We start from the raw sequence: 57,671 nt of genomic DNA, 5'->3' as shown, positions 1-57,671 counted from the left end.
AACAGCATGCCTGGATTGGCGGTGTCCTCGTCCTGCATCGCCTTGGTGTCCGCGCTCATGAAACTGTAGCCGGAGCGGCGCTGGTCCAGCGAAATCTCGGTGGCGAGCGCCGCGCCCGCCATTGCCGTCAGCAGCGCGATGCAGAGCGCAATCCTCATTCGACCGTGATCGAAGCCGATGCGGTCTCCGAAAATCCCTTGTCGCCGATCCACTCGAACTCGAACTTGCCGCTCTCGGTCACCGTCGCGAAGAAGGTGATGAAGGGATTGGCGGCGATCGCCGGATAAAGATCGGCGCGGAACACTTCGATGCCGTTGAAGCGGCAGGTGAAGCTGGTGATGATGTCGCGCGGCACCACGTCGCCGGATGCAGTGTGGCGATAGCCGGTCTCCATGATGTGCGACATCAGCGTCTTGATCTCGATGACGTCGCCGCGCTTGGCCTTCTTCGGCACGTTGATCAAGGCCGACGGCATCAGATCGCCTCCTCGGTGCAGGCGGCGAGCGTCACCACGACGTCTGCGGTCGCCGACCAGAACGTGTCGTCGGAGAGCCGCGCGATCGCGGTGACCTTCTGGCTGTCGGCGAGGCGGATGCGGGTCGAGACCTGGGCGCGCCCGGCGCGCGGCCCGAGATAGAAATTGCCGATGTTCGGCTGCGGGTTCTTCTCGTTGAAGACATGGATGCTCTTCACATACTCGTCCGCCGTCATCGGGCTCGTGACGCTGACCGTCATCGGCACGGTGTTGCCGTTTTCGACCAGCGGCGGAATGTCGAGCTTGACCTTGCCGGTGCGCACATTGGCTTCGCCGACGACGTTGCGGATCGCAGCCGACAGCATCGCCGGCGTCGCGTCGACCGGGCGCACGATCACCAGCGCCGCGGCTCCGCCAGTGAGGCCGAAAAACGTTCGCCGGGTGTGTTCCGAATTCGCCATGCTTGGTCCTAGTTCTTCAGCGTCATCAGATAGGCCACGACATCCTCGATCTGCTCCGCCGACAGGATCGGCTTGCCGCGCCATGAGGCGCCGACGCGCGTGAGTCCATCGACGCGATAATAGGACGGCATGATCGTCGCCGCATTGAGATGCGCCGCATCGACCAGCCGGAGTCGCAATTGCCCTTCCGACCAGCGGCCGCCGCTTCCGGACAGGTTCGGCGCGAGGTCGCCCTGGAACGCCTGCTCGGGGAATGGGCCGCTGTGGCAGAGGATGCAAGTGCTGGAACGCTCGACCACGAGCGCACGGCCGTGGGTCGCGTCGCCCTTGGTTCCCGTCAGCGAAGCTGAAATCGCATCGCCGACCACAGTGTAGGGCTGCAATTCCTCAGCTCCTGCGGGCGCGCAAGCTGCGAACGCAATCGCTGCAAGCGATACGATGAGGGAGCGCCTAGCCAAAGGCATCTCCCGTGATGGTCTTGAACCACTCGACCGCCTGATCGGCCTCGCGTTGGCGTATCTCGCGTGGCGCGTCGACCGGACTCGTGGTCACCTCGGCCTCGGCATACTGATCTTCCTTCGGCTGATAGATGCCCTTCAACGAGAACGCGTAGCCCGGAGCGACTGTGTTGTAGCAGGCGCCGTCGAGCCGCGGCGTCTCCGGTGCCTTGCCCGCGAGCGCGTTGACGATCGCCGCCGCGCAGGCCCGGCCCTGCGCCGCCGCGGCGGAGGCCGATTTCGGGATGCCGCCGGCGATCGCGGCATCGCCGATGACGTGGACATTGGGCACAAGCTTGGAGGCAAAGCTGACCGGATCAATCGGGCACCAGCCGGTGTGGTCGGCGGCGCCCGCGATCTCGGCGATGCGACCGGCGCGTTGTGGCGGGATCACATTGGCGACTGCGGCGGTGTAATTGCCGAAGTCGGTGACGATCTCGTTGGTCGCCGGATCGACCGACGTCACCCGTCCGCCTTGCGACAGCGCGATGCGCTCGATCATGCCGGGATAGAGCTCTGCCCAGGCCTTCTCGAACAGCTTCTGCTGCGAGTAATTGTCCTTGGCGTCGAGCAGCAGGATCTTCGACTTCGGCTTGTTCGCCTTCAGGTAATGCGCGATCAGGCTGGCGCGCTCGTAAGGCGCGGGCGGACAGCGCAGCGGCGCGGCCGGCACCGCGATCACGACGAGGCCACCGTCGTCCATGGCCTCGAGCTGCCTGCGCAGCAGCATGGTCTGCTCGCCGGCCTTCCAGGCGTGCGGCATCTTCTCGGCGGCGGGCTCGTCATAGCCGGGCAGGGCGCCGAAATGCATGTCGATCCCGGGGGCCAGCACCAGCCGGTCATAGGACAGCGTCGTGCCGTCGGCGAGCGTGATGCTGCGCGCCTGGGCGTCGACCTTGCTGGCCGCCTGCGCGACGATCGTGATGCCGTCGGCCGCAACCTTGTCGTAGCTGAATTGCTGCACCGAAAGCTCGCGCAGGCCGGCGATCACCTCATTGCTGAACGGGCCGGCGGTGAAGGTCTTGTTCGGCTCGATCAGCGTGACCTGAAGTTTTGCGTCGAGCCGCCGCAGCGCCCGCGCACAGGCCGCGCCGCCGAAGCCGCCGCCGATCACCGCGATGCGCGCTGTGCCTTGCGCCGGCGCCGGACACGCCAGTGCGGCCGCTGCGACGGCAACAGCGCCACGGACCACATCCCTGCGCGTCTGATGACGCGTGACGGCCATGCAGGACAATCCGAAAAAAGGAAGCGGCGGCCGCTCGGACCGCCGCTTCGGGTTTGCTCAGGCGAAGGAGATGTTCTGGTTGCGCAGCGGGAAAGAGCGGATGCGCTTTCCTGTTGCGGCGAAATAGGCGTTGAGCACCGCCGGCGCCGCAACGCCGATGGTCGGCTCGCCGACGCCGCCCCAGAACCCGCCGCTCGGCACCATCACGGCTTCCACCTTCGGCATTTCGTTGATGCGCATCGAGTTGTAGGTGTCGAAATTGGTCTGCTCGATGCGGCCGTCCTTCACGGTGCAGCCGCCGTAGAACAGCGCGCTGAGGCCGTAGACGAAGGAGCCCGCGATCTGCCGCTCCACCTGCGCCGGATTGACGACATAGCCGGGATCGGTGGAGGCGACGATGCGATGCACCTTGATCTTGCTGCCGTCGGTCACCGAGATCTCGGCGGCGCCGGCAACATAGCTGCCATAGCCCATCACCTGCGCGATGCCGCGATAGATGCCCTTCGGCGCCGACGTATCCCAGCCGATCTTCTCGGCGACCGCATTGAGCACGGCGAGATGCTTGGGATTCTTGCCCATCAGCTTGCGGCGGAATTCGAGCGGGTCCTGGCCGGCGGCCTGGGCGAGCTCGTCCATGAAGCATTCCATGTAGATCGCGTTGTGATTGACGTTGACGCCGCGCCAGAATCCTGGCGGGACGTGCGGGTTGCGCATCGAATGCTCGACCAGCAGGTTCGGCACCGAATAGCCGATCGCTGCCTCGCCGGATTGTGCGACGCCCTGGAACGCGGCGGGGTCCATGCCGTTCTGCAGCGCTTCGGGACGCACCGAGAACAGGATGGATTGGCCGGACAACCGGTAGTGCAGCGCGACCAGGTTGTTGTCGGCATCGAACGCGCCGGTCAGCTTGCACTGCGTGACCGGGTGATATTTGCCGTGCTGCATGTCCTCTTCGCGCGACCATAGCAGCTTGACCGGCGTGCCCGGCATCTGCTTGGCGATCGCCACCGCCTGCCGGACATAATCGGTCATGCCGCGCCGGCCGAAGCCGCCGCCGAGCATCAGCTTGTGCACGTCGACCTTCTCGGCCGGCAGGCCGGAAGCCTCCAGCGCTGCCGCGAACGCCGCTTCGCCATTCTGCGTGCCGCACCACACCTCGCATTTATCAGGTGTGTAGAGCACGGTGGCGTTCATCGGCTCCATCGTGGCGTGGTTCTGGTAGGGATAGCTGTAGACCGCTTCCACCTTCTTGGCCGCGCTTGCGATCGCCGCCTTTGCGTTGCCGTTCTGGTTGCCGACATAGGCCGGCTGCTCATCGTCGAGACCCTCGGCAAGCCACTTCGCGATCGTCTCGCTGGAGACTCTTGCGTTGTCGCCTTCGTCCCAGACGATCGGCAGCGCATCCAGCGCGGTCTTGGCGTGCCACCAGGTGTCGGCGACGACGGCAACCGCGCTGTCGCCGACCGGCACCACCTTCTTGACGCCCTTCATGCCTGATATCTTGGCTTCGTCAAAGCTCTTCACCTTGCCGCCGAACACCGGGCAGTCCTTGATCGCCGCGTTCAGCATGCCCGGCAGCTTGACGTCGATGCCGTAGATCATCTTGCCGGTGGTTTTGTCGACGGTGTCGAGCCGCTTCAGGCCCTTGCCGGCGATGGTCCAGTCCTTCGGGTCCTTCAGCTTGACGTCGGCCGGCGGCTCGAGCTTGGCGGCGGCTTCCGCGACCTTGCCGTAGGTCGTGGTCTTGCCCGATGCCGCGTGGGTGATCACCCCGTTGGAGACCTTGCACTCCGCGGCCGGTACCTTCCACTCGTTGGCGGCGGCCTGGATCAACATCACGCGCGCGGTGGCGCCGCCCTTGCGGACATAGTCCTGCGAGGTGCGGATGCCGCGGCTGCCGCCGGTGGAGAAATCGCCCCAGGCGCGCTTGCGGGCGACGCTCTGGCCGGGTGTCGGATATTCGGTCGTGACCTTCGACCAGTCGCATTCCAGCTCCTCGGCGACGAGCTGGGCGAGGCCGGTCAGCGTGCCCTGGCCCATCTCGGAGCGGGCGATGCGAATCACCACGGTGTCGTCGGGCCGGATCACGACCCAGGCATTCACTTCAGGCGCGCCGTCGGCTGCGCGCACCACGGAGGGGCCGCCGAACGGCAGATCGAGTCCGAGCGCGAGGCCGGCGCCGGCGGTTGCCGTGCCGATCACGAAGGCGCGGCGGTTGAGTTTCGGCATGACGTGCTGGTTCATCGATGCCTCCTCACGCGTTCGCGGCAGCATGGATCGCTTCGCGCACCTGCTGGAAGGTGCCGCAGCGGCAGATATTGGTGATGGCGTCGTTGATGTCGTCGTCTGATGGCTTCGGGTTTTCCTTCAGCAGCGCCGCGACGGCCATGATCATGCCGCTCTGGCAATAGCCGCATTGCGGCACGTCGCTTGCGATCCAGGCGAGCTGCACCTTGTGCATCACGCCGCCCGCCGCGAGGCCCTCGATCGTGGTGATGTCCTTGCCGGCCACTTCACCGACCGTGACGCCGCAGGAGCGCATCGCGACGCCGTCGACATGCACCGTGCAGGCGCCGCATTGTGCAATGCCGCAGCCGTATTTGGTCCCCGTCAATCCGACATTCTCTCGAATCGCCCACAGCAGTGGCGTGTCGTCCTCGACGTCTACATTGATTGTCTTGCCGTTGATTTTGAGGTTTGCCATCGCTTTCCCCTGAATGGTCCGATCCTCCGATCGGACTTCGGGGCGATGTTGGCCTCGAAACTGGAACGGTTCAAATCAAGAATATGCGCTTGCAGCGCGGAAGAAAGTTGATGCCGCGGTGTATGGTCGCGCCCCTGCGCGCGTTACATGCCTGTTATGTCTTTTGCGGTGAGGCGACGGCCAAACGCAGGAAGCTCATCACGCTGCCGAGCGCGGCAAATCCAGCACCCAACGCCAGCGCCACGGTGGCACCCTCGCGATCGGCGAGTGCAAAACAGAGCGCGGCGAGTGCGGCGCCGGTGGTCTGCCCGATCAGCCGCGCGGTCGCAACGATGCCGCTGGCGCTGCCGCTGCGATGCGACGGCGCGCTCGACATGATCGCCTTCATGTTGGGGGTCTGGAAGAAGCCGAAACCGATGCCGCAGATCATCGTGCGCCAGACGATGTTGGCAACGCTGGGCTCCGGCGGCAGGGTCGCCAACAGCACCATGCCAAGCCCGAGCAACAGCATGCCGATGCCGCCGAGGATGCCGGCCGGATAGCGGTCCGACAGCCGGCCGCCGATCGGCGCCATGAAGGCGACCACCAGCGGCCAGGGCGTCATGAAGAAGCCGGTCTCGACCTGCGAGCGGTGCAGTATGTCCTCGAAGTAGAACGGCAGCGACACGAAGGCGAGGCCCTGCACAGCGAATGAGCAGACCGCGGTCGCCGCCGACAGCGCAAAGATCGGCCGCCGGAACAGGTCGATCGGCAGCATCGGCGCCGGATGATCGGCATGCCGCCGGGTCAGGATCCAGCCGAACACCAACGCGCCGACGAGCTCGGTGATAACAAGCGCAGGCGTTGCCTTGTGGGCGGCGCTGCCGATGCCGATGATGAAGAGTCCGAGGCAGGCGCAGGCCAGCGCGGCGCCGAGAAAGTCGAAGCTGTGCTTGGCGCGCGGCGTCGTCGGCAGCGTCTTCAGGCCGATCAGCAATGCGACGATGCCGAACGGAAGGTTGACGGCGAACAGCCAGGGCCAGGTCCCGAGCGCGAGGATTCCGGAGGCGATGGTCGGCCCCAATGTAAAAGCTGTCGCGACCACCAGCGCATTGTGGCCGAAGCCGCGGCCGTGCATTCGGCTCGGATACACGAAGCGCACCAGCGCGGTGTTGACGCTCATCAGGCCGCTGGCGCCGAGCCCCTGCAAGGTGCGCGCGACCAGGAGGCTCGGCAGCGACCATGCCAGCGCACAGCCGAGTGACGCCAATGTGAACAGCAGGAGACCGCCGAGATAGATCCGCTGATGGCCGACGATTTCGCCGAGCGCGCCGAGCGGCAGCAACGTAGCGACCAGGGCGATCTGATAGACGTTGACGACCCAGACCACTTCCGCAGGGCTGACATGCAGATCGTTCGCGATCGCGGGCAGCGCGATGTTGGCGATCGCGGTGTCGAGCGAGGCCATTGCCAGCGCCGTGAAGATCGCGGCCACCGCCCAGCGGCGGCGTTCCCAAGGCAATCCATCGGTGATCGGCGCGGCTGCCGCGCCGGTGATCGGAGTCTTCTCGAGCATGCCTGACAATGTCTCCGGGATCGCCATGTACTACGCCGGCACCGCGTTCCCCAGCCGCGCCATTGCATGATGCGTATGCGAAGCGGCCTTGCCGGGGCGCGGCTGGTTGCGGGGAGGGCCGGCGTAGTGGCGCAACAAGTTCAGCGTCGTCCCGGCGAAGGCCGGGACCCATAACCACCGATACTGCTTGTCGCCCAACACCGGTACAACAAGTCCCGCTCGCGACGTCCGCCGCGGCGTATGGGTCGCGGCCTTCGCCGGGACGACGCCCGAGGGGAGCCGTGGGGTCGTTCCCGCAAGGGCAAGGGCGGGCGATCCAGTACGCCGCGGCCTCTCGGTTCAAGCGCAAACGTCTCTGGAATACTGGATCGCCCGGTCGAGCCGGACGATGAAACCATAAGGCGTTTGACAGTTGAATCAGAATCTACTGCAACGCCATTCCCGACGTCTTGACGACGGTGGTGAGCTTCTGCCGATCGGCCTTCATCAGCGCGGCGAGCTCGTCGAGCGACATCGGCTTGCCCGGAATGTTCGCAATCGAGAGTTGCCGCTGCACGTCGGGATTCTGCAACGCCTTGTTGATCGCCGCATTGATCTTCGCCAGCAGCGGTGCCGGCGTCGCGGCCGGCACGTAGATGCCGTACCAGGGAACGTAGGCCGCTTCCGTGAAGCCGGCTTCCGCAATCGTCGGGACGTCCGGTAGGTCGGGGACGCGCTTGTCGGTGAACACCGCGAGCGGCTTGACGCTGCCGGCCTTGATGTGCGGCAGCGCGAGTTCGAGCGAGACGATCTCGAAATGCATCAGGTTGGTCATCAGGTCGATCAGCGCCTGCGGCTGGCCCTTGTAGCCGACATTGGTCAGCTTGATGCCGGCGACCTGAAACAGTTTTTGCGCGCTGAGGTCGATCGAGGATCCGGTGCCGGGATTGCCGAAGTTGAATTCTCCGGGCTGCTTGCGGGCGAGCTCGACGAACTCGCCGATGCTCTTCACCGGCATCGACGGATGCACCAACGCCACGCTCTGATTCCAGACGGCAAGGCCGACGCACGTGAAATCCTTGGCCGCGTTCCAGCCGGCATCCTTGTAGAGATCGGGGTTGACCAGCAGCGCGGGACCGGTGACGAGCCAAGTGTAGCCGTCGGGCTCGCTGCGCGCGACCGCAGCGGTGCCGATATTGCTGTTGCCGCCGGGGCGTGCCTCCACCACGACGGTCTGCTTCCAGTCGCGGCCGACCTGCTCCGTCACCGCGCGCGCGACGATATCGACGATGCCGCCGGCTGGGTAGGGCACGATGATGTGGATCGGCCGGCTCGGATAACTGTCCTGCGCCCGCACGCCGATGCTGCCGCTCAGCGCCGTGATGACGCCCACGAGCAAGGCGATCGCGGTCGTGATGCCACGCATGTCTCCCTCCCCAGATCTGCCGCATCGTTCGTTGCGATGCGTGTTCTAGTAATTCGTCACCAGCGAGCGGATGCTGCGGGCGAGCCCGAGGATGCGCGGCCCGCATTCGCGCTCGATCTGCTCGGCGCTGAAGCGGAACGAGGGGATGCCGCAATTGACCGACAGGCATTCGCCGGCGGGCGTGCGATACAATGGCGCGGCGACGCCAAAGATCTCGCGCCGCCATTCGCCGAGCGAGACCGCAAAGCCCCGCTCGTTGCAGAGCTCGACGTCCGGCAGCGTGCGCCGTTCGACATAGTCGAGCTCCTCGGGGCGTTCGGCCTTGACGCGCGCGACATAGGCGTCGCGTTCGTCCGTCGTGAACAGCGACAGCAGCGCGCGCCCGACCGCGGTTGGCGCCAGCGAGGAGACGAAGCCGACATCAGGCACGTGCGGCACCGCGTCCGTCGTGCGCAGCGTCTCGACATAGATGAAGTCGAGCCCGAACGGCATCGCGATCGACACCGTGCCGCCGGTGTAGGCGGCGAAGTCGCGCATCAGGGGGCGCGCGAGCTGGCGGACCTTGAGCGACGACAGCACCGGATAGGCGGCGGCGAGCACGCCGAGCCCGAGCACGAAGCGGCCCTTGGCGTCGCGCCTGAGATAGCCGAGCTGCTCCAGCGTGTAGGTCAGGCGCGAGACGGTCGGCCGCGACAGGCCGGTGTGCTCGGCAAGCTCCGCATTTGAGAGCGGACCTGCGTGGTTGCGGAAGGCGGCCAACAGGTCGAGCCCATGCGCCAGGGTGGTCGCAAAGGACGGATCGGTCTGGGGTTCGAGCGAGGACAATGCCGCCATACGAAATAATGGTCCTAGAGAGACGGAAATGTCAATATACCGAAATGAATTTGCAAATCGTTTCGATATGGGCTTATGTCTCGCCCAAAGCTGGGAGGCGGCATGGATTTCGGTCTGTCCGAGCGATCGGAGCGTTGGCGGCGCGATCTGCTGGCCTTCTTCGAACAAGAGGTGCTGCCGCGCCATCGCGCCTGGCTCGACCACGTCCGTACGCAGAGCGACACGCCGTTCTTCATGGCCGAGCTGCAGCAGAAGGCGCGCGCGGCGGGCCTGTGGAATCTCGGCCTGCCTGAACTTGCTGACGATGAGCCGGGCACACGGCTTTCCAATCTCGACTATGCGCCGCTGGCGGAGATCATGGGGCGGCTGTTCTGGGCGCCGGAGGTGTTCAACTGCCAGGCGCCCGATGTGCCGAACATGATCGCGTTGCAGAATTGCGCGACGCCGGAACAGAAGAAGCGCTGGCTGACGCCGCTGCTCAACGCCGAGACGCGCTCCGCCTTCGGTATGACCGAGCCCGATGTGGCCTCGTCCGATGCCACCAACATCGCGACAGGGATGGTGCGCGACGGCGACCACTACGTCATCAACGGCCGCAAATGGTTCATCACCGGCGCCGCGCATCCGCGCTGCAGCTTCCTGATCGTGATGGGGGTGACGGATGCCGGCGCCGAGCGCACCAGCCGGCATTCCTGCATCATCGTGCCGATGGATGCGCCCGGCGTGCGGCTGGTGCGGCGGCTGCGCTGGATGGGCTGCGAGGATCATGTCGCGCCGATCGGCGAGCTCGTGTTCGAGAATGTGCGGGTGCCCGCGGAGAATCTGCTCGGCGCCGAGGGCGAGGGGTTCAAGGTCGCGCAGGTTCGGCTCGGGCCGGCGCGCATCCACCACTGCATGCGCTCGATCGGGCTCTGCGAGCTGCTGATCAAGTTGATGATGGCGCGGGCCGCTGAGCGCAGCGCGTTCGGCCGCACCGTGATCCAGTACGACACCGTGCAGCGCTGGATCGCCGAGGCCCGCGTCGAGCTGGAGCAGGCACGGCTGCTCGCCTATCGCTGCGCCTGGCGGCTCGATCAAGCCGGCCATCACGGCGCCTGGCGTGACGTCTCGCTGATCAAGGTCGCGGTGCCGGCGATGCTGCAGAAGATCGCCGACCGCGCCATGCAGGTGTTCGGCGCGATGGGCGGCTCCGACGACACGCCGATCCATCAGGCGCTGGCGTGGGGACGGCTGCTCCGGATCGGCGACGGGCCCGACGAGGTGCATCTGCGGCAGATCTTCCGGATGGAGCCGATGCCGGACTGGTCGATCGCCAACTCGCCCTATCTTGCTGCACATCCCGCCTGAGCGGCGCTAAAGTATCCACCGAAATTCCCTGAACGAGGCGCCTTCCGATGACGATGACCGAGCAAGCCCGAGACGCAAAGCCCGCCGCGATCGACAAGGAGCGGCTGCGCCTGAAATATCGGGAGGAGCGCAACAAGCGGCTGCGTCCCGACGGCAACGACCAGTATCTCCAGATCAAGGGCCAGCTCGCGCATTATCTCGAGGATCCCTACACGCCGGTCGTCGAGCGCGCGCCGAAGACCGATCATGTCACCTTCGCCTTCATCGGCGGCGGCTTTGCCGGGCTCGCCACGGCGGCGCGGCTGACCGAGGCCGGCGTCAAGGATGTCCGCATCGTCGAGAAGGGCGGCGATTTCGGCGGCACCTGGTACTGGAACAGATATCCCGGCGCGCAATGCGACACGGCGTCGATGGTCTACATGCCGCTGCTCGAAGAGACCGGCCACATGCCGTCGGAGAAATACGCGCATGCGCCGGAGATCCTGGCGCACTGCCAGCGGATCGGCCGGCAGTTCGGTCTCTACGACAATGCGCTGTTTCACACCGAGGTGACGAGCCTCGACTGGGAAGCGGCGCAGTCGCGCTGGATCATCCGCACGACGCGGGGCGATGCCTTCACCGCGCAGTATGTCGGCATCGGCACCGGCCCGCTGCACGTGCCGAAGCTGCCCGGCATTCCCGGCATCGAGCGCTTCAAGGGCCACTCGTTCCACACCAGCCGCTGGGATTACGACTACACCGGCGGCGATCCCAACGGCGCGCCGATGGAGAAGCTAGCCGACAAGCGCGTCGGCATCATCGGCACCGGCGCGACGTCGGTGCAGTGCATTCCGCACCTCGCGCGCGCCTGCAAGGAGCTCTACGTGTTCCAGCGCACGCCGTCGTCGGTCGACGTGCGCGGCAACGGGCCGATCGATCCCGACTGGTTTGCCGACATCGCAACGCCGGGCTGGCAACAGCGCTGGCTGGAGAATTTCACCGCCAACCAGGCCGGCGGATCGGCCGAGGAAGATCTGGTGCAGGACGGCTGGACCGACCTGTCGAAGCGGATCCGCGCCAAGATCATGCTGCTGCCGCGCGAGCAGCGCAGCGTGGAAAACATGCGGGCGGCGTTCGAGGATTCCGACTTCGAGAAGATGGAGGAGATCCGCAACCGGGTCGACACCATCGTGCGTGATGCCGGCACGGCGAAAAACCTCAAGGCCTGGTATGGCCAGCTCTGCAAGCGGCCGTGTTTCCACGACGCCTATCTGCAGGCGTTCAACACGCCCGGCACCCATCTGGTCGATACCGACGGCAAGGGCGTCGAGGAGATCACCGAGAACGGGATCGTGGTCGCGGGCAAGGAATACAAGCTCGATTGCATCATCTACGCGTCCGGCTTCGAGGTCGGCACCGAGTATAAGCGGCGGGCGGGCTTCGACGCGACGGGCCAGGACGGTATCAAACTGTCGGAGTATTGGGCCGAGGGCATGCGCACCAAGCACGGCATCCATGTGCATGGCTTTCCGAACCTGTTCTTCGTGCAGCCGACGCAGGGCGCCAATTTGATCTCCAACGTGCCGCATAATCTGACTGAAGCGGCGCGCACCATCGCCCTGATGGTCGGACACGCGCAGGCCAATGGCTTCAAGGAAATCGAAGTCAGCAGGGAAGCCGAGAACCGCTGGGTCGAGCTGCTGCTGACCGCGGTCGGCCGGATGATCGGCGGCCCCGATTGCACGCCGGGCTATTACAACAATGAGGGACGTGAGCCCGGGCCCGCGGCCAAGCTCAATGTCGGCTACCCGGCGGGCGCGCTCGCCTACTTCAAATATATCGACGAGTGGCGCCGCAGCGGCCAGTTCGAAGGCGTGCAATTCCGCTGAGCGGTGCGTGATCGGGACTGATTTCTGCCCAACGAAGGAGTGCCTGAGTATGACCCAGACAACCGCAGGTGAGACGTCGCACGAAGCTCCGAAGGCGGCATCGGCGCCGGTCATCGCGCAGCACGAGGCGGCGCTGAAGGCGCTGCCGTTCTCCGATACGCGTGACTTCGACGACGCGGCGCGCGGCTTTCTCGGCACCATCGAGAACGCCCGCATCACCTCGGCCCAGGGCCGGGTGGTCTGGAGCCTCGAGCCCTACGGCTTCCTCTCCGAGGAGAAGGCGCCTGCGACCGTCGATCCGAGCCTGTGGCGGCAGTCGCGGCTCAACATGCATCACGGCCTGTTCGAAGTGGTGCCGGGCGTCTACCAGGTGCGCGGCCTCGACATCGCCAACATGACGCTGATCGAGGGCGACAAGGGCGTGATCGTGGTCGACACCCTGACCTCGATTGAGGGCGCGCGTGCTGCGATGGAGCTGTACTTCCAGCATCGCGGCAAGCGGCCGGTCGCCGCCGTGATCTTCAGTCATACCCACACCGACCATTGGGGCGGCGCGCGCGGCGTGCTCGATGACGCCATGCTGGCGGCGGGCGTGCCGATCATCGCGCCGAACTTCTTCATGGAGCACGCAGTCTCCGAGAACATCATTGCCGGGCCGGCGATGCTGCGCCGCGCGCAATACCAGTTCGGGCCGTTCCTCGCCAAAGGCGTGCGCGGCCATGTCGATTGCGGCCTCGGCAAGACGATGGCGGCGGGCGGTGTGGCGCTGCTGCGGCCGACCGATCTGATCATCGCGACCGGCGACAAGCGTGTGATCGACGGCGTCGAGTTCGAATTCCAGATGGCGCCGAACAGCGAAGCGCCGGCGGAGATGCATTTCTTCCTCCCGCGCTACAAGCTCCTGAACCTCGCGGAGAACTGCACGCACAATTTCCACAATCTGCTGCCGTTCCGCGGCGCCGATGTGCGCGACGCGCTGGCCTGGTCGAAATATCTCGGCGAAGCGTTGCAGATGTGGGGCGGCAAGGCCGAGGCGATGTGCGGCCAGCATCACTGGCCGGTGTGGGGGCGCGAGCGGATCGACACCATGATCCGCGAGCAGCGCGACCTTTACAAATACGCGCATGACCAGACCATCCGGCTGATGAACCACGGCCTCAACGCGGCCGAGATCGCCGAGACGATCCGCCTGCCGCAGAGCCTCGAAGGCGCCTGGCACGGCCGCGGCTATTACGGCCATATCCGGCACAATGTGAAGGCGATCTACCAGAAGTATCTCGGCTGGTACGATGCTAATCCGGTCAACCTAGATCCGTTGCCGCCAGTCGAGGCCGGCAGGAAATATGTCGAGTATATGGGCGGCGCCGATGCGATCCTGAAACGCGCCGCGGCGGATTTCGCCAAGGGTGAATTCCGCTTCGTGGCGCAGGCCGTCAGCCATCTGGTGTTCGCCGAGCCCGACAACCAGGCGGCCCGCGCATTGCTGGCCGACACGTTCGAGCAGCTCGGCTATGCCGCCGAGAGCTCGACCTGGCGCAACGCCTATCTGTTCGGCGCCCAGGAGCTGCGGCAGGGCATGCCGAAGACGCCGCCGCGCTCGCCGATGCCGCGCGAGACGCTGGCTGCGCTGCGCACCGGGCAGCTCTGGGACGTGCTCGGCATCCGCCTCAACGGCCCCAAGGCCGAAGGCAAGCACATCGTGCTGAACTGGAGCTTTACCGACACGGGCGAGACCTTCGTGCTCAATCTCGAGAACTCGGCGCTGACTTACATCGAGGGCGCGCGGGCCGCCGATGCGCACGCCAGCTTCACGCTGGCGCGGAGCGTGCTGGACGAGGTCATCGCCAAGCTGACCACGTTCCCGGAAGCCGTCGCCGCCGGCAAGGTCAAGGTATCAGGCGAGCCGCTGCGGCTCGGTGAGTTGATGATGCTGATGGACGAATTCCCGCGGATGTTCGAGATCGTCGAGCCGAAGCGAACGGTGGTGAGGTAGAGCCGTATGTGCCGAACGTTGACCGTCACCCTGAGGAGCGCGCTCTTGCGCGCGTCTCGAAGGGTCGACGGCCACCGGTCGGGCCGTGCATCCTTCGAGACGCGCTTCGCGCTCCTCAGGATGACGGGTTGGCAGACGAGGTCTCAAATCCCGAGATACGCCGCCTGCACCTGCTTGTTGTTGGCGAGCTCGGCGCTGGTGCCCTGCATGATCACGTTGCCACTTTCCAGCACGTAAGCGCGCTGCACCAGTGACAGCGCTCGGCTGACATTCTGCTCGACCAGCAGGATCGCGGTGCCCATCTTGTGGATCTCGCCGATCTTCTCGAAGGTCACGTCGGTCATCACGGGCGCGAGGCCCAGCGAAGGCTCGTCCAGCATCAAGAGCCGCGGCTTCAGCATCAGGCCGCGGCCGACCGCGACCATCTGCTGTTCGCCGCCGCTCATGGTGCCGGCAAGCTGCTTCCTGCGGTCGGCGAGCCGCGGGAAGATGCTGTAGACCAGCTGCATCGTGCGCGCACGATCCGCCTTGGCTTTCGGCGTATAGGCGCCGATCTCGAGATTCTCCTGCACCGTCATGTCCGGAAATACCTGGCGGCCTTCGGGGACATGCGCGATGCCGAGCTCGGGGATCCGGTAGGGCGGAAGCGTCGCGAGGTCGACGCCGTCGAAGTTGACCTTGCCTCCGAACAGTTTGACGAGGCCGGAGACCGCGCGCAGCGTCGTGCTCTTGCCGGCGCCGTTGGCGCCTAGCAGGCCGACGGCTTCGCCCTCGCCAATCGAGATGCTGACATCGGTGATGGCAGGGACCGAGCCGTAGCTGGCGCTGACGCGGGAGAGCTCAAGCATAGCCGTCTCCCTGCGCCGATGGATGCACATAGGAGCCCAGATAGGCGCGGATCACTTCCGGATTCTCCACGATCTCCTTGGGCGCGCCCTCGGCGATCTTCTGGCCGTGATCGAGCACCACGATGTGGCGCGCCACCGCCATGATCGCGCGCATCACGTGCTCGACGATCACGATGGTCAGGCCGCTGGCGGAAAGCTTCTTCACCAGCGCCACCGCCTGGTCGATCTCGGCCGGATTGAGCCCGGCCATCACCTCGTCGAGCAGCAGGATCCTCGGCTGCGTCGCCAGTGCGCGGGCCATCTCGAGGCGCCGCTGGTCGATGGTGGTGAGGTCGCGGGCACGCGTCTGCTCCTTGGCGCCGAGGCCGACGAACTCGATCGCTTCGCGTGCCTTGGTGCGGGCCGCGGCAATGTGACGGTCGCGCAGGAAGGCACCGGTCATCACATTGGCGAGCACCGTCATGGCGCCGAACGGCTTGGCCACCTGGAAGGTGCGGGCCATGCCGAGCGCGCAGACATCGTGCGGCTTGAGACCCACGACCTCATGACCGAAGGCGAGCACCGAGCCGGAGTCCGGCCGGTGAAATCCGGTGATCAAATGAAAGCTCGTGGTCTTGCCGGCGCCGTTCGGCCCGATCAGCGCGACCGTCTCGTTCTCCTGCACGGTGAAGCTGACATCCTGCACGGCGCGCAGACCGCCGAAGCGCTTGCTGAGACCCTTGATGACCAGTGCTTCTGCCATCGGGGCGACCTCAGGCGCGCGCCGGCTTGCGCCGGAGGGTGCGATGATAGACGTCGGTCGCGAACCCGATCAGCCCGGTCGGCCGCCACAGGATCACTGCCATCAGGATCAGGCTGTAGACCGTGAGCTGGATGCCGCCCACCGAGCTGCCGAGCCAGCTCTGCAGCAGCGCTGAGGTGGTCTCCAGCAGCACGGTGCCGATCACCGGACCCCACAGCGTGCCGATGCCGCCGACGATCGACACCAGCGCCGCCTCGATCGAGACGTTGAAGCTGAACGCAGTGGCGGGATCGATGAAGTAGATGTATTGCGTGTAGAAGGTGCCCGCGAGCGCGGTCAGGAACGCGCTGATCATGTAGATGTCGCGCTTGATCTTCGGCGCGTTGACGCCGACCGCCTCGGCGGCATCTTCATCCTCGCCGATGGCGACGAGGTAGTAGCCCATCCAGGACTTTTCGATCCTGTGGGTAATCCATAGCCCGACCGCGAGCAGTCCGAGCACGACGTAGTAATACGACGACTTCTCCTCGAACTGCATCATCAGCGGCGCGCTGCCGAGATTCGGGATCGTGGTGCCTTCGGCGCCCCAGGCGAAATCGCGGAATTTCAGGAAGATCAGCATCAGCACCTGGGCGGTCGCGATCGTCGCGATGGTGAAATAGGGACCGCGCAGGCGGAAGCAGAGCCAGCCGATCGGCAGGCTCGCCAGCATTGCCACCACGCCGCCGGCGACCATCCCGATCCAGGGCGAGATGCCGTAGTTCACCTGCATGATGGTCGAGGTGTAGGCGCCGAGCCCGAAATAGGCGGCGTGCCCGAGCGACAGTTGCTTGGCATAGCCGCCCATCAGATTCCAGGCGACGCCGATGAATGAGAACAACAGGATGCGGATGAAGATGTCGATCGCGAACGACGAGGTGACGAGCTGCGGCAGAGCGAGCATGACGGCCGCCCCGATCACGAGCCACAGCCATTTCATTTTGACTGAGATCTGCATCAGCGGCCCCTCCTGGCGCCGAGGCCGCTCGGCCTGAAGGCGAGCGTCAGCAGCAGCAGCCCGAACACCACGATCAGGCCGGAATCGGCGCCGACGAACTGGATGCCGAGCGATTCCGCGATGCCCATCATGAGGCTCGCGACCAGCGCGCCGACCACGTTGCCGAGCGTGCCCATCACGACGGCGACGAACGCCATCAGCACGAACACCTGGCCGACGAACGGATAGGCCGAATAGAACGGCATCAAGAGCGAGCCGGCGGCGCCGGCGAGCGCCAGCGCGGTGCCGAACGCCACCGCGAACACGCGGTTCGGATTGATCCCCATCAGCATCGCGACGTCGCGGTTCTGCGACGCCGCGCGCATGGCGCGGCCGAGATCGGTGGTGTGCAGGAATACCCAGAGCAGGCCGCTCAGCGCCATCGCAACCGCGAAGGCGATCAGCTTGGCCACCGGGATGTACAGTCCTCCAATGTGCCAGGCTTCATCCGAATAAGAGGTATGGACGGTGCGGTAGTTGGCGCTGAACAGCATCAGCGAGAGATTGAGCAGCAAGAGCGACAGCGCGAAGGTCAGGAAGATCTGCGGCATGTCGTTCGGCCCGAGCACCCTGCGGATCAGGAAATGCTGGATCAGGACGCCGGCGAGGAACAGCACCGGCATCGAGACAACAAGCGAGACCAGCGGATCGATGCCGAACTGGGTGGCGAGGAAGAACGAGATATACATCCCGATCATCACGAACTCGCCCTGGGCGAAATTGACGATCTTGACCACGCCGAAGATCAGCGTGACGCCGATGCTGACGAGCGCGTAGATGCCGCCGATGAGCAGGCCGTTGATCACGGCCTGGGCCAGTGTCTCCCACATGCGATGCGACCGCGGTTCAGATCTTCATCAGCGGGGCGCGGGCGTCTTCCTTGGGGAAGATACTGGCGAGGTCGGCATTCTGCCACTGCACGCCGACCGGACGGCCATAGACGTTCTTGCCGTCCGGGCCGAACTTCACCTTGCCGCCCGGCGCCATCGCAGCAAAGCCGGAGGAGACGTCGAGCGTCGAGAGCGCTTCGCGCACCTTCTTCGGATCGGCAGAGGCGGCGCGCTCCAGCGCATCGGCCAGCATGAAGGTCTGCGCGACCAGGCCGCCGGCATATTCGAATGCGAATTCGCCGGTGCGCTTCTTGAATTCGGCGTTGACCTTCTGCGCATCCTCGTTGACGTCGTGGTTCCAGTGCGCGACGCCCTGCAGGCCTTCGGCCGCCTTGCCGACATTCTTGTAGAAGTCCGGCATCACGAAACCGCCCGAGCCGCCATTGATCGCAATGTCGAGCCCGACCTGCTTCACGGTGCGCACGATCAGGATGAGGTCGTTGAGGTACGACAGTGAGAACAACGTGTTGGCGCCGGAGGCTTTGACCTTGTTGATCAGCGGGCTCGCATCGGTGAAGCCGGCCGAGTAGGGCTCGAACATCACGATCTCGACGCCTTCGCCCGGCGCCAGCTCCTTCAGCCCGTTCGAGGTCGAGGTGCCGAACGCGGTGTTCTCGAAGATGACGGCGACTTTGGCCTGCTCGCTGACGAGCTTTGCCATCTGCAACTGCGCCTTGGCGAATTGCGAGGCGCGCGCGAACGGCGTGAATGTGTAGCTCCGTCCCTTGTTGAGCTGGTCGGAGCTCGAGCCGGTGATGATCGGAACGTGAGCGCGCTCGCAGACCTCGCTCGCGATCAAGGTCAGCGCGCTGGCGTAGCAGCCGTGGATCGCCGACAGCTTGTTGCCGGTGATCAGGCGGTCGGTCTCGGTGCGCGTCACCGTGGTGTCGCTCTGCACGTCGGAGACGATGAGGTTGAGCTTGGCGCCGCCGAGCGACTTGATGCCGCCGGCCTCGTTGACCATGTCGACCGCGAGCTTCGCCGCCGCAACGCAGCCGGTGCCGATCTGCGCCATGCTGCCAGTGGTCGGATAGAGCGCGCCGATATTGATCGGGTCGGCGGCCCAGCCGCGCAGCGGGACCGCGCCGAATGCGCCGGCGGCGAGCGCGCCGCCGGTCCTGGCCAGGAATTTGCGGCGGTTCAGCTTTGTCCGTGAGGCCTTGGTCGGTACGGCATTATTAATGGCCGACGGCTTGCGGTCCCCTGTCATGGCGTTCCCCCTGTGCGACCGCGGCACGGTTGCTCCGTCCGCTCGCTTATTTTTTTGCTCAAGCGGGGCGCATAAGAGCACGTAATCCGCCAATCGCAAAGGCGATATCAGCCGGGTTTACGGGGAGGCGGGTGAAGGCATTGCGTCGCAGCAATCACGCGGCGCGCGCATGCGGATCGCGTCACTGTGCAGGAGTTGCCGCCGGGGATGACGGCATTATTGACAATTGAATGACCCGACGGACCGGCACGGACACTGCCGGCCGGCCCGCCGGATCGTTCGATCGGCCGCTGCAACGGCTATTCGGCGCTCGCCACAAGCTTGAAGCGCGGCTTGGCTTCCATCAGGCTGCGATAGGCGGCGAGATAGTCGAGCGCCATGCGGCGCGCGGTGAAGCGGGTCTCGAACTGCTTGCGGATCGCGTCGCGGTTGAGCGTCGACAGGCGGCCGACGGAGGAGATCGCGCTGATCTCGTCCTCGACGATGAAGCCGGTCAGGCCATCCTCGATGATCTCGGGTACCGAGCCGCGGTTATAGGCGATGACGGGCGTGCCGCAGGCCATCGCTTCGATCATCACGAGGCCGAACGGCTCCGGCCAGTCGATTGGAACCAAGAGCCCGATCGCGCCGCTGAGAAAATCCGACTTCTCGCGGTCGCTGATCTCGCCGATGAACTCGACCAGCGGATTGTTCGTGATCAGCGGCTTGATCAACTCGTCGTAATATTCCTGGTCGGCGCGATCGACCTTGGCCGCGATCTTCAGCGGAATGCCGCAGCGGGTTGCGATCTTGATCGCACGATCGACGCCTTTCTCCGGCGCGATGCGGCCGAGCACGGCGAGATAGGATTGCCTGGCCGGTTGCGGTGTCAGCAAATTCTCCGGCAGGCCGTGATGGATGGTGCGCACCCAGTGCGCCTGCGGCACGGGTCGCCGCTGGGCGTTCGAAATCGAGATCACCGGGATCTTGGAGAAGGTGTTGAAGACGGGCTGGTGCTCCGGCAGGTCGAGCCGTCCGTGCAGCGTGGTCACGAACGGCGTCGGCTGCCGCGCGAACAGCGACCATGGGTAATAGTCGAGATGGCAGTGCAGGAAGTCGAACTCCTCGTCGTCGGCCTTCTGCCGGACGCGCTCCAGCATCACCATGTGCAGCGCATTGGGATCGCGGACGGAGCCGTCGAGGCGCAGTGCCTTCGGCCAGGTCGCATCGAGCTTCGCGGAGGTTTGTGAATCGCCACTGGCGAACAACGTCACGTCATGTCCAAGTGTTACAAGTTCTTCGGTCAGCCAGTGCACGACCCGTTCGGTGCCGCCGTAGAGCTTGGGGGGAACAGCCTCCGTCAGCGGGGCAACCTGCGCGATGCGCATTTCTCCGTCTCCTGTTTGTGATGTGGAATGAACTACCCTCAGCCCTCTGATGGCACCGACATGCCAAAGACGGGAACGTTCTCGCACCTGCGTGGTTCCTTTAAGTGCGGGAGATCTACCGCTTCTTTCTTCCATCACACTGTGGTCTTGCTGATGCCATCACGCTCCAACACGTTTTTGCGGACGCCAGCGTTGCAAAATTGTTGCGCACTGATGGCTGCATCAAGGAATCCCGCCGCCGCCCTTCACGTCATCGTGCACGAGAGCTTCGACTAAAATTTTCTCGTTCACCTTCAACAGGTTTTGCAGGACGTCATGGACCATCTGTCAGGATACGCGCATCGCCCGTTCCCCTTTGTGCTGCGCTATCTGCGCCGGCGGCTTCCGTCGCATGTTGTGATTTTGTCGGCCGTCGTCGCAGCGGTTGCCTGCTCGGTAGGCACGCAATACGGCGTGAAGAATCTGGTCGATGCGCTGTCGGCGGGACCCTCGGCCGCGAATGGCGTATGGCTGGCATTCGCTCTGCTCATGTCGCTGATCGCAGCCGACAACTTCATGTGGCGGATCGCGAGCTGGACCGCGAGCTACACCTTCGTCAGCGTCAGCGGCGACCTCCGCCGCGACATGTTCCGCCATCTCACCGGCCACGCGCCGAGCTATTTCACGGACCGGTTGCCGGGCATGCTGACCAGCCGGATCACCGCGACGTCGAACGCGGTGTTCACGGTGGAGAACATGTTCGTATGGAACGTGTTGCCGCCTTGCATCGCGACCTTCGCAGCGATCACCCTGGTTGGAACCGTCAGCGTGACAATGTCAGCGGTGCTGATCTTGATCGCGGGAACCATGGTGGTGGCGATGTTCCGCATGGCAGCCGCCGGTAGGCCGCTGCATGACGATTTCGCCAACCGGGCGGCCGCAGTCGACGGCGAAATGGTCGACGTCATCAATAACCTGCCGCTGGTGCGTGCGTTCTGCGGCCTCGGCTACGAGCACGATCGCTTCGACGCGACGGTGAATCGGGAACTCGTCGCGCGCGGCCGTTCGCTGCGCTATCTGGAAAAGCTCCGCCTCGTTCACGCCGCCGTGACCGTGATCCTGACCATCGCGATGCTGGCCTGGGCGCTGTCGCTCTGGCAGCAGGGCCAGGCCACCACCGGCGATGTCGTGCTGGTGTGTACGCTCGGCATTTCGATCCTTAGCGCCACCCGCGATCTCGCCGTTGCGCTGGTCGACGTCACCCAGCATGTCGCGCGCCTCACCGAGGCGCTGGCGACGTTGCTGCAGCCGCATGAGCTGAAGGATCATCCGGAAGCCGAGGTGCTGGTGAAGAGCGGTGCGGCGATCGCTTTCAACAACGTCTCGTTCCGCTATCCCGGCGGCTTGCAGGTGTTCGAGCGCTTCAGCCTGCGCATCCAGCCCGGCCAGCGGGTCGGCCTGGTCGGTCAGTCCGGCGGAGGCAAGTCAACACTGTTTACCCTTCTGCAGCGCTTCTACGACGTCGAGCAGGGCAACATCACGGTCGATGGCCAGGACATCTCGCGCGTCACCCAGCTGAGCCTGCGCGCGGCGATCTCGGTGGTGCCGCAGGACATCTCGCTGTTCCACCGCTCGATCCTGGAGAACATCCGCTACGGCCGGCCGGACGCCACCGACGACGAGGTGTTGCGGGCGGCGATCGCGGCGCGCTGCGACTTCATCGAAAGCCTGCCCGAGGGCATGAACACCATCGTCGGCGATCGCGGCGTCAAGGTCTCGGGCGGCCAGCGTCAGCGCATCGCGATCGCGCGCGCGTTCCTGAAGGACGCGCCGATCCTGCTGCTCGACGAGGCCACCGCGGCGCTCGATGCCGAGTCCGAGGAGGCGATCCGCGAGGCGTTGTCGCGCCTGATGCGCGGGCGTACCGTGGTCGCGATCGCGCACCGCCTCGCGACGCTGCGCAGCTTCGACCGCGTGGTCGTGCTGCAAGGCGGCCGGATCGTCGAGGACGGTCCGCCCGATATCCTGGTGAAGGGAAGGGGCCCCTACCGCGACCTCGTGGCGCGCGAGATGGGCCGCCTCTCCACCAGCGCGGCCTGACCCCGCGCCATCAAGCGTGTTCTTGTGTTCCGGTGCGTTCGTTCGAACCGAGAGTCGAGACTTGAGCTAGGCAAAGTCGCCAGAGGTTCAGATGGCAGCTGACGTCGTTACGCAGATCATCACTGCTCGCATCACAGAACGTGTCGCCGAATCGCCGTTCTACATTCCGATGACCGGGCCCGCGGCGCGGCCGCGGCGCTCGCTCAAGCATGACGACACCTTCATCGTGCTCGACAGCCATGGCGACATCGGCGCTTCGGCGGGCGGGCCCGATGGCCTGTTCAACGCCGACACGCGCTATCTGGCGCGGCTGGAAATGGTGCTGGAGGACGTGCAGCCGCTGCTGCTCGGCTCCAACATGCGCGACGACAACTCCGCCCTGACGGTCGATCTCACCAATTCCGACGTCTATCGCGACGGCCGCCTGACCCTGCCGAAGGACACGCTGCACATCGTGCGCTCGATCTTCCTGTGGCGCGGCACCGCCTATCAGCGCATCGGCCTGCAGAACCACGGCGATCATGCCGCGAGCTTCGATCTGACGCTGCTGTTCGACAATGATTTCGCCGACCTGTTCGAGGTGCGCGGCGAACGGCGGCCGCGGCGCGGCATCGGCTCGAGCAAGCTGCTCGGTCCGACCGACGTCGTGCTGGAATATTGCGGTCTCGACGAGCAGACGCGGATCACCGCGCTGCATTTCGATCCGCGGCCGACCCGGCTGTCGGTCAACGCCGCGACCTATCATTTCGATCTCGAGCCTGCACAGGTCACCTCGCTGTTCGTGGCGGTGTCCTGCAACAAGCCGATCATGCAGAAGCCGGTGCCGTTTTTCCGCGGGCTGTTGGCGCATCGCCGCGAGATGCGGAATTCGTCGGCCGGTGCGGCCTCGATCGAGACCTCGAACAACATCTTCAACGAGGTGCTGTGCCAGGCGATGGCCGACCTCAACATGCTGATGACGGAGACGCCGCAGGGCCGTTACCCCTATGCCGGCATTCCCTGGTACTCGACGACGTTCGGCCGCGACGGGTTGATCACGGCGTTGCAGATGCTATGGGTCGATCCGCGGATCGCCAAGGGCGTGCTGAAGCGGCTGGCGCTGTTCCAGGCCAAGGCGGTCGATCCGCTGGCCGATGCCGCGCCGGGCAAGATCCTGCACGAGATGCGCGGCGGCGAGATGGCCGCGCTTCGCGAGGTGCCGTTCGCGCATTACTACGGCAGCGTCGATTCGACCCCGCTGTTCGTGCTGCTCGCCGGGCTCTATCTGGAGCGCACCGGCGACGTGGAGACGCTGCGCGAGCTGTGGCCCGCGGTCGAGGCCGGCTTGCAGTGGATCGACGGTCCCGGCGATCCCGATCGCGATGGTTTCGTCGAGTACCAGCGCGCGACCGAAGAGGGCCTCCGCAATCAAGGCTGGAAGGACTCCTTCGACGCCATCTTCCATGCCGACGGCACGCTCGCCGAGGGCAATGTCGCGCTGGCGGAAGTGCAGGGCTATGTGTTCGCCGGCAAGCAGCTTGCCGCGCGCGCGGCGCGCCAGCTCGGCTTTGCGGACAAGGCCGCCAAGCTCGATGCCGAGGCCGAGCGGCTGCGCGCGCGGTTCGAGGAAGCGTTCTGGTGCGAGGAGCTCGGCACCTATGCGCTCGCGCTCGACGGCGCCAAGCGGCAATGCAGGGTACGCACGTCGAATGCCGGACAAACCTTGTTCTCCGGCATGGTGCGGGAAGACCGCGCGCGGCGGGTTGCCGCCGACCTGATGAGCCAGAAATTCTTCTCCGGCTGGGGCATCCGCACCGTCGCCGTCGGCGAGGCGCGCTACAACCCGATGTCCTATCACGACGGCTCGATCTGGCCGCATGACAATGCGCTGATCGCGCTTGGACTTGCGCGCTACGGCCTCAAGCATTCGGTCGCGCATCTGTTCAAGGGCCTGTTCGACGCCGCGAGCTATATGGAGCTGCGGCGGCTGCCGGAGCTGTTCTGCGGCTTCCGCCGCGAGCGGCGGCGCGGCCCGGTGCTCTATCCCGTCGCCTGCGCACCGCAGGCCTGGGCGAGCGCGACACCGTTCACGCTGCTGGAGGCCGCGCTCGGGCTGGAGTTCGACACCGCGCGCGGCGAGATCCGCTTGCGCGATCCGTGCCTGCCGGAGTTCCTCAACTATGTGGTGCTGCGCGATCTCAGGCTCGGCGCGTCCAGCGTCGATTTGCGGCTGCGCCGCCACGGCGACGAGGTGTCACTCGAAGTGTTGCGCACGCGCGGCCAGATCCAGGTGTCGATCGTGCTGACGCATTAAGTGTCGTCGCGCGGCATGCGCGCGCGACAGAAGATCGTGGGGAGAGAGTAACATGCGTCCGAGGGTCATGGTTATACTGGTCGCAGCGGCGCTGCTGACATGCGCTGGTGTCCGTGCTGCCGACGACGCGGTGCCGTCGCCCACGCCATCGCCGCCGCCGGCTGCGCAGGCAACGCCGGCCACCCCTGCGCCGCCGGTCGCTGCGGCACCGAAAGAGCAGGCCAAGGAGCCGTCGCCGCCGCCTTCGGTGACCGTGATCGGCGCGCGCGATGCGCACGGCATTCTCGGGCGCGACGTTCGCAGTTCCGCCAATGAGGACATGGGCCGCATCGTCGACGTCATCGTCGACCGCGACGGCAAGGTGCGCGCCGCGGTGATCGATTTCGGCGGCTTTCTCGGCGTCGGCAGCCGCAAGATCGTGGTCGACTGGAACGCGCTGCGGTTTGCCGGCGTTTCCAGCAAGAGCGACAGCATCACGCTGGACCTCAACAAGCAGCAGGTGAGCGCTGCGCCGGAATACAAGGAAGATACGCCGCTGATCGTGCTGGGCGCGGCCGGCAATCTCCATCCATGGGATTACGAGCATTAGGGGGCAAAAGCTGGTCGCGCGTCCGAACTCTTCCTTCGAGACGGTTGGCGACGATCGTGGCGAGCGATCAGCCGGCGGCACCAATATTGTGTCGATTGTCCCCAATCAGCCTGGTCCGGAGCCGCCCCACGCGCCGTCGCGCGAAAGCCAGCGCGGGCTCGACTGGTTCATCTTCTTCCTCGCCGACGTGCAGACCGGGTTCGGCCCGTTCATTGCGGTCTATCTGACGACCCAGAAATGGACCCAGGTCGAGATCGGCTTCGTGCTCTCGATCGGCGGCATCATCGGCCTGCTGGGCCAGATGCCCGGCGGGGCGATCGTCGATGCGGCGCGCTCGGAGCGCGTCGTCGCGGGCTGCGCGGTGGCCGCGATCGGATCAGCCGCGCTGGCCTACGCGCTGTGGCCGATCTTTCCCGTGGTGACACTCGCCGCGACGCTGCACGCGCTCGCAAGCTGTGTGCTGGGACCGGCGATCGCCGCGATCAGCCTCGGCCTGGTCGGGCCGCTGGCGATCGGCGAGCGGCTCGGCCGCAATGCGCGGTTTGCCTCGCTCGGCAGCGGTTCGGCTGCGGCGCTGATGGGGGCTTGCGGCTATTTCTTGTCGAGCCGCTCGGTGTTCCTCGTGACCTTCATCCTGGCGATCCCGACCTTGTTGTCGTTGGCACGGATCCGCGAGCGCGAGATCGACATCGCGCAGGCTCATGGTGAGGTGAAGCGAGAGGTTCCCGACAAGCGCGCCACCAGCGTCTTCACTCTGGTGCGGCACCGGACACTGCTGATCTTTGCCGGCGCGATGATGCTGTTTCAGCTGGCCAATGCCGCGATGCTACCGCTGATGGCGGGCGTGGTCACCGCGCGGTCGAGCCAATGGGCGCCGGTTCTGATCGCGGCCTGCATCATCGTGCCGCAGGCGATCGTCGCGTTGTGCTCGCCGTCGGTCGGCCGCAAGGCCCAGGCTTTGGGCCGGCGGCCATTGCTCCTGCTGGCCTTCGCCTCGCTGGCGATCCGCGGTGTGTTGTTCGCAACGGTGCGCGATCCCTATCTGCTGGTCGCGGTGCAGATCTTCGACGGCATCACCGCGGCGATCTTCAGCGTGATGGTGCCGCTGATCGTCGCCGACGTGGCGTTCGGCAGTGGCCATTTCAACCTGGCGCAGGGCATTGTCGGAACCGCGGTCGGCATCGGCGCGTCGCTCAGCACCGTGCTGGCCGGCTATGTCAGCGACAAGCTCGGCAGCAGCACCGCCTTCATGGGCCTCGCCGGCGTCGCCGCGCTCGGGCTGTTCGTGATCTGGCTGGTGATGCCGGAGACGCGGCGGACGGCGTGACGCAGGCAGGTTTGGCTCCCGGCGCCCTTCCTCATGGATGCGCCGTCATATATGAGTGATTTGCTGCTGGAACGAGCTGGTAGTCCCCTGGATTAATCAATCCAAAATCGTGATCTGGTACGGATCGGCGCAGCGCGGGCAGGCATTTCGACCGAGGAATGGCATGGAAAATCGTACTACGACGGCGCAAATCACCGGAGCGATGCGGCGTTGGGGGCCTCCCGCCTTTGTGACTTTCGCGGCCATGGTCACACTTGCGTCACTGACCGGCGGCGCCGCTGCAAAGCAGCAGCGCCCTGCGGCAACGGTCGAGGCGACCGCGCAGCGCGCCGCGGGCGAGCCGATCATGGCGATCGTGTCGATCAGCGCCCAGAAGGTGACCTTCTACGATGCCGACGGCTGGATTTACCGCGCGCCGGTATCGAGCGGCGTCAAGGGACGCGAAACGCCGGCCGGCGTGTTTGCGCTGGTCGAGAAGGACAAGGACCATCACTCGACCATGTACGACGATGCCTGGATGCCGAATATGCAGCGCATCACCTGGAACGGCATTGCACTGCATGGCGGGCCGCTGCCGGGCTACGCGGCCTCCCACGGCTGCGTCCGGATGCCCTACGACTTTGCCGAGAAGCTGTTCGACAGGACGCGAATCGGGATGCGGGTGATCATCGCGCCGAACGACGCGGCTCCGGTCGATTTCACTCACCCGGCGCTGTTCGTGCCGAATGCGCAGGCCATGGCGGCTGCTCCGGCGCGTGCCGAGGCGCTGGCGCGGGAGGCTGCGGATGCCGCCAAGGTCGCCGACGAGGCAAAGAAGGCTTCGGCAGCCGCGACGAAGGAAGCCGCACTGTTCACGCCGGCCTCACTGCGCAAGCTGCAACAGATCAAGACCCGTGCCGACGCTGCGGTTGCGTTGGCCGACAAGACCCTCACCAATGCCAAGACCGATCAGGCCAAGGCACGCGCCGAGGATCTGAAGCAGAAGGCGGTCGCCAAGGCCGCGGAAGCGACCACACAGTTCGAGGCGGCCCAGGGCGATGCGAAGCCGAAACTCGACGCCGCCGCGGCCGCAAAGGACGCCGCCAAGGCGGCCGAGGCCAAGAAGACCGATACCCAGAAGGCGGCGACCGAGGCGAAGCTCGCGCTGGAGCCGGTCTCGGTCTACATCAGCCGCGCGACGCAGAAGCTCTACGTGCGGCGCAACACCCACAAGCCATGGGCCGATGGCGGCGAAGTGTTCGATTCAAGCATCGAAGTTCCCGTCACCATTCGCGATCCGGACAAGCCGATCGGCACGCATATCTACACGGCGATGGCGCGCACCGACGCCGGCCTGCGCTGGACCGAGGTGACAATCGACGACGGAGACAACGCCAAGGACGCGCTTGACCGCGTCACCATCCCGCAGGATGTGCTGGATCGGATCGCGCCGACCGCCGTGCCGCGCTCGTCGATCATCATCTCGGACGAGCCGCTGAGCGCCGAGACCAACTACCGTACCGAGTTCGTCGCCGTGCTGAGCAACCAGCCCCAGGGCGGCTTCATCACGCGCAAGCCGACCCGGCCCATGGAAACCGACGACATGGTTGCGAGCGGGGAAGACGACGGCTTCGGCTTCTTCTCCCAGCGCAGCTGGAATCCGCAGACGCCGACCCGATACGGCTATCCGCAATACGGCAACCCCCAGGCGCCGACCCAGTACGGCACGCCGTATTATGGCAATCCGCAAGCCGCCAATCCGCGGCGCCGCGGCGGCCAATACTACTGGCAGTCGCAACAGGACTGGTAGTCGGACGCATTGAGAGCCTGGACGGCGGTTTTACCCGCCGTCCAATCGGGCGACGACGTTACGGGCGCGCTTCCAGGATCAGGTTGAACGGCGTTTCCGCCGCGCGGCGAAAGCGGGAGAAGCCGCCCTGGCGCGCCACCTCGCGCAGTCTGGTCTCGCCAGCCTGCGCGCCGAGCGCAAGCCCGACCTCCTGGTCCAGCGACGCCGGCGTGCAGATCATCGTCGAAGCGGCGTAGTAGATGCGTCCGATCGGGTTGAGGTTGTCCTCCAGGCGGTCGTTGGCGAACGGCTCGATCAACAGGCAGGTGCCGTCGTCGGCGAGGGTGGAGCGGGTGTGCTTGAGGGCGCCGACCGGATCTCCCATGTCGTGCAGGCAGTCGAAGAAGCACACCAGGTCATATTTGTTGGCGGGGAAGTCCTTGGCCGAGTGCGTCTGGAAATGGACGCGGTCCGATAGTCCGGCCTCCCGCGCGGATTGCCGCGCCGCGTGGATCGAGCCGTCATGGTAGTCGAAGCCGTAGAAGGTTGATTTCGGAAACGCCTCCGCCATCAACCGCGTCGAGACGCCGTGTCCGCAACCGACATCGGCCACAACAGCGCCTTTCGTCAGCTTGTCGACGACGCCCTCGAGCGCCGGCAGCCATTCCTGGACCAGATAGTGCTTGTAGCTGGTGCGGAAGAAGCGAGCGGTGCCGCAGAACAGGCACTCGCTGCGCCTGTTCCAGCCGACGCCCTTGCCGGTCTTGAACGCGTCGGTAATTTTCGGCTCGTCGAGAAAGGTCGCACCGACCAGGCTCCCGACGGCGCCGAGGAAGACCGGGCTGTCTTCGTTGGCAAGTGCGAGCGCCTGCTCGGGCAGCATCGAGAATTTTCCGGTCGCGTTATCGTATTCGACGTAGCCGGAAGCTGCCTGCGCCGAGAGCCATTCCTGAACGTAACGGCCGGCTGTTCCCGTTGCCTTGGCAAGGGCCGCGGCGTCCATCGGCCCTTGCTGCGCGAGAGCCCTATAGAGCCCAAGCTTGTCTCCCAGCAGCATCAGCGAGGCGTTCATCGCCGCGCCGACATCGCCAATCATCTTTCCCATGAATGAATTGAGACGCTCCTCGTTGACGTCCATGATGTTCCTCCATCGCAATCGCGTTTGGCCAAAAGTCCATCATTCGCAATTTCACGCATGCGTCGTCGTCAGTCGTGAGGCGACGGGACTGCCTGAAAGGTTCGTTGCAATGACCCGATTGTTACCGGAGCTCTGGGATCCCAGAGCAACCAGACTTCGCAAGCCTGCGTGGCGGGCTGCCTACGCGGCCGCCCGCGGCATCACCAGCCTCTTGTAGAGCGCGCTGTAGCAGGCGGCCGACAGGTCCCAGCTGTAGGACTTGGCCATGGCGCTGGCGCGCATGGCGTTGAGGCGATCCTTGGCGCGGTAGGCGTCGAATGCTCGCCTGACGCCGCCGAGGAAGGATTCCGCCGACGGCTGCGAGAACAGGAAGCCGGTCTCGCCGTCGGCGATGGTTTCCGCAAGCCCGCCGGTCTGGTGGCCGATCGGCAGCGAGCCGAAGCGCTGTGCGTACATCTGGCTGAGGCCGCAGGGCTCGAAGCGCGACGGCATCAGGGTGAAGTCGCTGCCGGCGAAGATCCGGCGCGCCTGGGCGTCGTTGAAGCCGATGATGACGCCGATCGCGTCCGGCCGGCGCCGGTGGGCGGCGACCAGCGCGTCTTCGATCGCGGACTCGCCGCTGCCGGTGACCACGATCTGCCCGCCGTCCCTGATGATCTCGTCCGCGGCCGACAACACGAGGTCGACGCCCTTCTGATGTACGAGCCGCGCAACCAGGCCGAAGATCGGCCCGCGCGAGACCGCAAGTCCGAATTGCCGGCGGACATAGTCGGCGTTGGCCTGCTTGCCCTTCCAGTCGCCCGCGCCGAACGGTTGCGCGAGCTGCGCGCAATGGCGCGGGTCCCAGCTCTCGTCGATGCCGTTCAGGATGCCGGTCAGCTGGTCGGCGTCGGAGCGGACGCGCAGCAGCCCCTCCAGCCCGCAGCCGAGCTCGGCGGTCGTGATCTCCTTCGCATAGGTCGCGCTGACCGTGGTCAGATGCGAAGCATAGACGAGGCCGCCCTTGAGGAAGGAGAGCTTGTCGTAGAACTCCAGCCCGTCGATGTGGAATGAGCTTTCCGGTGCGCCGATCCGCCGCAGCGAGTCCTTCGGAAACAGCCCCTGATAGGCGAGATTGTGGATGGTCAGGATCGACGGAATCCGCAGCTGACGCCAGGCGAGATAGGCGGGTGTGAGCGCGGCCTGCCAGTCGTTGGCGTGAACGAGGTCGGCTGCCCAATTCTTGTCCAGCGTTCCGGCTGCAAGTTCGGCAGCGGCGGAGGCAAAGCGGCCGAACCGGATATCGTTGTCGGGCCAGTCGCGGCCGGACTCATCGCCGTAGGGATTGCCCGGCCGGTCGTAGAGCTCTGGGCACAGCAGCACATAGACCGGCAGCCCGTCCTTGGTCGATGCGCGCCCGAGCGTGCAAGCTGGCATCTCCGCAAGGCCTGCGCATTGTCCAACGATTTCAATATGAGTGAACTGCTCGACCACATCCCGGTAGCCGGGAAGCATGATCCTGACGTCGCCCCAGGGGCGGAGCGCCCGGGGAAGCGCAGCAGAAACCGCACCGAGCCCGCCCACGCGGACGAAATCGTCCATCTCCGTCGTGACGAATAAGACCTTCAACAAGCGCCCTCGTTCCAGCCCATGACAAGGCTATGCAAGATCGGGTCCAATCTGCCTTTGAGTAAAATGCAAGACGGCCCGCGCTCCCGGTCTGGACGAGACGCTTTCCTGTCGGGTCAGCTCACTTTAGGGTCGCGCGACGCCAACAAAGACGACGCTGGAGGAAGCCTTGCCCACGACAATAGCCGCTGACGATGAGGGGAATTTGACACGGAGCTTTGACGGCCTTCGCGTGCTCGATTTTTCGACCACGATCGCCGGACCTCATTGCACGCGGATGCTCGCCGACATGGGCGCGGAGGTGATCAAGATCGAGCCCAGCGAGGGCGAGACGATGCGGACGCGGCCGCCGCTGCGCAACAATTGCTCGACGGCATTCGGCCAGCTCAATATCGGCAAGAACAGTCTGGTGCTCGACCTGAAGTCGCCGGCCGGCGTCGAGGCCGTGCGCCGGCTGATCGCGACCGCCGACGTGCTGGTGGAGAATTTCCGCCCCGGCGTGATGCGTCGGCTCAAGCTCGATTATGCGTCAATCCGCGACATCAATCCGAAGCTGATCTTCTGCTCGATCTCCGGCTACGGCCAGACCGGCCCGTCGGCGGAATTGCCGGCCTATGCGCCGGTGATCCATGCCGCCTCGGGTTACGAGATGGCGCATCTCGCCTACCAGCCGGGCCGCAGCCGGCCGGACTATTGCGGCATCTATCACGCCGATGTGCTGACCGGCGTCTACGCCTTCGGCGCGATCTCGGCCGCGCTCTATCAGCGCAGCGCCAGCGGCAAGGGCCAGCATATCGACGTCTCGATGCTGGAATCGATGCTGAGCCTGACCCTGAACGAGTTGCAGTGGTCGCAATTCGAGGTGAAGCAAACCCAGCGCCCGATGTTCGGCCCGGTCGAAACCACCGACGGCTATGTGATGGTCGCAATCGCCAGCGAGAAGACGTTCCAGAACCTGATGCAGGTGATCGGCCGTCCGGAATGGGTGTCCGATCCTCGCTTTGCCCGATATTCCGATCGGCGGGACAACTGGGCGGGCCTGATGGAGGGCGTCGAGGCGTGGTCGCGCGCGGTCAGCACGGAGGACTGCCTTGCCGCGCTCAATGAATATGGCGTGCCGTCGTCGGCCTATCGCACCGTGCGGGAGGCGCTCGCCGATCCGCAAATTGCCCATCGCGGTGCACTGGCCGAAGTCGCGGACGGCGGCGGCAGCTTCAAGGTGCTCAACCTGCCGTTCCGGATGTCCGGTGCAACGGTCGGTGCCCGGAAGCGGATGTCGACGCTCGGCGAGCACACGCTGACCTATCTGAAGGAGATCGGTCTCTCCGACGATCAGATCGCGGGCTTCGCAGCGCAACCGGCAAAGACCGCGCGCAATTAGAGCATGATCCGGACCTGGAAGGCTGCGTTCGCACAAAGTGGAAACCGGTCTTCCGAAGGATCATGCTCAAACGAGAAGATGTGATCACGATGCGATCTCATGAGATCGTATCGTGATCCCCCTGCGGCTTTTCATCCGTATTACGGTCTTGTCGCGCGCGGCGATTCCGGACAATCTGCCGCTCGACATACGACGATCCGGAACACCGGACGTCACCCATCTGGGAGGGAGCATTGATGACGCTGGTCGGGCGCGCGCACGCGGTTGCGCGCATATTTCTTGTGGCGGGATTTGGTGCGGCGGCATTTGCTGCACCGGCCTATGCGCAGAAGCAGGGCGGTACGCTGACCGTCGGCCAGGAGCTGGACATTCCGGGCTTCGATCCGCTCAAGGTCGGCGTCTACGACACCTCGGCCAACACCGCGGCGGCCGCGATCTTCGACACGCTGATGACGCTCGACGACAAGGGCGAGCCGAAGCCGAAACTCGCGCTGTCCTGGGAGCATTCCGAAGACTTCAAGACCTGGACCATCAAGCTGCGGCCCGGCGTCAAATTCCACGACGGCACGCCGTTCAATGCGCAGGCGGTGAAGGAGAACTTCGACCGCCAGAAGGACCCGGCCAACAAGTGCCGCTGCGCGTTCTACATTACCAGCATCAAGAGCGTCGACGTCATCGATGATCTCACCGTGCGCTACAATTTCAGCGACCCGTCGGTGAACTTTCCGGCGACACAGTCGATCCAGAGCTCCAATAACGTGATGCAGTCGCCGACGGCGTGGAAGACCAAGGGGGACGACTACAACCGCAACCCGGTCGGCACCGGTCCCTATATCCTGAAATCCTGGACCGCCGGCGACCGCATGGTGCTGGAGAAGAACCCGGATTACTGGGACAAGGGCAAGCCCTATCTCGATCGCATCATCCTGAAGCCGCTGCCCGATGCGCAGTCGCGCTTCGCCTCGCTGCAATCCGGCGAGGCCGACGTCATCTGGGACGACGAGGCCGACGCCGACAACATTATCAAGGCGCGCAAGGACCCGAGTCTGACCGTGCATACCTATCAAGGCTCGGGAGCCGCAGTTGCCGCCTTCAACACCAAGGTCCCGCCTTTCGACGACGTGCGCGTGCGCCAGGCGCTGGTGATGGCGCTCGACCGCCAGAAGATGTCGCAAGCGATCACCAATGGTCTGGCGCGGCCGGCCAGCAATCCCTATGGCGACGGTTCCTGGGTAAAGTGCAAGGATGACGGCGCGTTGCCCTACGATGTCGAGAAGGCCAAGGCGTTGATCAAGGACTACGGCAAGCCGGTCGAGTTCAAGATGCTGGTCACGGCGACGCCGCGCGGTCGCACCGGCGGTCAGGTGTTGCAACAATTCTGGAAGCGCATCGGCGCCAATATGGAGATCGAGCAGGTCGATCAGGCGACCATTCCGCCGCGCGCCTTCATGCGCCAGTTCCAGCTGACACCGTGGCGCATCGTCGATCTCGCCGATCCCGATCCGCAGATGTACGCCAATTTCCACACCGGCAGTCCGGTGGCGCTGGCAAACTATTCCAATCCGGAGCTCGACCGGCTGCTGGAGCATGCAAGGACCACCGCCGACGTCGCCCAGCGTACCGACGATTATTGCGCGATCAGCCGCCTGATCAACAAGGAGGCGATCTGGTTCTGGACCTTCCAGAACACCTACTACGCAATGTCGAGCGTGAAGGTGAAGGGCGTGCCAAAGATGTTCAACGGGGTGCTCGACGTCTCCTACGCCTGGAAGGAATAGCCTTTCATGCTGTTCTTCGTCGCGCGCCGGCTCCTGTACCTGGTGCCGGTGCTGATCGCGGTTTCGGTCCTGACTTTCGTCATCGCCTCGCTGTTGCCCGGCGATCTCGCTTACGTGATCCTCGGCGACCAGGCGACGCCGGAGAATGTCGCGGCGCTGCGTCACGATCTGGGGCTCGATCAGCCGATCTGGCTGCGCTATCTCGGCTGGCTCTGGCACATCCTGCAGGGTGATTTCGGACGATCGTTCCGCACCGGGCAGACCGTGTTGCAGGCGGTCAGCGAACGCGTCCCGATCTCGTTCGAGCTGATGGTCTTCGCCGAGCTGATCGGGCTTGCGATCGGCGTGCCGCTCGCGATCGCCTGCGCGGCCAAGGCCGGCAGCGCGTTCGATCGCTTCATGACCGGCTCGGCCTTCGGCATGCTGTCGGTGCCGACGTTCCTGTCCGCGATCCTCCTGATCTACCTGTTTGCGGTCGAGCTGCGCTGGCTGCCGGCGACCGGCTATGTGCCGTTCACCGAGGGTCCGGTCGCCAATCTGCGCTTCATGGTGCTGCCGGCGTTGACGCTCGGGCTTGCGGAATGGCCGGGCATCATGCGCGTGCTGCGCTCCGACATGATCGCTGCACTCCAGGAGGATTATATCGCCCTCGCCAAGGCAAAGGGCCTGAAGCCGTCGCGCATTCTGTTCGTGCATGCGCTGAAGCCGTCGTCGCTGACGCTCGTCACCATCACCGGCATCAATATCGGCCGCCTGATCGGCGGCGCCGTGATCGTCGAGACGATCTTCGCGCTGCCCGGTATCGGCCGTCTCCTGGTCGGCGCGATCCTGACCCGCGACCTCATCATCCTGCAGGGCGTGGTGCTGCTGGTCGGCGCGGGCTTCGTGATCATGAACTTCATCGTCGATCTGCTCTACGCCTTACTCGATCCGAGGATCCGCCATGGCCACGCTTGAGCTCAGCCTCGACGAGAGCAGTGCCGCACCGCCGCGGCGCAAGCGCCGGGTTGGCACGCTGTTCTGGTTCGCGGTCGGATGGACAGTCGTGGTATTTGCGGTCGCGATCCTTGCCGACCTGTTGCCGCTGCCGAGCCCGACCGACATGGACATGCTGGAGCGGCGCGGGCCGTTCTCCGCCGAGCATTGGCTCGGTACCGACGGTCTTGGCCGTGACGAGCTGTCGCGGCTGATCTATGGCGCACGGATCTCGCTGATCGTCGGCCTCTGCGCGCCGATGATCGGGGTCACCATCGGCGGCGCGCTCGGCATGCTCGCCGGCTATTTCCGCGGCCGCTTCGAATCCATCGTCGTCGGCGGCATGGACGTGCTGCTGGCATTCCCGCCGCTGATCCTGGCGCTTGCGGTCACCGCCTATCTCGGCCAGTCGATCTTCAATTTGACCTGCATTCTCGGCGTGCTCGGCATTCCCGCCTTCATGCGGGTGGCGCGGGCGGCGACGCTGACGCTGGCGCGGCGCGAATTCGTCATCGCGGCACAGGCGCTCGGCGCCACGCATACCCGCATCCTGCTGCGTGAGCTGCTGCCCAATGTGCTGCTGCCGCTGCTTGCCTTCTTCCTGCTCGGCGTCGCCGTCACGATCGTGGTCGAAGGATCGCTGTCCTTCCTCGGCCTCGGCGTGCCGCCGCCGATCTCGAGCTGGGGCAGCATGATCGGGGAGGGGCGGGAGAGCCTCGACGTAGCGCCGCGCCTCGCCTTCATTCCGGCGGCCGCGATGTTCCTCACCGTGCTCGCGTTTAACCTGATCGGCGACACCATGCGCGCGCTGACCGACCCCAGGCAGGGTGCGCTATGAGCGGTGCGCTGCTGTCGGTCGAGAATGCGGTGGTCGACCTGCCGACGCCGCGCGGCAACCTGCGTGCGGTGGATCATGTCGATCTCGCCGTCGGCGCCGGCAGAACGCTCGGCATTGTCGGCGAATCCGGCTGCGGCAAGACCATGCTGTCGCGCGCCGTCCTGCAGCTGCTGCCCAAGAAGGCGAAGCTGTCCGGCCGCGTGATGTTCGACGGCCAGGATCTCACAACGCTGTCGGCGGAGAAATTGCGCAAGCTGCGCGGCCGCTCGCTTGCGGTCGTGTTCCAGGATCCGATGACCTCGCTCAATCCGGTGCTGACCATCGGCACCCAGTTGATCGAGACCATCCAGGAGCACCTCGAGCTCGATCTAGCCGAGGCCAGGCAGCGCAGCATCGAACTGCTGGCGGCGGTTGGCATTCCCGCGCCGGAGCAGCGCCTGGCGCAATATCCGCACCAGCTTTCCGGCGGCATGCGCCAGCGCGTCGCGATCGCGGTGGCGCTGTCCTGCGAGCCGAAGCTCTTGATCGCGGACGAGCCGACCACCGCGCTCGACGTCACGATCCAGGCGCAGATCCTCGATCTGCTGGCACGCGAGCAGCAGCGCCGCCACATGGCGATGATCATCATCACCCATGACCTCGGCGTGGTCGCCGGCCGCACCGACGAGGTCGCGGTGATGTATGCGGGCCGCGTCGTCGAGCGCGCGCCGACGCCGGCCTTGTTCAAGCAGATGCGGATGCCCTACACCGAGGCGCTGCTCGCCGCGCTGCCGAAGCTCGACGTCGCGCCGCATACGCCGCTGCCGGCGATTTCGGGCCGACCGCCTGATCCGACCCGGCCGCTCAAGGGCTGCTCGTTCTCGCCGCGCTGCCGCTATTCGGCCGGGCGCTGCGCCTCCGAGAAGCCGCAGCTCTGCTCGGCCGAGACGCCTGAGCATCTCTACGCCTGCTTCCATCCGATTGCCGCGAGGGTTGGCGCGTGATGCTGCAGGCCGCACCCAATCCGCTGATGAAGGTGGAAAACCTCGTCGTCGAATATTCGGTGGGAGGCAAGACCATCCATGCCGTCTCCGACGTCAGCCTCGAAATCGCGCGCGGCGAGACGCTGGGGCTGGTCGGCGAATCCGGCTGCGGCAAGTCGACGCTCGGCCGCGCCGTGCTGCAATTGCGCCAGGCCGTCTCCGGCAAGGTGCTGTTCGACGGCCACGATCTTACCACCCTGAAAGGCGAGCCGCTGCGCCAGATGCGCCGGCGCGTGCAGCTGATCTTCCAGGACCCGATTGCCTCGCTCAATCCGCGGCGGCGCATCGGCGACATCGTCGCCGAGCCGCTGGTGATCGCGGGCGTCAAGGATCCCGAGGAACGCAAGCGGCGGGTAGCCGAGGTGCTGTCGGCGGTCGGCCTCGATCCCGCGCTGGTGAGCGGACGCCTGCCGCATGAATTCTCCGGCGGACAATGCCAGCGCATCTGCATCGCCCGCTCGCTGGTGCTCAATCCGGAATTCGTGATCTGCGACGAGCCGGTGTCCGCGCTCGACGTCTCGATCCGTGCCCAGATCCTCAACCTGCTGGAGGAGATGAAGGCGCGCTATGGCCTGACCCTGCTGTTCATCGCCCACGACCTCGCTGTGGTGAAGGCGGTCTCGGATCGTGTCGCGGTGATGTATCTCGGCCGGCTCTGCGAGGTCGGTCCGTCGGAGCAATTGTTCGCACGGCCGGCGCATCCTTATACCGCGCTGCTGATCGAGGCGATCCCGGTGCCCGATCCGGATGTCCGCCCGACCCAGAGCGTCCCGGTCGGCGAGCCGCCGTCGCCGATCGCGCCGCCGTCCGGCTGCCGTTTCCGCACCCGCTGCCCGCGCGCCGATGCACGTTGTGCCAGCGAGGTGCCGGAACTGCGTCTGGTCGCGACCGGCCAGTTCGCGGCTTGCCATCATCCACTGATCTGAATAGTGACGCCTTGACCGTCGAGCGGGCTGCATGGCGGCTCGCTCGAAAATGCGGTCATGAGCGTTTGTCCCGGGCGGACAGGCGTGGCAAGGTCCGCCGCAACAACAAGCTTCGGGAGAACCGCGATGAAGAGTTTCCAGGTCGTCGATTTCAACGCCCCCTTGAAGGAGGTCGATCAGCCGACGCCGCAGCCGTCGGGCACGCAGGTACTGATCAAGGTCAAGGCCGCCGGCGTCTGCCACAGCGACCTGCACATCTGGGAGGGCGGCTACGATCTCGGCCATGGCCGCAAGCCGCTCTCGCTCAAGGATCGCGGCGTCTCGCTGCCGCGCACGATGGGCCATGAGACGGTCGGCGAGATCGTGGCCTTCGGGCCCGACGTCAAGGACGCCGACAAAGGCGGTCTCAAGGCCGGCGACGTCGTGCTGGCCTATCCCTGGCTTGGTTGCGGCAAATGTCCGACCTGTCTCGGCGGCGACGAGAACATGTGCGCGATCAAGCCGAATGCGCTCGGCGTCTATTGCGACGGCGGTTACGCCGATCACATGACGGTGCCGCATCCGAAATATCTGCTCAACCTCAAGGGGCTCGATCCGGTCACCGCCGCGCCCTACGCATGCTCGGGAGTCACGACCTACAGCGCGCTGAAGAAGGTCGAGAAGGATCTCGACACGCCGATCGTGATCTTCGGCGCAGGCGGCCTCGGCCTGATGGCGCTCTCGCTGCTGAAGGCGATGGGCGGCAAGGGCGCGATCGTGGTCGATATCGATGCCAGGAAGCGCGAGGCGGCCGAAGCCGCCGGTGCGCTCGCAACCGTCGACGGCAAGGCGCCCGATGCGTTGGAGCAGCTCATCAAGAAGGCCGGCCAGCCGATCCGCGCCGCGATCGACCTGGTCGGCAACGCCCAGACCTCACAGCTCGGCTTCGACTGCCTGACCAAGGGCGGCAAGCTCGTGATCGTCGGCCTGTTCGGCGGCGGCGCGACCTGGGCGCTGCCGCTGATCCCGATCAAGGCGGTCACCATCCAGGGCAGCTATGTCGGCAATCAGCGCGAGACCCAGGAGCTGCTCGACCTGGTGCGCGAGAAGAAGATCCCGGCGATCCCGGTCACGCCGATGCCGCTGGCGAGGGCCAACGAGGCGCTGACCAATCTGCAGAAGGGCCAGCTCGTCGGACGCGCGGTGCTGACGCCGTAGTTGTCCCGTCATTGCGAGCGAAGCGAAGCAATCCATGCCGAAGCGCCGGGATAGATGGATTGCTTCGTCGCTTCGCTCCTCGCAATGACGACTAGGTGACCGTTCGCTCTCCAGCCGAGGAAATTCCCATGTCCGCCAACGACGCACTTCACATCGCAGTCCTCGGGGGCGATGGCATCGGCCCCGAGGTGATGGCGCCGGCGCTTGAAGTGCTACGCAAGATCGAGGCATCGGCCGGTCTCAAATTCCGCTTCACCGAGGCGCCGGCCGGCGCGGGCCATTACAAGGAAACCGGCAAGTCGATGCCGGAGAGCACGATCCGGCTGTGCGAGGAGGCCGACGCGATCCTGCTCGGTGCCTGCGGTCTGCCATCGGTGCGTTACCCCGATAACACCGAGATCGCGCCGCAGATCGAATTGCGCGTAATCTTCGATCTCTATGCCGGCGTACGGCCCGCGCGATTGATCCCGGGCGTAAAGAGCACGATCGTCGGCGCCGATCAGAAAGGTATCGACCTCGTCGTGATCCGGGAATCGACCGAGGGCCTGTTCGCTTCGATGGGCAAAGGCGTCGTCACCGACGACGAGGCACGCGAGACGATGGTGATCACGCGCCGGACCTCCGAGCGGCTGTTCGAGTTCTCTTTCCGGCTTGCCGAACGCCGCAAGGCGCGCGGCAAGGTTGGTGGCGGGCTGACCTGCGTCGACAAGGCGAACGTGTTCAAGGCATTCGCGTTCTTCCGCAGCATCTTCGATGAGACTGCGAAGCGTCATCCCGACGTCAGCGCCGATCACCTCTATATCGACGCGACCGCGGCTGCGCTGGTGAAGCGCCCCTGGGACTTCGACGTCATGGTGACCGAGAACATGTTCGGCGACATCCTGTCCGATCTCACCGCCGGCCTGATCGGCGGCATGGGCATGGCGCCGTCGGCGGACATCGGCGACCGCTACGCGGTGTTTCAGCCGTGCCATGGCACCGCGCCCGACATCATGGGGCAGGGCAGGGCCAACCCGACCGCGATGATCCTGTCGGCTGCGATGATGCTGGACTGGCTCGCCGACAAGCACGGTCTCGAAGGTGCGGCCGAAGCCGGCGAGCGGATCGAGCGCGCGGTCGACAAGGTCTATGCCGGAGGCATCAAGCCGTTCGAGTTTGGCGGCAGCAACGGCACCGCCGATGTGGCGAAGGCCGTGCTGGCAGCGCTTTGAGCGAGGTACAATCTCCAACTCGTCATGCCGAGGTGCTCGCGGAGCTCCGCCGCGCCGGCTGACCCGAGGCGTCACGGCAGCAGCGTTGCGTCGCCATCAAACGGGCCGGCGTACCAGGCGTTCTCGTCCGCGAGGGTCCGGGCAAGGGCCTCATCCGTCGTCTTGTAGACGAGCGGATCGGTCGGGTAGGTCCTGACGTAGGGATGCCATCTCATCAGGATCTGCCTGACGTGTTCAGGTAGGCCGATCACCTCGAAGAGATGACCGCCCGAAGCGACCGCGTCCGAATAGACCGCATCGAGCAGCGCCTCGGTCACGTCCGGGTCGTCCTGCTCCACCAGAATGTCGGCGAGCATCGACCGTCGCAAGCCGGTCTCGCGATCGACGGCATGCAGCACGACGGCATACCCTGCCAGGCGCTGGAATCGATGGTAGCAGAGCACTGCAACCGTCGAAGAGCTTCCCGGGAGCGTGAAGTGCCACCTGAGAGAGGCGGGACTTCGGTCCGCCAGCAACCGAGGTGCCTCGCCCAACTTGCGCCGCCACAGCGCGTCAAATTCGTCCCCAATGTCGTTCACGTCGACTTGCGTTATTTTGCTCGACGGACGGCTCTGTGGTCCGCGGCGGAGCGAGTCCAGCCGCAGGACCGACGAAGCGAGGAAGGCTCCGGCCGCCTCCATTCCGCTCGCGAGGCCAAACTTCGCCGCGAGCACTCGCGCGAATTCATGGACATTCAGGATCCAGAACAGCACCTTGTCGTGGTCGGGGCGAGGCAGCGACCTTGCATGAAGGGCTTTTGACTGATTGACCACGGACGCGGTCGAGTGCGTGATCACGAACAGGGCAACATCTCGCTGTCGGAAGAACGAAGCCAGCAGGCCGATACAGCGCGTGCGGTAGGCCGGCTCGATCACCAGGCCAGCGGCTGTCGCGGCGATCATCGTTCGGTTCTCGAACTGATAGAGTACGGGGACGCTTCCCTGGTATCCGACAATCCCTTCGGCGGTCTCCAGCACCCACCCCATGCTGGGTTGCGATTTGACGGCGACCATCGCAGGATTTTGCCGCCATAGCCGATGCCAGTTCTCGAGAGTGTCTTTCGCAAGTCCGCCACGTTCCTTCAGCCGTGCGATGCTTGCGAAATCTGCGAACTGGACCTCGCGCTGCTTCGCCGGCGCCACCGCGCTTCCGGGCAGCGGCGCCGTTTCGGCTTGACCGGACGAGGGACGCCGCCGGCTCTCCAGGAGCCGGAGCAGGATGTCGGCGGCATGATACTTTGAGTGCGTCAGAATTCGCGCCGGCGCAGCGGTCCCTGCCATCAATCCCTCCCTGGGCGCGATGCGCTTCCCATCACGGTACCGTCCGGTATGCGAGCCCCGGGGCAGTTCCATTTGCGTCATGACGGATGCGGCCTCAACTGCTCCGACACGAAAAGGCACAAGGGCCCGATCAGCGTCATCTGTTCGGGGTCGAGGTTCTCGAAATCGATCTCCCTGTCGAAGTGCTCGCCCGCCGCCATCATCATCTCGACGAAGGCCAGCGAATCGAGTGCCCCGGACAGCAGCAGGTCGTAGTCGTCGGGGAGGTCGCGCAACGGGCGCTGTCCGCGATCCTCCAGCTTCCGGTTGAGGAAGGCTCCGAAGAAGGCGCGGACGTCGTCGGTGGTCGGACCGTTCATTGACAGTCTCCCAAGACCGCCGGCATGGCCTTGCGGTCGTATTTGCCGTTGGCGTTGCGGGGCAACCGGCCGCGGACGTGCCATCGTCTCGGGACCATGTAGTCCGGCAGTCGGGCGGCGACCGCCGCGCGAAGCCCGTCGAGATCGACCGGCCCGCCTTCGATGAGCACCTCGATGCCGCCATAGCCGCTCGAGGTGATGGGCCAGCCGATCGCAACGACGCCGTCGATGCCCGAGGCTTCGCGCACCACCGCCTCGACCTCGCCGAACTCCACCCTGTGCCCGAGGATCTTCACCTGGGAATCCATGCGACCGAGATGGGTGAGGGGACCATCGCCGGCGGGCCGGCGCACGCGGTCGCCGGTGCGGTAGAACACGTCGTTTCGTCCAGGCGGGACGACGAACGCTGCGGCGGTCTTTCCGGGATCCTTCCAGTAGCCGAGCGACATCTGCGGACCGCGCATCAAGAGCTCGCCGTCCGCGCCCGGTTCGACCTCGTCCAGATGCTCGTCGACGACGAGCACGTCCATGCCTGGGAACGGAGCGCCGATCGGCACGATCCCCATCTCAGACTCAGCCGGCGTCCGCTTCGGATCCCACCGGTAGCCGGTGCACGCGATGGTCAATTCGGTGGGGCCGTAGATGTTTTCCACGATGCTGTTCGGCGCGGCTATCGCCCAGGCCTCGACGCTGCTGACGGGCAGCGGCTCGCCGCAGAACAGGCTCAGCCTGAGCGAGGGAAACCCTCCCGGCTTCAGCAGACCGCATTGCTTCATCAGCGCGGCCATCGAGGGCACCGAGAACCAGACCGTCAGCGCCTGCTCGCGGATGAACCGGCCCGGATTGAGCAGCGTCTTCTGCGAGGGGCAGCACACACATGCGCCGCGTTCCCACGCCACGAACATGTCGGACGCCGACAGGTCGAACGTCATGTCGAAGGTCTGCGAGACGACGTCCCGCTCGGTGATGGCGAAGCGCTCCGCGGCGTGATCGACATAGGCCATGACGTTGCGATGCGCGACCATCACGCCTTTCGGGACCCCGGTGCTGCCGGAGGTGAACAGCAGATAGGCGATCGCGTCTTCGGGCACGTCCGGCTCGCGCCAGTCGGCATAGCCTTCGAGATCGGCGGAGCCGACGACGACGTGCCGCGGCCAGCGTTCGCGGTAGGCGCATGGATCCGCGAGATCGGGCGCGATCACCAGCAGCGGTTCGTCCGCGCCCGCCATGAGCGCGTCCATTTGCGGCAGGGATTCCGCGTCGACGATGATCGAGCGACACTCGGAGCGGACGAGCATCGACCTCGTGCGCTCGACCGGGAAGGTACGGTTCAGCGGCACGTAGCCGTTTCCGGCCAGAAGCGATCCGAGCACGCCGGCGAAGGCCGTTGTGCTGCGATGCGCGAACACAGCGGTGAGGGGCGTCCACGACGCCATGCGATGCGTCTGGATGCAGGCGGCGATTCGGACGGCGAGCTCGCGAAGCTGCCGATACGACAGCGATGTGCCCTGCGCGACGACGGCGGGGCGGTCGGGAAACAGTTTCGCCGAACGCAGGAAGCCCGTCCACAATCCCCACCGTGATCCGTCCGCGCGCAACTCCATTGACGATTGCCTAGCCTGCGAGGCCCTGACCCGCCGGATCGCGAAGCGCGAACGACTTCAGATGCCGGGCCTTCGTCAGCGCCTGTGCGAAGACCTCGCCCGTATGGACCAGTTCCTCGCGGGTGGGTGGAATGTCCAGGATGAACGTTCCGTAGCCGGCCGCGGCGTAGCGCGCGAGCTCGTCGGAGACGACACCGTAGTCGCCGACCAGATACGGGCAGAAGGTCTTGTAGTTCTCGAACGGCACCAGCCAATAGGGCGTGTTCTGGACTGCGGTCTCGGCCGCGAGATCGGACATCTGCTTGTGCCACGCCGAGTCCGAGACCTTCATGGCCAGCTTGTGCGCGAGTTGCCCCTTCTTGTCGGTCGGGAAGCGCGCGTGTGCGACCCGCCAGGCCTCCTCGGCGCTCGCGCGGGCGATGATGCCGACGCGGATGCCCGAGCCGGTGCAGTCGGCGGCGTCCGCCTGCACATGCTCTGCGGCCGGCTTGGGATACTTCACAGGCGTCGCGCCCAGCGCCTTGGCGGCCGCGAGCCCCGCTTCAGAGGATCCGGACACGAACATGCCGGGCAGCAGCTCCCGCGGCAGCGGTGGCGTCATCCGCAGATTGCGGATGGCATGGGATTCCCCTTCGAAGGTCACCGGCTCGGCGTTCTCGAGCAGCAGCTTGATGATGCCGGTGTACTCGATGAGCCTTGCGTAGCGCTTGTCGTGCGCCGTCGCGTCGCCGAGCGCCGCCAGCTCGGTCGTGTAGCCGCCTGCGACCATGTTCAGATAGAGCCGGCGCCCGTACATATGCGCGAGCGAACTCACCATCTTGGCGACGCTGTACGGATGCATGTAGACCGGCTGCACCGCCACCAGCGGACAGAGCTCCCTGGTGCTCTGCAGGATGACCTGCGAGACAAGCCAGGGATCGACCAGGGAATTCTCCGTGTAGACCAGGATCCCCTTGCAGCCTGCCTCTTCGCTCCAGCGAGCGACCGACTGAACCCGTTCGACATAATCCGCCGCCGGGACCGCGCTGGATTGCGGGCACGTGCTGAAGACTTCGAAGCGAATATCGGACACCGCATCCATCGTCCACCTCCATGCGAAAGGCGTACGGACGCCGTGATTTGGCGGAAGACCCCGTGACGGTAGCATATGCGTTCGGGAGCTCTCCCGACGCAAAGGTGGTACTCCGTCAAGTGATGGTGACGGCTGCCCGGACGACTATTCCGGGGCGGCGGCGCAGCACTTTTGCGGACTTTGATTTTCCCGGCCTCTCTGCGACGATGCCGCGGAACCTGCTCGCATGTCCCTTGAGCGCAATCCGTCCAGGGGGTTGTTGAATATGGCGAAAGTAATCGGCATCAGTGGATTCGAGAGCTCGATCCCCTTCAAGAAGCAGCACTGGCCGGGCCTTGAGGAACGCGAATATCGGATCTCCCAGGGCCACGATTCGGCCGCGGTGCTGGTGGTCGACGGCAGGATTGTCGCCGGTGCTGCCGAGGAGCGCTTCAGCCGCAAGAAGCACACCGGCGATTTCCCGATCGGCGCGATCAGCTACTGCCTGGAGACCTCCGGCCTGAAGCCGGCAGACATCGACGTGATCTCCCACGGCTTCGACTATGCGCCTTACAAAGCCGCCTTCATGCTGGATCCGACCTCCGCCCGGCAATACAGGGAGGTGTACTCGCGCGAAAAACTGCTCGCGCAGGTGGACGAGCACCTGCCCGGAATTCCCGCCGGCAAGGTTCACCACGTCAACCATCACCTGTCCCACGCCGCCAGCGCCTACTACACCTCCGGATGGGACGAGTGCCTGGTGGTGGTGCTCGACGGCATGGGCGAGGTCCACGCCGTCATCGTCTATCACGCGCACGACAACGCGATCGACAAGCTCGCGGAAATCACCGCCCAGGATTCCATCGGCATCTTCTATTCCACCCTGACGCTGCATCTCGGCTTCGATTTCAACTCCGACGAATACAAGATCATGGGTCTTGCTCCCTACGGCGAGCCCGCCCGGCACCGTGCCTTCTTCGAGCGGACCGTGGAGCTGCGCGACGACGGCCTGATCCGGATTCCACTGCTCCGCCTCAATACCGAGCGGCACGATCGCGAAACCTACGGCGCGACGCGACGCCATCTCGGCGAGCACCTGATCCCGGCCCGCGCACCCGACAGCGACGTCACTGACGACCATCGCGACGTCGCCGCGGCGCTGCAGGAATGTCTCGACCGGGTGATGCTCCACATCTGCGGTCATTTCGGCCGCCGCACCGGCCTGCGCAGGCTCGCGATGGCGGGCGGCGTCGCGCTCAACTGCACCGCCAACGGCCGCCTGCTGCAGTCCGATCTGTTCGATGAGATCTACGTCCAGCCGGCCGCCGGCGACGACGGCTCGGCGCTCGGCGCCGCGCTCTGGTCGGCATCGCGCGATCGCGGCGTGAAGAATGTCCGGATGCCGGTGCCCTTCCTCGGCCCCGCACATGCGCAGACCGAGATCGACACAGCGCTCGCCGAGACCGCCGGCCGGCTCGAGATCACGCGTTTTCCGGATATCGACGAGACCTGCGCGGTGGCGGCGAGCCTGATCGCGGCCGGACGCGTGCTCGGCTGGTACCGCGGACGCATGGAGTTCGGCCCCCGCGCGCTGGGGCACCGCAGCATCCTGGCCGACCCCGGCCATCCGGAGATGCGCGACCGTATCAACGCGATGGTCAAGATGCGCGAAGCCTTCCGCCCGTTCGCGCCGGCGGTCAGCCTCGAAGAGGTGCATCGCTGGTTTGAGGTGCCGAAGGGGCTCGAGCTTCCCTACATGATCATGACCGCCGACGTGCGCCCCGAGCACCGCGCCGCGCTGCCGGCGATCACGCATGTCAACGGCTCGGCCCGGGTGCAGACGGTTGACGTCAGGGACAATCCGGAATTCCACGCGCTGCTGCGGGCCGTCGGCCGGACGACCGGCCGCGAGATGGTGCTGAACACGAGCTTCAACGTGAAAGGGCAGCCGATCGTCAACACCCCGCGCGAGGCCATCGACACCTTCCTCGGCACCGGCATCGAGTATCTGTTCCTCGAGAACGCGCTCGTCCGCCGCGCGGGACAGAGGTAGCCGGCATGCTCCGGCGCTAAAAGGTGAGGGGGCCGAAGCCCCCTCGCAGATGATTAGCGCCGGTGGCCACCGTGATGCCCGCCGCCATGGTGTCCGCCGTGATAGCGGTGCCCGTGATGATGATGGCGCGGATAGAAGTGCGGGCGATGATGCCATCCGTGATGGCGCGGTCCGTAGCCGTAGCCCGGTTGCCAATAGCAGCGGCCCCAGCGATCGCAGACCTGGCGCACCTTGTCGACATTGGACGTTTCGCCTGCGATGTGGCTGGCCTGCGGAAGCCCGTTCGGCAGCGCCGACGCCGCACCGGACATCAACGCTGCGCTTCCGAGCGCGGCCAATCCAATAACGGCAAGCTTGATATTCATCGAAATCTCCTTGGTTGAAGCCTGAAAACGTTCATGCGGCCGCCTGGTTGCTGCGACAAAAAAGACAGGCACGTGCACTTGGTTCTGGCGCCGCTGGTTCAACGCAGGAAATGCGGGAGTTGTGAGGTCGCCCGATGTGCGGGCGACAATTGGCCGCGCGACACAATGGCGAGGCGCAGGCAAGCGGCTAGAGCGTAGTGATGTTCGGCCCCAGTCGACCGCTTTTCCCGCGAAGGCGCTCTACTGCGTGGTCAGCGGATGTTCGGCGGCCTTGTTGAAGAAGGCCGCTTCCTCGGCGGTGGCTTCGAGGAGCTGCTGGTCCTGATCGTAGACGTCGTTGCGGAACTGGATGACGCGGTCCTTCGTCATCCACGCCGTGAGGTAGATCCAGGCCACCGGCACCTTCTTCAGCATGCGGATGTCCTGACGCTGTCCGGTGGCGATCGCGGCGTCGATGGCGGCGCGGGTCCACTGCGGCTGGTCCTTCAACAACCATGCCGCGAGATCGCGGACATTGTCGACGCGCGAGCAGCCATGCGAATCGAAGCGATAGTCGTCGCTGAACAGGCTGCGCTGATTGGTGTCGTGCATGTAGACCGAATAGGAGTTCGGCATGTCGATCTTGACCGTGCCGAGCGCATTCCATGCACCGCTCTGCTGACGCACCGTGACGTTCGGCGCGTGATCGGCGGACCAGTCGACCGAATGCGGATCGATCGGGTTTTCGTGGGCGTCGAGCACGTCCATGTGCATGCGCGACAGATAGGTCGGGTCCTTGCGCATATGCGCCGCGATCTCCGTCTTCGTGATCGATGACGGCACCGTCCAGGTCGGATTCAAAATGACGTCGGTGATCTCGGACGTCAGTGTCGGCGAGGGCTTCTCGGTCTTGCCGACGATCACGCGGTAGCGCCGCACGACCTTGTCGTCCTCGACGGCCTCGGCGAAGGTGGCGGGAATGTTGACGACCACATAGCGCTGCCCGAACTGGAAATCCATCTGGTTGAGCCGCTCCAGCGAGGCCTCGAGCTGCTTGATCCGCTTCTGTACGGGGACGTTGAGCGCAGCCAGCATGCGCGGCGTTATGGTGCCGGTTGCCGCAAGCCCGTGGCGTGTCTGGAAGTGCTTCACCGCCTCGGCCACGACTTCATCATAGGCGCCGCTGGTCTTGTCGGCGGCAAGGTCGCCGGTGATGATCAGGCGCTTGCGCAGCAGATCGTCACTGGCGCCCTGAACGCCCAACGCAAATTTCGCGTCCGCGGCGATCGTAGGCCAACCGCCGCGGGCGGCGAGATCGGAATAGCTCTTCACCACGTCGCGAATGCGTTGGGCGCTGCCCTCGTCGTAGGTCGGCTCGTGCGACAACGCGAGCGCGGCAGCCGACCGCGTCTCCGCGACCGAGGCCGCCGCAGCCGGCTTGGCCTGGCTGGGCTGGGCGGCTGCCGGTGCCGCAGCCGGCACAGCATGATGGGGCGGGACCGCCGCAGCCGGGCCGGGCGCGCCGGCGGTTTGGGCGAATGCCGGCTGAGCCGCGAGCATGGTGGCCACGACGACGAGTGTCACTCTCTGCATATCGCGTTTTCTCCGGACTGCGTCGCTTGCGCGAAAATCTGAAGCCAGGCCGCGGCCGCAACAATGGAGCGGGCGGCGCGTTCGTTCGGAGGTAATGATCTATTTCGAGACCGTTGCGTCTTGATTAAGTTTTGGTTTGCAGCCGGTAGATTGCCGCAACCTTCTTGCCGCGCCGGGGCTCGAGGCGCCCATCCAGGGCGGAGATCGCTCGCTCGGAGCGCGCGGACGCCGGGCGCACTGATCGAGTGGCCCCGAACGGACAAAGAAAAAGCGCTGCCATCGCGGATGGCAGCGCTTCGACATCTCCGGTTCGATATCTCCGGTTCTATCTCTTCCTGGCCCGGGCCGGCACGCGCTGGTCCCGATGACCGCTCGCCGGCCAATCCGCTCGCCCTGGTCGGTCGCGTTCGCGGCGTCGCGACCGTACCTGTGCTGCCCGCTCAGTCTTCGTTGGCGGCGATCGATTCCATGAGCGACACCAGCTGGCGCTGCACGGTCTGATCCTTGATCTTGCTATAGGCGCGGAGCAACCGGAGGCTGAACGCGCTGTCGAGGAACAGCAGGCTCTCGACTTCGCGGGCCTTGTTGTCGCCGTCGTAGAAGAAGGTGACCGGCACATCCAGCGCGCTCGCGATCTGCTGAAGGCGCGCGGCGCCAACGCGGTTCACACCCTTCTCGTACTTCTGAACCTGCTGGAAGCTGACGCCCAGCTTGTCGCCGAGCTCTGCCTGCGAGATCTTCTGCTCGACACGGCGCAGGCGAATCCGCTTGCCCAACTCAATGTCCGGCTTGCCGGCACTGCGCTGCTTCATCTTCTTTGCTGCTGATCTGTTCATTCTGGTGACCCGTCCTTCAAATCGAGAATCCCTGGCCCGGTCGGGTCAGGGACACGTTCATGATGTACCGCGTTAAGCTCAAGTGGATCGTCAGTTCGTCTGAACTACGAAGTCCAAGAAGATCGCGGGATGGTATCCAAACGCATTTGCGCGCTGGAAGCACCCAAGTACCGAATCGGTCAACTACCTGAAGTCGACCGCGCCAAGGTGTCTACCGACACCCCGCCCTCTACATTTGGCAAAATATTGACCAAACCACAACTAGCGCGAGTTTGATCGACACAGATTTTGCGCGCATGCTTACTGGGCGGCATTGCACTGCGCCCGTAATTCTACGGACAGCCAATATTGTACGAGCGTCCTAGTATGGATGCAACCCCAGCTAGTGCATCCTGAGGTCGCGGTGACGGTCTGCGGTTGCTTGACTGAATCGCCGCCAAAGCGAAAAGTTTGACGTAAGTCCAAGTCAGGCTTTCGGAATGTTGCTGGACAATTGCCTAAAAGTTCTGAATCATCTGGAACAATTGTGCGCCTACGAAACGCCGGCGAACTCTGGCAGGAGAGGCCAAATGAAGCGGAAGAGGGGAACACCTCGACTCTACCTCGCGGCTTCGGGAGTGGAAGGTATGCCGGTCGCAAATACGGAAGAACGGTTGCTTGCGCTGCTGGCAACCCTTGAAGAATGTCAGGCATTTCTGACTGACCGGGCGAACACGGAGACGGCGCGGCTGCTGTCCCTTGCGATTCTCGAGCTTCGAATGGAGCTCCACAAGGTGACGGATTCCGAGTTGAAGGCGCTGTGCGACATGATCGCGTCGGACGAGCCGGTGCAGGAACCGCCGACCAGGCAGTTGCCGCCCTATCTGCGGCTGATCAAGTAAGCCCGCGCCCCGCGCTAGGCGCGGGACGCTTTTGGTCCTGTACCGCGTGGTTCAGCCCGCGGTCACGTCAACCGCATCAGTGCCTTCGAGCACGCGGCGCGCCTTGTCCCGATCGAGGTCACCTTCCCAAGCCGCGACCACGACGGTGGCGACGCAGTTGCCGATCAAATTGCCGACCGCACGTGCCATGCCGATGAACCAGTCGACCGAGAGCACCAGCACGAGGCCGATCGCCGGAATGCTTGGGACGGCGTTGAGCGTCGCTGCCAGGATGACGATCGCGGAACCCGGCACGCCATGCGCACCCTTCGAAGTGATCAGCGACACGCCGAGCACGAGCAGCAGATCGCCGAACGACAGCGGCGTGTTGGTGGCCTGCGCGATGAAGACGACCGCCAGCGTCAGATAGATCGAGAACGCATCGAGGTTGAAGGAATAGCCGGTCGGAATCACGAGGCCGACCACCGAATCCTTGACACCGAAATGCTCCAGCTTGCGCATCACCTGCGGCAGCACCGCGTCTGAGGATGCGGTCGCGACCACGATCATCAATTCCTCGCGCAGGTAGCCGAGGAATTTGAGGATGTTGATGCCGGCGAGCGCCATCACGGCGCCGAGCACGCCGAGCACGAAGACGGCGACCGAGACGTAGAACAGCGCCACCAGCGACAACAGCTGCTTGAGCGAGCCGACGCCGTATTTACCGACCGTGTAGGCGACGGCGCCGAGCACGCCGATCGGCGCGAAGCGCACGATCAGGCCCATGGCGCGGAACAGCACCGTGGAGATCGCGTCGATGAAGGAGGAGATCCGCTCGCCCTTCTCGCCGCCGACCAGCGCCAGACTGACGCCGAAGATGATGGCGAAGAACAGCACCTGCAGCACGTCGTTGCGCGACAGCGCGTCGAACGAGGTGGTCGGGATGATGTTGAGCAGGAAGCTGCCGATGCCCTCGCCCTTCAGCTTCTGCGCATTGCTGGCATAGTTGCCGAGCGCCTTGGCATCGAGCGTCGAGGTGTCGATGTTCATGCCGTGACCGGGACCGAACAGATAGGCCAGGATCAAGCCGATCAGCAGCGCCACCGTCGTCATCGCCTCGAAATACACCAGCGCCTTGACGCCGACGCGTCCGACCTTCTTGAGGTCGCCGGCGCCTGCGATGCCGTGCACCACCACGCAGAACACGATCGGCGCAACGATCATCGAGATCAGCTTCAGGAAAGCATCGCTGAAGATCTTCAGCCCGATCGCGAAATCCGGCGCCGCCACGCCGATGACGATGCCGAGCAGCAGCGCGACAAGCACCTGCACGAACAGTGATGTGTAGAGCGGCTTGCGCGCCGTGGTGGCTTCCGCTGCGATGGTCGACATGAATTCCCCCTGTTTCCGATCGTCCGAACCCGCCCCATCTTAGCAACTTGCGTGCCAAGATGTCGGAGGATTGGGTGCGGTTGGCCCGGTCAATCGCCGGTTTCGAGGGTGCTGGTCACCGTGTAGACGACGCCGTGGGGCAGGAAATCGACCGTGGCCTCGCCGCCGAGCTGGTCGCGGGCGCTGCGCTCGATCAGCCGGGAGCCGAAACCGCGCTGGACCGGCGCCGCGACGGGCGGGCCGCCCCTCTCGGTCCAGATCATCCGGAGCTTCGGCCCGAGGCTTTCCTGCAGGACTTCCCAGTCCAGCGTCACCGTGCCGGTGTCGTTGGACAGCGCGCCATATTTGGCGGCGTTGGTCGCCATCTCGTGCAGCAGCATCGACAGCACCAGGGCAAGCCGGGGCGACAGCGGCACGCGCGGTCCGAACATCCTGACCCGCTCGGAGGTGCTGTTCAGCAGATACGGCCGCAGCACGCGGCTGATGACGTCCTGGAGGTCGGAGCCCTGCCATTTGTCGGTCGAGAGCAAATTGTGTGCCTCGGCAAGCGCGCCGAGCCGTCCCTCGAATTTCTCGCGCTCGGCGCGGCTCGCGCTGCGGAAGGTCTGCGTGGCGATCGATTGCAGGATCGCCAGCGTGTTCTTGACGCGGTGATTGAGCTCCTCGATCAGGAGGTCGTGCAGCTTCTCGCCGCGCGCGATCGTGGTCGCCATCCGCACCGCAAAGCCGAGGCCGACCATGAGCAGGACGCCGCCGATCACGGCGGTGATTGCAAGCGAGCGCCACAGCGGCGCCACCAGCGAGTTCTCGGTGATTCCCGCCGCGACGGTCCAGCCGGTGAGGCGAGACCGGGTGAAGCCCGTGATCAGCGCCACGCCTTCGAGCGAGACGGTCGGCAGTGTCGCCTCGCTGCGGCGGAACATCTCGGCAAACAACGTGGGCGAGGCACGCTGCCCGATGGTGGCTTGCGGATTTGGTACCCGAGCGAGGTTGACACCGTCGCCGTCGAAGATCGAGATGGTCCAGTCCTGGTTCAGGCGCTGCTTCTCGATCATCGCCTGGAAGACCTCGATCGGCGGGCTGAAGGAGATGTCGTAGAGCACCTCGTCGTCGCGGATCACCGGCACCTCGACGGTGATGATCAGTTGCTGCTTCACCTCACCGAAGAACAGGTTGGAATATTGCGGCTGCCGCGTCGCAAACACCTTCTCGACGATCCCAAGATTGTTGCGCGGCGGCAGGCTCGCGGTGTCTGGCGTCAGCGAGGAGAACGCCTGGCGTCCTGCACGGTCCGCCACCAGCACCACGCCATCCTTGCCGTATTGGTCGAGGAAGCCGGCCGCGACGCGGCGGAAATTGCCGAACTCGCTGTTGCGCAGCGAGTCGGTCAGCGCCAGTACCTGCAGCCCGCCGGTCATGCGTTGCATTTCCGCATCGAGCAGCAAGCGGATGCTGCGCGCCGTTTCCAGCACGCGCTGCGTGGCGGCCTGGCGATCGCGCTGGTAATTGTGAAACACGATCCCGACCGCGAAAACGATCAGCGGCAACATCGTCCCCGCGACCAGAAGCGCGAGACGCACCGGCAATGTCAGTTTCGGCACGATGTCCCCGGGTGGGTGCCCGTTTGCGGTGAGCTTAGGGGAAGCAGGAAAAGTCCGCCAAAGGAAATGACTGTGGTCGGAAAAATTCCGCGGCGCACACCCTGCGCCGCGGAAGAGTCATTGGTCAGAGATTGCTCTCGGTGATCGCGGCGTAGACCATGGTGCGCAGCTCGCGCCGCAGCGGATAGGCGCTCGACGGCAGCACCTGGGTCATGAAGATGGTGATCAGCTCCTCGGCCGGATCGATGAAGAACGACGTCGTCGCGGCGCCGCCCCAGTTGAATTCGCCCGGGCTGCCGGCGATCAGCGTCTGCGCCGGGTGCATGGTGACGGCGAAGCCGAGGCCGAAGCCGATGCCGTTGTAGGCGGCCTCGGCGAACATCGAGCGCGACATCGCCGGCAGGTCGACGCCGCCGGGCAGGTGGTTGGAGGCCATCAGCTTCAGCGTCTTCGGGCCGAGCAGCCGGACGCCGCCGAGCTCGCCGCCATTGAGCAGCGCGCGGCAGAAGGTCAGGTAGTCTGCCGCGGTCGAGCACAGTCCGCCGCCGCCCGAGACCAGCGAGGGTGGCGACAGGAACGAGCTGGTTGTCGGATCGTCCTGCAAGGTCAGCGTGCCCTTGCGCTCGGCGGCGAGCGGGTTGAAGCCGCCCTGCGGGTCGGCGGAATAGCAGGCGGCAAAGCGGTGCGCCTTGTCGGCGGGGACGAAGAAATCGGTGTCGTTCATGCCGAGCGGTTTGAAGATCCGCTCCTTCAGGAATTGCTCGAACGGCATCCCTGAAATCTTGCCGACGAGATAGCCGAGCACGTCGGTGGAGACCGAGTAATTCCAGGCTTCGCCCGGCGAGAACTCCAGCGGGATCTTGGCCAGGTCCTCGATCATGCTGTCGAGCGTGCCGGCCTTGATGACCTCGCCGATCTTCTTCTCGCGATAGGCCGCATCTACATTGGAGCGCTGCTGGAAGCCGTAGGTCAGGCCCGAGGTGTGGCGCAGCAGGTCGACGATCTGCATCGGCCGCGTTGGCGGGCGGGTCAGGAAGGCGGGCGCGGTGCCGGCGACGAACACGCCGAGGTTCTTCCATTCCGGAATGTACTTTGCGACCGGCTCGTCGAGCGCGACCTTGCCTTCCTCGACCAGCATCATGAAGGCGACCGACGTGATCGGCTTGGTCATCGAATAGATGCGGAAAATCGTGTCGTCCTTCATCGGCGCCTTGCGCTCGAGGTCGGCAAAGCCCTGAACGGTGGAATGCACGATCTTGCCGCGGCGGTAGATCAGGACCTGGGTGCCGGGAAAGCGGCCGGAATCGAGGTAGCGGCTCTTCAGATGCGCTTCGAGGCGGTTGAGCGCGGTGGTCGACATTCCCGCGGATTCGGGCGAGGCAGGCGTGGGAGCTAACATCGGGCAATTTCTCCGGCTGGCGAGGCAGCCTTGATAGCCGAAAATGTCCACTGCACCAATCGGCCGCTGCTTACCGGCCCCGGGCCGGTGGTGTACGCTCGCCCCTGCAATCGCGCCCCAAAGGGCCCTCAAGGGAAACGCCGAGATGACCCAGTTCAACGAAACCGAGCTCACCGCCGCCGTCATCCGCAGCTTCGACCAGACGCCCGATCCCAGGGCCAAGTTCCTGCTGCAGGAACTGGTAAAGTCGCTGCACGATTATGTGCGCAAGACCGATCTCACCTTCGAGGAATGGGACCACGCGATCGGCTTCCTGACCCGCACCGGACAGAAATGCACCGACATCCGCCAGGAATTCATCCTGCTGTCCGACGTGCTCGGCGTGTCGATGCTGGTCGACGCCGTCAATCACAGGGATCGCGACGGCGCGACCGAGACCACCGTGCTGGGCCCGTTCTATGTCGGCGAGCACAAGGTGACGCCGCACGGCACCGACATCTCGGCAAGCCTGCCCGGCGAGCGCATGTTCGTGCAGAGCCGCGTCACCGACCTCAACGGCAAGCCGCTCGCCAATGTGCCGGTCGACGTCTGGCATGCCGATGACGACGGGTTCTACGACTCGCAGAAGCCGAGCTATGCCAGCGAAGGCCCGTCCTCGCGGGCGCGCTTCATCACCGATGCCGACGGCCGCTTCTTCTTCCGCACCATCGTGCCGTGCAGCTACCCGATCCCGACCGACGGTCCGGTCGGGCAGATGATCACGCAGACCAACCGGCATCCGATGCGGCCGGCGCATGTGCACTTCCTGGTCAACGCCAAGGGCCATGAGCCGCTGATCACGCACGTGTTCGTCGAGGGCGACGAGTACATCGACTCCGATGTCGTGTTCGGCGTGAAGGACGAACTGATCGCCAAGGTCGAAAAGCGCACCGATCCTGTGATGCCCGACGGCCAGCGCTCGGATGGGCCGTGGAGCCTGATGACCTATGAATTCCACGTGAAGCCCGGTGGCGGCATGGCGCCCGCGCCGCTCGGCACCAAGGTCAGCGAAGACGCCTGACGCGCTTGTCGAAAACCGTCTGCTCAATTCATGTGCGGCGCACAAGAATTGAGCGAATCGCATTCTTTGGCAGCGCGCAGAGACCTCTGCGCGTTGCGATAAGTTGCGCAAAACATTGCGATAAAATCGATTGTTGCACTGCGGTAGCTTGGCACGAGGCTTGAATAGTCTGACGCCGACGCCATTGAAGCCGTCCCTCGAGGCCACCCCATCGGATTTCTGACGCCGCCAGACCGGGGCTCCCCGGTGCCCTTGGCGCAGTATGCGCGCGGCCGAGCGCGGCCACATCCTGCTGAAATGGGCCGAGCTCTTGAAGCAGCATGCCGACGAGATCGTCGCGCTCGAAAGCCTCGATGCCGGGAAGCCGATCGCGGGGGTGCTGCGCCAGGATTTCCCCGCCGCCATCGACACGCTGACCTATTACGCAGGCTGGGCCGACAAGATCAGCGGCGACGTGGTCTCGACGCGCGACGACGCGCTGACCTACACGGTGCGCGAGCCGGTCGGCGTGGTCGCCGCGATCGTGCCGTGGAATTTTCCGCTGATGATCGGCATGTGGAAGCTCGCACCGGCACTGGCCTGCGGCTGCACCGTCGTGATGAAGCCAGCCGAGCTGACCTCGCTGTCGGCGCTGTGGATCGGCGAGCTCGCGCTGGAGGCCGGTTTGCCGAAGGGCGTGCTCAACATCGTGACCGGGCCCGGCCGCGTCGTCGGCGACGCGCTGGTCAATCATCCCGACGTCGACAAGGTGACGTTCACTGGCTCGCCCGGTGTCGGCCGCGGCATCATGAAGGGCGCCGCCGGCAACTTCAAACGGGTCTCGCTCGAGCTCGGCGGCAAGTCCGCCAATGTGGTCTTCGACGACGCCAATCTCGAAGCCGCCGCCAAGGCCGCGGCCGCCGGCATCTTCTTCAATGCCGGGCAGGTCTGCTCGGCCGGCTCGCGCGTGCTGGTGCAGGAGAACGCCTATGACGAGGTGGTCGAGCGCCTGGTCGCCCGCGCTGAAAGCCTGCGTATCGGCGATCCCGCCGATTGCGCCACCGCGCTCGGGCCCGTGATCTCCGACAAGCAGATGCGCTCGATCCTCGACTATGTCGAGATCGGCAGGAACGAGGGCGCGCAGCTCGCCACCGGCAGCGTGCGTGTCGGCGACCGCGGCTACTTCATCAGCCCCGCGGTGTTCGCCAATGTCGCGCATGAGATGCGCATCTCGCAGGAGGAGATCTTCGGTCCGGTCGTCAGCGTGATCAAGTTCAAGGACGAGGCTGATGCGCTGCGCATCGCCAACGGCACCGCCTACAGCCTCGCCGCCGGCGTCTGGAGCGCCGATATGGGCCGCGTGCAGCGCTTCGCCAAGAAGGCCCGCGCCGGCACGGTGTGGATCAACACCTATGGCTACACCGATGTGCGGTTGCCATGGGGCGGCGAGCGCGACTCCGGCCTCGGCCGCGAGCACGGCACCGCCGCGCTCGACAATTTCACCGAGCCGAAGGCGGTGTGGATGAATCTCAACGTTTGATGGCACGTAATGCCGGCAAGAAGGCGCGGATCGGAGGATCCGCGCCGTTGGGATTGCGCGAGAGCGCGCAACATATTCCGCTGTCGTCCCGGCC

General features: G+C 65.2%; 47 protein-coding genes and 1 pseudogene (1 of these 48 running past the window's edge). 20 read left to right on the top strand and 28 right to left on the bottom strand.

All coding sequences use genetic code 11. From position 1 onward, the window contains the following. From soxA to QDT69_RS30580, 10 genes are all read right to left on the bottom strand, one after another. Positions 1-158, bottom strand: partial view of a sulfur oxidation c-type cytochrome SoxA gene (gene soxA / locus QDT69_RS30625; RefSeq protein ID WP_279710195.1) — the 5' end (the start) only. Its footprint begins 616 nt before the window's first position; only the first 158 of its 774 coding nucleotides appear in the window; the start codon lies at positions 156-158; the stop codon falls past the left edge of the window. Continuing rightward, a complete protein-coding gene (gene soxZ / locus QDT69_RS30620; RefSeq protein WP_279710194.1) occupies positions 155-475 on the bottom strand; it encodes a thiosulfate oxidation carrier complex protein SoxZ in 321 nt (106 codons plus the stop codon). Before soxZ ends, soxA begins: the two co-directional genes overlap by 4 nt. Next, positions 475-936, bottom strand: coding sequence for a SoxY-related AACIE arm protein (locus tag QDT69_RS30615; RefSeq protein ID WP_279710193.1), 462 nt, complete (start codon positions 934-936; stop codon positions 475-477). Before QDT69_RS30615 ends, soxZ begins: the two co-directional genes overlap by 1 nt. A gap of 8 nt (positions 937-944) precedes the next feature. Beyond that, complete coding sequence (gene soxX / locus QDT69_RS30610; protein WP_279710192.1) at positions 945-1,400, bottom strand: sulfur oxidation c-type cytochrome SoxX; 456 nt, start codon at positions 1,398-1,400, stop codon at positions 945-947. After that, positions 1,387-2,658, bottom strand: coding sequence for an NAD(P)/FAD-dependent oxidoreductase (locus QDT69_RS30605; RefSeq protein ID WP_279710191.1), 1,272 nt, complete (start codon positions 2,656-2,658; stop codon positions 1,387-1,389). Before QDT69_RS30605 ends, soxX begins: the two co-directional genes overlap by 14 nt. Before the next feature lie 57 nt (positions 2,659-2,715). Continuing rightward, entirely contained in the window at positions 2,716-4,902 is a 2,187-nt protein-coding gene (locus QDT69_RS30600; protein ID WP_279710190.1) for a molybdopterin cofactor-binding domain-containing protein, read from the bottom strand. A gap of 10 nt (positions 4,903-4,912) precedes the next feature. Further along, a complete protein-coding gene (locus tag QDT69_RS30595) occupies positions 4,913-5,362 on the bottom strand; it encodes a 2Fe-2S iron-sulfur cluster-binding protein (protein WP_279710189.1) in 450 nt (149 codons plus the stop codon). Between the two features lie 154 nt (positions 5,363-5,516). Next, a complete protein-coding gene (locus tag QDT69_RS30590; RefSeq protein WP_279710188.1) occupies positions 5,517-6,917 on the bottom strand; it encodes an MFS transporter in 1,401 nt (466 codons plus the stop codon). Positions 6,918-7,341: 424 nt separating this feature from the next. Further along, positions 7,342-8,322 (bottom strand): tripartite tricarboxylate transporter substrate-binding protein, encoded by a 981-nt coding sequence (locus QDT69_RS30585; protein ID WP_279710187.1) that lies wholly within the window; start codon positions 8,320-8,322, stop codon positions 7,342-7,344. A 45-nt stretch (positions 8,323-8,367) separates the two neighbouring features. Then, on the bottom strand, positions 8,368-9,156 hold the full coding sequence (locus tag QDT69_RS30580) for an IclR family transcriptional regulator (protein ID WP_279710186.1): 789 nt from the start codon (positions 9,154-9,156) through the stop codon (positions 8,368-8,370). A 102-nt stretch (positions 9,157-9,258) separates the two neighbouring features. Between QDT69_RS30580 and QDT69_RS30575 the strand changes: the two genes are divergently transcribed. From QDT69_RS30575 to QDT69_RS30565, 3 genes are read left to right on the top strand one after another with little or no spacing between them, the layout of a single operon-like run. Continuing rightward, positions 9,259-10,503: an acyl-CoA dehydrogenase family protein gene (locus QDT69_RS30575; protein WP_279710184.1), complete on the top strand. Its 1,245-nt coding sequence runs from the start codon at positions 9,259-9,261 to the stop codon at positions 10,501-10,503. Between the two features lie 47 nt (positions 10,504-10,550). After that, positions 10,551-12,371: an NAD(P)/FAD-dependent oxidoreductase gene (locus QDT69_RS30570; RefSeq protein WP_279710183.1), complete on the top strand. Its 1,821-nt coding sequence runs from the start codon at positions 10,551-10,553 to the stop codon at positions 12,369-12,371. Positions 12,372-12,420: 49 nt separating this feature from the next. Beyond that, positions 12,421-14,364, top strand: a complete 1,944-nt coding sequence (locus QDT69_RS30565) for an alkyl sulfatase dimerization domain-containing protein (protein ID WP_279710182.1) — start codon at positions 12,421-12,423, stop codon at positions 14,362-14,364. 143 nt (positions 14,365-14,507) lie between these two features. On the opposite strand, the gene QDT69_RS30560 is transcribed toward QDT69_RS30565, so the two are convergent. The 6 genes from QDT69_RS30560 to QDT69_RS30535 form a co-directional block, all read right to left on the bottom strand. Next, a complete protein-coding gene (locus QDT69_RS30560; protein WP_279710181.1) occupies positions 14,508-15,212 on the bottom strand; it encodes an ABC transporter ATP-binding protein in 705 nt (234 codons plus the stop codon). After that, a complete protein-coding gene (locus QDT69_RS30555) occupies positions 15,205-15,954 on the bottom strand; it encodes an ABC transporter ATP-binding protein (protein WP_279710180.1) in 750 nt (249 codons plus the stop codon). Before QDT69_RS30555 ends, QDT69_RS30560 begins: the two co-directional genes overlap by 8 nt. A 10-nt stretch (positions 15,955-15,964) precedes the next feature. After that, positions 15,965-16,951, bottom strand: coding sequence for a branched-chain amino acid ABC transporter permease (locus QDT69_RS30550; RefSeq protein ID WP_279710179.1), 987 nt, complete (start codon positions 16,949-16,951; stop codon positions 15,965-15,967). Beyond that, entirely contained in the window at positions 16,951-17,820 is an 870-nt protein-coding gene (locus QDT69_RS30545) for a branched-chain amino acid ABC transporter permease (protein ID WP_279710178.1), read from the bottom strand. Before QDT69_RS30545 ends, QDT69_RS30550 begins: the two co-directional genes overlap by 1 nt. A 16-nt stretch (positions 17,821-17,836) precedes the next feature. Next, on the bottom strand, positions 17,837-19,090 hold the full coding sequence (locus QDT69_RS30540; RefSeq protein WP_279710177.1) for an ABC transporter substrate-binding protein: 1,254 nt from the start codon (positions 19,088-19,090) through the stop codon (positions 17,837-17,839). A 299-nt stretch (positions 19,091-19,389) separates the two neighbouring features. Next, entirely contained in the window at positions 19,390-20,457 is a 1,068-nt protein-coding gene (locus QDT69_RS30535) for a glycosyltransferase family 4 protein (RefSeq protein WP_279710176.1), read from the bottom strand. Between the two features lie 315 nt (positions 20,458-20,772). On the opposite strand from QDT69_RS30535, the gene QDT69_RS30530 reads away from it, so the two are divergent. From QDT69_RS30530 to QDT69_RS30510, 5 genes are all read left to right on the top strand, one after another. Further along, positions 20,773-22,536: an ABC transporter ATP-binding protein gene (locus tag QDT69_RS30530; RefSeq protein WP_279710175.1), complete on the top strand. Its 1,764-nt coding sequence runs from the start codon at positions 20,773-20,775 to the stop codon at positions 22,534-22,536. Between the two features lie 91 nt (positions 22,537-22,627). Further along, positions 22,628-24,829, top strand: coding sequence for an amylo-alpha-1,6-glucosidase (locus QDT69_RS30525; protein ID WP_279710174.1), 2,202 nt, complete (start codon positions 22,628-22,630; stop codon positions 24,827-24,829). Positions 24,830-24,896: 67 nt separating this feature from the next. Next, on the top strand, positions 24,897-25,418 hold the full coding sequence (locus tag QDT69_RS30520) for a PRC-barrel domain-containing protein (protein ID WP_279710173.1): 522 nt from the start codon (positions 24,897-24,899) through the stop codon (positions 25,416-25,418). Positions 25,419-25,506: 88 nt separating this feature from the next. Further along, positions 25,507-26,745: an MFS transporter gene (locus QDT69_RS30515; RefSeq protein ID WP_279710172.1), complete on the top strand. Its 1,239-nt coding sequence runs from the start codon at positions 25,507-25,509 to the stop codon at positions 26,743-26,745. Positions 26,746-26,908: 163 nt separating this feature from the next. Next, positions 26,909-28,534, top strand: coding sequence for a L,D-transpeptidase (locus tag QDT69_RS30510; RefSeq protein ID WP_279710171.1), 1,626 nt, complete (start codon positions 26,909-26,911; stop codon positions 28,532-28,534). Positions 28,535-28,592: 58 nt separating this feature from the next. On the opposite strand, the gene QDT69_RS30505 is transcribed toward QDT69_RS30510, so the two are convergent. Both QDT69_RS30505 and glgA read right to left on the bottom strand, forming a co-directional pair. Further along, a complete protein-coding gene (locus QDT69_RS30505; protein WP_279710170.1) occupies positions 28,593-29,651 on the bottom strand; it encodes a class I SAM-dependent methyltransferase in 1,059 nt (352 codons plus the stop codon). Positions 29,652-29,831: 180 nt separating this feature from the next. Beyond that, the gene (glgA, locus tag QDT69_RS30500) at positions 29,832-31,259 is read right to left on the bottom strand and encodes a glycogen synthase GlgA (protein ID WP_279710169.1); all 1,428 of its coding nucleotides are present in this window, start codon (positions 31,257-31,259) and stop codon (positions 29,832-29,834) included. A 205-nt stretch (positions 31,260-31,464) separates the two neighbouring features. Between glgA and QDT69_RS30495 the strand changes: the two genes are divergently transcribed. The 8 genes from QDT69_RS30495 (at position 31,465) to QDT69_RS30460 (ending at position 40,587) form a co-directional block, all read left to right on the top strand. Then, a complete protein-coding gene (locus tag QDT69_RS30495; protein ID WP_279710168.1) occupies positions 31,465-32,640 on the top strand; it encodes a CoA transferase in 1,176 nt (391 codons plus the stop codon). A 236-nt stretch (positions 32,641-32,876) separates the two neighbouring features. Beyond that, the gene (locus QDT69_RS30490) at positions 32,877-34,418 is read left to right on the top strand and encodes an ABC transporter substrate-binding protein (protein ID WP_279710167.1); all 1,542 of its coding nucleotides are present in this window, start codon (positions 32,877-32,879) and stop codon (positions 34,416-34,418) included. Positions 34,419-34,424: 6 nt separating this feature from the next. Continuing rightward, positions 34,425-35,375: an ABC transporter permease gene (locus QDT69_RS30485; protein ID WP_279710166.1), complete on the top strand. Its 951-nt coding sequence runs from the start codon at positions 34,425-34,427 to the stop codon at positions 35,373-35,375. After that, positions 35,362-36,231 (top strand): ABC transporter permease, encoded by an 870-nt coding sequence (locus QDT69_RS30480; RefSeq protein WP_279710164.1) that lies wholly within the window; start codon positions 35,362-35,364, stop codon positions 36,229-36,231. The genes QDT69_RS30485 and QDT69_RS30480 overlap by 14 nt, the downstream gene beginning before the upstream one ends. Continuing rightward, on the top strand, positions 36,228-37,214 hold the full coding sequence (locus tag QDT69_RS30475; protein WP_279710163.1) for an ABC transporter ATP-binding protein: 987 nt from the start codon (positions 36,228-36,230) through the stop codon (positions 37,212-37,214). The genes QDT69_RS30480 and QDT69_RS30475 overlap by 4 nt, the downstream gene beginning before the upstream one ends. Next, on the top strand, positions 37,214-38,179 hold the full coding sequence (locus QDT69_RS30470) for an oligopeptide/dipeptide ABC transporter ATP-binding protein (RefSeq protein ID WP_279710275.1): 966 nt from the start codon (positions 37,214-37,216) through the stop codon (positions 38,177-38,179). The genes QDT69_RS30475 and QDT69_RS30470 overlap by 1 nt, the downstream gene beginning before the upstream one ends. A gap of 126 nt (positions 38,180-38,305) precedes the next feature. After that, positions 38,306-39,376: an alcohol dehydrogenase gene (locus QDT69_RS30465; protein ID WP_279710161.1), complete on the top strand. Its 1,071-nt coding sequence runs from the start codon at positions 38,306-38,308 to the stop codon at positions 39,374-39,376. Positions 39,377-39,504: 128 nt separating this feature from the next. Beyond that, on the top strand, positions 39,505-40,587 hold the full coding sequence (locus tag QDT69_RS30460) for an isocitrate/isopropylmalate dehydrogenase family protein (protein WP_279710160.1): 1,083 nt from the start codon (positions 39,505-39,507) through the stop codon (positions 40,585-40,587). Between the two features lie 71 nt (positions 40,588-40,658). On the opposite strand, the gene QDT69_RS30455 is transcribed toward QDT69_RS30460, so the two are convergent. From QDT69_RS30455 to QDT69_RS30440, 4 genes are all read right to left on the bottom strand, one after another. Beyond that, positions 40,659-41,906: a hypothetical protein gene (locus tag QDT69_RS30455; RefSeq protein ID WP_279710159.1), complete on the bottom strand. Its 1,248-nt coding sequence runs from the start codon at positions 41,904-41,906 to the stop codon at positions 40,659-40,661. 77 nt (positions 41,907-41,983) lie between these two features. Continuing rightward, positions 41,984-42,265, bottom strand: a complete 282-nt coding sequence (locus QDT69_RS30450; RefSeq protein ID WP_279710158.1) for an acyl carrier protein — start codon at positions 42,263-42,265, stop codon at positions 41,984-41,986. Further along, positions 42,262-43,869, bottom strand: coding sequence for an amino acid adenylation domain-containing protein (locus QDT69_RS30445; RefSeq protein WP_279710157.1), 1,608 nt, complete (start codon positions 43,867-43,869; stop codon positions 42,262-42,264). The genes QDT69_RS30450 and QDT69_RS30445 overlap by 4 nt, the downstream gene beginning before the upstream one ends. Positions 43,870-43,879: 10 nt before the next feature. Then, the gene (locus QDT69_RS30440; protein ID WP_279710156.1) at positions 43,880-44,950 is read right to left on the bottom strand and encodes an LLM class flavin-dependent oxidoreductase; all 1,071 of its coding nucleotides are present in this window, start codon (positions 44,948-44,950) and stop codon (positions 43,880-43,882) included. A gap of 256 nt (positions 44,951-45,206) precedes the next feature. On the opposite strand from QDT69_RS30440, the gene QDT69_RS30435 reads away from it, so the two are divergent. Further along, on the top strand, positions 45,207-46,973 hold the full coding sequence (locus QDT69_RS30435) for a carbamoyltransferase C-terminal domain-containing protein (RefSeq protein WP_279710155.1): 1,767 nt from the start codon (positions 45,207-45,209) through the stop codon (positions 46,971-46,973). A 53-nt stretch (positions 46,974-47,026) separates the two neighbouring features. Here the strand turns inward: QDT69_RS30435 and QDT69_RS30430 are convergent, their stop codons facing one another. From QDT69_RS30430 to QDT69_RS30420, 3 genes are all read right to left on the bottom strand, one after another. Continuing rightward, positions 47,027-47,338 (bottom strand): hypothetical protein, encoded by a 312-nt coding sequence (locus tag QDT69_RS30430; RefSeq protein WP_279710154.1) that lies wholly within the window; start codon positions 47,336-47,338, stop codon positions 47,027-47,029. Between the two features lie 240 nt (positions 47,339-47,578). Continuing rightward, positions 47,579-48,910 (bottom strand): L,D-transpeptidase family protein, encoded by a 1,332-nt coding sequence (locus QDT69_RS30425; protein ID WP_279710153.1) that lies wholly within the window; start codon positions 48,908-48,910, stop codon positions 47,579-47,581. A gap of 440 nt (positions 48,911-49,350) precedes the next feature. Next, positions 49,351-49,746 carry a helix-turn-helix transcriptional regulator gene (locus QDT69_RS30420; protein WP_094194089.1) on the bottom strand — a complete coding sequence of 132 codons (396 nt, stop codon included), beginning with the start codon at positions 49,744-49,746 and terminating at the stop codon, positions 49,351-49,353. 626 nt (positions 49,747-50,372) lie between these two features. Here QDT69_RS30420 and QDT69_RS30415 point away from each other — a divergent pair. Next, positions 50,373-50,627 carry a hypothetical protein gene (locus tag QDT69_RS30415; protein ID WP_279710152.1) on the top strand — a complete coding sequence of 85 codons (255 nt, stop codon included), beginning with the start codon at positions 50,373-50,375 and terminating at the stop codon, positions 50,625-50,627. 51 nt (positions 50,628-50,678) lie between these two features. Here the strand turns inward: QDT69_RS30415 and QDT69_RS30410 are convergent, their stop codons facing one another. The 3 genes from QDT69_RS30410 to QDT69_RS30400 all read right to left on the bottom strand — a co-directional run bounded on the left by QDT69_RS30410 (position 50,679) and on the right by QDT69_RS30400 (position 54,998). After that, entirely contained in the window at positions 50,679-51,998 is a 1,320-nt protein-coding gene (locus QDT69_RS30410; RefSeq protein WP_279710151.1) for a dicarboxylate/amino acid:cation symporter, read from the bottom strand. 89 nt (positions 51,999-52,087) lie between these two features. After that, complete coding sequence (locus QDT69_RS30405; protein ID WP_279710150.1) at positions 52,088-53,599, bottom strand: sensor histidine kinase; 1,512 nt, start codon at positions 53,597-53,599, stop codon at positions 52,088-52,090. A gap of 124 nt (positions 53,600-53,723) precedes the next feature. Then, positions 53,724-54,998, bottom strand: coding sequence for a serine hydrolase domain-containing protein (locus QDT69_RS30400; RefSeq protein ID WP_146985143.1), 1,275 nt, complete (start codon positions 54,996-54,998; stop codon positions 53,724-53,726). Positions 54,999-55,143: 145 nt separating this feature from the next. Between QDT69_RS30400 and QDT69_RS30395 the strand changes: the two genes are divergently transcribed. Both QDT69_RS30395 and QDT69_RS30390 read left to right on the top strand, forming a co-directional pair. Then, positions 55,144-56,058: an intradiol ring-cleavage dioxygenase gene (locus QDT69_RS30395; protein ID WP_279710149.1), complete on the top strand. Its 915-nt coding sequence runs from the start codon at positions 55,144-55,146 to the stop codon at positions 56,056-56,058. A gap of 250 nt (positions 56,059-56,308) precedes the next feature. Beyond that, a pseudogene (locus QDT69_RS30390) lies at positions 56,309-57,577 on the top strand (aldehyde dehydrogenase family protein); the annotation flags it as partial. Between the last annotated feature and the right edge of the window lie 94 nt (positions 57,578-57,671).

Origin of the sequence: Bradyrhizobium sp. CER78, from assembly GCF_029846235.1 — a bacterium.
Lineage (GTDB): Bacteria > Pseudomonadota > Alphaproteobacteria > Rhizobiales > Xanthobacteraceae > Bradyrhizobium.
The sequence above is the reverse complement of the archived record's forward strand: the minus strand, read 5'-3'. Positions and strand labels throughout refer to the sequence as shown.

Bases quoted from the DNA above. Each gene is read 5' to 3' on its own strand.
- QDT69_RS30465 (WP_279710161.1), top strand. From the start codon at position 38,306: ATGAAGAGTTTCCAGGTCGTCGATTTCAACGCCCCCTTGAAGGAGGTC.
- QDT69_RS30440 (WP_279710156.1), bottom strand. From the start codon at position 44,950: ATGGATGCGGTGTCCGATATTCGCTTCGAAGTCTTCAGCACGTGCCCG.
- QDT69_RS30450 (WP_279710158.1), bottom strand. From the start codon at position 42,265: ATGAACGGTCCGACCACCGACGACGTCCGCGCCTTCTTCGGAGCCTTC.
- QDT69_RS30410 (WP_279710151.1), bottom strand. From the start codon at position 51,998: ATGTCGACCATCGCAGCGGAAGCCACCACGGCGCGCAAGCCGCTCTAC.
- QDT69_RS30430 (WP_279710154.1), bottom strand. From the start codon at position 47,338: ATGAATATCAAGCTTGCCGTTATTGGATTGGCCGCGCTCGGAAGCGCA.
- QDT69_RS30400 (WP_146985143.1), bottom strand. From the start codon at position 54,998: ATGTTAGCTCCCACGCCTGCCTCGCCCGAATCCGCGGGAATGTCGACC.
- QDT69_RS30415 (WP_279710152.1), top strand. From the start codon at position 50,373: ATGCCGGTCGCAAATACGGAAGAACGGTTGCTTGCGCTGCTGGCAACC.
- QDT69_RS30480 (WP_279710164.1), top strand. From the start codon at position 35,362: ATGGCCACGCTTGAGCTCAGCCTCGACGAGAGCAGTGCCGCACCGCCG.
- QDT69_RS30435 (WP_279710155.1), top strand. From the start codon at position 45,207: ATGGCGAAAGTAATCGGCATCAGTGGATTCGAGAGCTCGATCCCCTTC.
- QDT69_RS30585 (WP_279710187.1), bottom strand. From the start codon at position 8,322: ATGCGTGGCATCACGACCGCGATCGCCTTGCTCGTGGGCGTCATCACG.
- QDT69_RS30580 (WP_279710186.1), bottom strand. From the start codon at position 9,156: ATGGCGGCATTGTCCTCGCTCGAACCCCAGACCGATCCGTCCTTTGCG.
- soxX (WP_279710192.1), bottom strand. From the start codon at position 1,400: ATGCCTTTGGCTAGGCGCTCCCTCATCGTATCGCTTGCAGCGATTGCG.
- QDT69_RS30575 (WP_279710184.1), top strand. From the start codon at position 9,259: ATGGATTTCGGTCTGTCCGAGCGATCGGAGCGTTGGCGGCGCGATCTG.
- QDT69_RS30490 (WP_279710167.1), top strand. From the start codon at position 32,877: ATGACGCTGGTCGGGCGCGCGCACGCGGTTGCGCGCATATTTCTTGTG.
- QDT69_RS30425 (WP_279710153.1), bottom strand. From the start codon at position 48,910: ATGCAGAGAGTGACACTCGTCGTCGTGGCCACCATGCTCGCGGCTCAG.
- QDT69_RS30545 (WP_279710178.1), bottom strand. From the start codon at position 17,820: ATGTGGGAGACACTGGCCCAGGCCGTGATCAACGGCCTGCTCATCGGC.
- QDT69_RS30520 (WP_279710173.1), top strand. From the start codon at position 24,897: ATGGTTATACTGGTCGCAGCGGCGCTGCTGACATGCGCTGGTGTCCGT.
- QDT69_RS30395 (WP_279710149.1), top strand. From the start codon at position 55,144: ATGACCCAGTTCAACGAAACCGAGCTCACCGCCGCCGTCATCCGCAGC.
- QDT69_RS30615 (WP_279710193.1), bottom strand. From the start codon at position 936: ATGGCGAATTCGGAACACACCCGGCGAACGTTTTTCGGCCTCACTGGC.
- soxZ (WP_279710194.1), bottom strand. From the start codon at position 475: ATGCCGTCGGCCTTGATCAACGTGCCGAAGAAGGCCAAGCGCGGCGAC.
- QDT69_RS30470 (WP_279710275.1), top strand. From the start codon at position 37,214: ATGCTGCAGGCCGCACCCAATCCGCTGATGAAGGTGGAAAACCTCGTC.
- QDT69_RS30535 (WP_279710176.1), bottom strand. From the start codon at position 20,457: ATGCGCATCGCGCAGGTTGCCCCGCTGACGGAGGCTGTTCCCCCCAAG.
- QDT69_RS30420 (WP_094194089.1), bottom strand. From the start codon at position 49,746: ATGAACAGATCAGCAGCAAAGAAGATGAAGCAGCGCAGTGCCGGCAAG.
- QDT69_RS30570 (WP_279710183.1), top strand. From the start codon at position 10,551: ATGACGATGACCGAGCAAGCCCGAGACGCAAAGCCCGCCGCGATCGAC.
- QDT69_RS30510 (WP_279710171.1), top strand. From the start codon at position 26,909: ATGGAAAATCGTACTACGACGGCGCAAATCACCGGAGCGATGCGGCGT.
- QDT69_RS30550 (WP_279710179.1), bottom strand. From the start codon at position 16,951: ATGCAGATCTCAGTCAAAATGAAATGGCTGTGGCTCGTGATCGGGGCG.
- QDT69_RS30525 (WP_279710174.1), top strand. From the start codon at position 22,628: ATGGCAGCTGACGTCGTTACGCAGATCATCACTGCTCGCATCACAGAA.
- QDT69_RS30505 (WP_279710170.1), bottom strand. From the start codon at position 29,651: ATGGACGTCAACGAGGAGCGTCTCAATTCATTCATGGGAAAGATGATT.
- QDT69_RS30560 (WP_279710181.1), bottom strand. From the start codon at position 15,212: ATGCTTGAGCTCTCCCGCGTCAGCGCCAGCTACGGCTCGGTCCCTGCC.
- QDT69_RS30590 (WP_279710188.1), bottom strand. From the start codon at position 6,917: ATGCTCGAGAAGACTCCGATCACCGGCGCGGCAGCCGCGCCGATCACC.
- QDT69_RS30445 (WP_279710157.1), bottom strand. From the start codon at position 43,869: ATGGAGTTGCGCGCGGACGGATCACGGTGGGGATTGTGGACGGGCTTC.
- QDT69_RS30600 (WP_279710190.1), bottom strand. From the start codon at position 4,902: ATGAACCAGCACGTCATGCCGAAACTCAACCGCCGCGCCTTCGTGATC.
- QDT69_RS30460 (WP_279710160.1), top strand. From the start codon at position 39,505: ATGTCCGCCAACGACGCACTTCACATCGCAGTCCTCGGGGGCGATGGC.
- QDT69_RS30485 (WP_279710166.1), top strand. From the start codon at position 34,425: ATGCTGTTCTTCGTCGCGCGCCGGCTCCTGTACCTGGTGCCGGTGCTG.
- QDT69_RS30540 (WP_279710177.1), bottom strand. From the start codon at position 19,090: ATGACAGGGGACCGCAAGCCGTCGGCCATTAATAATGCCGTACCGACC.
- QDT69_RS30595 (WP_279710189.1), bottom strand. From the start codon at position 5,362: ATGGCAAACCTCAAAATCAACGGCAAGACAATCAATGTAGACGTCGAG.
- QDT69_RS30555 (WP_279710180.1), bottom strand. From the start codon at position 15,954: ATGGCAGAAGCACTGGTCATCAAGGGTCTCAGCAAGCGCTTCGGCGGT.
- QDT69_RS30605 (WP_279710191.1), bottom strand. From the start codon at position 2,658: ATGGCCGTCACGCGTCATCAGACGCGCAGGGATGTGGTCCGTGGCGCT.
- QDT69_RS30475 (WP_279710163.1), top strand. From the start codon at position 36,228: ATGAGCGGTGCGCTGCTGTCGGTCGAGAATGCGGTGGTCGACCTGCCG.
- QDT69_RS30455 (WP_279710159.1), bottom strand. From the start codon at position 41,906: ATGGCAGGGACCGCTGCGCCGGCGCGAATTCTGACGCACTCAAAGTAT.
- QDT69_RS30530 (WP_279710175.1), top strand. From the start codon at position 20,773: ATGGACCATCTGTCAGGATACGCGCATCGCCCGTTCCCCTTTGTGCTG.
- QDT69_RS30565 (WP_279710182.1), top strand. From the start codon at position 12,421: ATGACCCAGACAACCGCAGGTGAGACGTCGCACGAAGCTCCGAAGGCG.